Source organism: Aeromonas salmonicida subsp. salmonicida, assembly GCF_001643305.1.
Lineage (GTDB): Bacteria > Pseudomonadota > Gammaproteobacteria > Enterobacterales > Aeromonadaceae > Aeromonas > Aeromonas salmonicida.
Genome location: NZ_LSGW01000099.1, coordinates 1 through 57,671 on the forward strand (window position 1 = coordinate 1; position 57,671 = coordinate 57,671).

At 57.9% G+C, this 57,671-nt stretch carries 50 protein-coding genes (1 of these 50 running past the window's edge); 36 read left to right on the forward strand and 14 right to left on the reverse strand.

The features are described from left to right. Positions 1-27: 27 nt before the first annotated feature. Together AXW79_RS18475 and AXW79_RS18480 are read right to left on the reverse strand one after the other, a co-directional pair. Positions 28-465: an Hsp20 family protein gene (locus tag AXW79_RS18475; RefSeq protein ID WP_005319530.1), complete on the reverse strand. Its 438-nt coding sequence runs from the start codon at positions 463-465 to the stop codon at positions 28-30. Between the two features lie 93 nt (positions 466-558). Further along, positions 559-972, reverse strand: coding sequence for an Hsp20 family protein (locus AXW79_RS18480; protein ID WP_005319532.1), 414 nt, complete (start codon positions 970-972; stop codon positions 559-561). Positions 973-1,250: 278 nt separating this feature from the next. Here AXW79_RS18480 and AXW79_RS18485 point away from each other — a divergent pair, with 278 nt between their 5' ends. The 3 genes from AXW79_RS18485 to AXW79_RS18495 all read left to right on the forward strand — a co-directional run bounded on the left by AXW79_RS18485 (position 1,251) and on the right by AXW79_RS18495 (position 3,371). Further along, on the forward strand, positions 1,251-1,955 hold the full coding sequence (locus AXW79_RS18485) for a helix-turn-helix transcriptional regulator (protein ID WP_005319534.1): 705 nt from the start codon (positions 1,251-1,253) through the stop codon (positions 1,953-1,955). A gap of 70 nt (positions 1,956-2,025) precedes the next feature. Then, the gene (locus AXW79_RS18490) at positions 2,026-2,403 is read left to right on the forward strand and encodes a VOC family protein (protein WP_034281998.1); all 378 of its coding nucleotides are present in this window, start codon (positions 2,026-2,028) and stop codon (positions 2,401-2,403) included. 203 nt (positions 2,404-2,606) lie between these two features. Beyond that, positions 2,607-3,371, forward strand: a complete 765-nt coding sequence (locus AXW79_RS18495; protein ID WP_005319538.1) for a GNAT family N-acetyltransferase — start codon at positions 2,607-2,609, stop codon at positions 3,369-3,371. 67 nt (positions 3,372-3,438) lie between these two features. Here AXW79_RS18495 and gyrB read toward each other — a convergent pair whose 3' ends face one another. The 4 genes from gyrB to dnaA form a co-directional block, all read right to left on the reverse strand. After that, complete coding sequence (gene gyrB, locus AXW79_RS18500; RefSeq protein ID WP_005319540.1) at positions 3,439-5,853, reverse strand: DNA topoisomerase (ATP-hydrolyzing) subunit B; 2,415 nt, start codon at positions 5,851-5,853, stop codon at positions 3,439-3,441. Next, on the reverse strand, positions 5,850-6,953 hold the full coding sequence (gene recF / locus AXW79_RS18505; RefSeq protein WP_011898202.1) for a DNA replication/repair protein RecF: 1,104 nt from the start codon (positions 6,951-6,953) through the stop codon (positions 5,850-5,852). The genes gyrB and recF overlap by 4 nt, the downstream gene beginning before the upstream one ends. Positions 6,954-6,955: 2 nt before the next feature. After that, the gene (gene dnaN, locus AXW79_RS18510) at positions 6,956-8,059 is read right to left on the reverse strand and encodes a DNA polymerase III subunit beta (protein ID WP_005319542.1); all 1,104 of its coding nucleotides are present in this window, start codon (positions 8,057-8,059) and stop codon (positions 6,956-6,958) included. An 82-nt stretch (positions 8,060-8,141) separates the two neighbouring features. Next, complete coding sequence (gene dnaA, locus AXW79_RS18515; protein ID WP_005319544.1) at positions 8,142-9,512, reverse strand: chromosomal replication initiator protein DnaA; 1,371 nt, start codon at positions 9,510-9,512, stop codon at positions 8,142-8,144. Between the two features lie 311 nt (positions 9,513-9,823). On the opposite strand from dnaA, the gene AXW79_RS18520 reads away from it, so the two are divergent. From AXW79_RS18520 to mnmE, 8 genes are all read left to right on the forward strand, one after another. Next, a complete protein-coding gene (locus AXW79_RS18520) occupies positions 9,824-10,582 on the forward strand; it encodes an amino acid ABC transporter substrate-binding protein (RefSeq protein WP_005319547.1) in 759 nt (252 codons plus the stop codon). After that, positions 10,583-11,251, forward strand: a complete 669-nt coding sequence (locus AXW79_RS18525) for an amino acid ABC transporter permease (protein ID WP_011899267.1) — start codon at positions 10,583-10,585, stop codon at positions 11,249-11,251. A 12-nt stretch (positions 11,252-11,263) separates the two neighbouring features. Next, complete coding sequence (locus tag AXW79_RS18530) at positions 11,264-11,998, forward strand: amino acid ABC transporter ATP-binding protein (protein WP_005319551.1); 735 nt, start codon at positions 11,264-11,266, stop codon at positions 11,996-11,998. 269 nt (positions 11,999-12,267) lie between these two features. Then, positions 12,268-12,402 (forward strand): 50S ribosomal protein L34, encoded by a 135-nt coding sequence (gene rpmH / locus AXW79_RS18535; RefSeq protein WP_005307156.1) that lies wholly within the window; start codon positions 12,268-12,270, stop codon positions 12,400-12,402. Further along, positions 12,402-12,761 (forward strand): ribonuclease P protein component, encoded by a 360-nt coding sequence (gene rnpA, locus AXW79_RS18540; RefSeq protein ID WP_005319554.1) that lies wholly within the window; start codon positions 12,402-12,404, stop codon positions 12,759-12,761. The genes rpmH and rnpA overlap by 1 nt, the downstream gene beginning before the upstream one ends. Then, a complete protein-coding gene (gene yidD / locus AXW79_RS22520) occupies positions 12,728-12,976 on the forward strand; it encodes a membrane protein insertion efficiency factor YidD (RefSeq protein ID WP_005319556.1) in 249 nt (82 codons plus the stop codon). The genes rnpA and yidD overlap by 34 nt, the downstream gene beginning before the upstream one ends. Positions 12,977-12,981: 5 nt before the next feature. Next, positions 12,982-14,628, forward strand: a complete 1,647-nt coding sequence (yidC, locus tag AXW79_RS18545; RefSeq protein ID WP_005319558.1) for a membrane protein insertase YidC — start codon at positions 12,982-12,984, stop codon at positions 14,626-14,628. Positions 14,629-14,715: 87 nt separating this feature from the next. Next, entirely contained in the window at positions 14,716-16,077 is a 1,362-nt protein-coding gene (gene mnmE, locus AXW79_RS18550) for a tRNA uridine-5-carboxymethylaminomethyl(34) synthesis GTPase MnmE (protein ID WP_005319560.1), read from the forward strand. A gap of 101 nt (positions 16,078-16,178) precedes the next feature. On the opposite strand, the gene AXW79_RS18555 is transcribed toward mnmE, so the two are convergent. Further along, positions 16,179-17,348, reverse strand: a complete 1,170-nt coding sequence (locus AXW79_RS18555; protein ID WP_269199269.1) for a histidine decarboxylase — start codon at positions 17,346-17,348, stop codon at positions 16,179-16,181. 169 nt (positions 17,349-17,517) lie between these two features. Continuing rightward, positions 17,518-17,769 carry a phosphopantetheine-binding protein gene (locus AXW79_RS18560; RefSeq protein WP_005319564.1) on the reverse strand — a complete coding sequence of 84 codons (252 nt, stop codon included), beginning with the start codon at positions 17,767-17,769 and terminating at the stop codon, positions 17,518-17,520. 335 nt (positions 17,770-18,104) lie between these two features. Here AXW79_RS18560 and AXW79_RS18565 point away from each other — a divergent pair, with 335 nt between their 5' ends. Continuing rightward, the gene (locus tag AXW79_RS18565; RefSeq protein ID WP_011899265.1) at positions 18,105-22,484 is read left to right on the forward strand and encodes an amino acid adenylation domain-containing protein; all 4,380 of its coding nucleotides are present in this window, start codon (positions 18,105-18,107) and stop codon (positions 22,482-22,484) included. A 62-nt stretch (positions 22,485-22,546) separates the two neighbouring features. Further along, entirely contained in the window at positions 22,547-23,869 is a 1,323-nt protein-coding gene (basC, locus tag AXW79_RS18570) for a putative histamine N-monooxygenase (protein ID WP_005319568.1), read from the forward strand. Between the two features lie 45 nt (positions 23,870-23,914). Here basC and AXW79_RS18575 read toward each other — a convergent pair whose 3' ends face one another. Then, complete coding sequence (locus tag AXW79_RS18575; RefSeq protein WP_225854298.1) at positions 23,915-26,044, reverse strand: condensation domain-containing protein; 2,130 nt, start codon at positions 26,042-26,044, stop codon at positions 23,915-23,917. A gap of 240 nt (positions 26,045-26,284) precedes the next feature. Here AXW79_RS18575 and AXW79_RS18580 point away from each other — a divergent pair, with 240 nt between their 5' ends. The 8 genes from AXW79_RS18580 (at position 26,285) to AXW79_RS18615 (ending at position 36,801) form a co-directional block, all read left to right on the forward strand. Beyond that, positions 26,285-26,803, forward strand: a complete 519-nt coding sequence (locus AXW79_RS18580) for a sigma-70 family RNA polymerase sigma factor (protein WP_011899264.1) — start codon at positions 26,285-26,287, stop codon at positions 26,801-26,803. Positions 26,804-26,936: 133 nt separating this feature from the next. Next, positions 26,937-28,760 carry an ABC transporter ATP-binding protein gene (locus AXW79_RS18585; RefSeq protein ID WP_005319575.1) on the forward strand — a complete coding sequence of 608 codons (1,824 nt, stop codon included), beginning with the start codon at positions 26,937-26,939 and terminating at the stop codon, positions 28,758-28,760. Next, a complete protein-coding gene (locus AXW79_RS18590) occupies positions 28,754-30,523 on the forward strand; it encodes an ABC transporter ATP-binding protein (protein WP_005319577.1) in 1,770 nt (589 codons plus the stop codon). Before AXW79_RS18585 ends, AXW79_RS18590 begins: the two co-directional genes overlap by 7 nt. Beyond that, positions 30,520-31,464 carry an ABC transporter permease gene (locus tag AXW79_RS18595; protein WP_005319578.1) on the forward strand — a complete coding sequence of 315 codons (945 nt, stop codon included), beginning with the start codon at positions 30,520-30,522 and terminating at the stop codon, positions 31,462-31,464. The genes AXW79_RS18590 and AXW79_RS18595 overlap by 4 nt, the downstream gene beginning before the upstream one ends. An 11-nt stretch (positions 31,465-31,475) precedes the next feature. Next, positions 31,476-32,411: an iron chelate uptake ABC transporter family permease subunit gene (locus AXW79_RS18600; protein ID WP_306307707.1), complete on the forward strand. Its 936-nt coding sequence runs from the start codon at positions 31,476-31,478 to the stop codon at positions 32,409-32,411. After that, on the forward strand, positions 32,408-33,190 hold the full coding sequence (locus AXW79_RS18605) for an iron ABC transporter ATP-binding protein (protein ID WP_005319583.1): 783 nt from the start codon (positions 32,408-32,410) through the stop codon (positions 33,188-33,190). The genes AXW79_RS18600 and AXW79_RS18605 overlap by 4 nt, the downstream gene beginning before the upstream one ends. Beyond that, positions 33,187-34,161, forward strand: a complete 975-nt coding sequence (locus AXW79_RS18610; protein WP_005319584.1) for a siderophore ABC transporter substrate-binding protein — start codon at positions 33,187-33,189, stop codon at positions 34,159-34,161. Before AXW79_RS18605 ends, AXW79_RS18610 begins: the two co-directional genes overlap by 4 nt. A 165-nt stretch (positions 34,162-34,326) precedes the next feature. Further along, positions 34,327-36,801 (forward strand): TonB-dependent receptor, encoded by a 2,475-nt coding sequence (locus AXW79_RS18615; protein ID WP_005319588.1) that lies wholly within the window; start codon positions 34,327-34,329, stop codon positions 36,799-36,801. Between the two features lie 98 nt (positions 36,802-36,899). On the opposite strand, the gene fhuB is transcribed toward AXW79_RS18615, so the two are convergent. The 5 genes from fhuB to AXW79_RS18640 are packed head-to-tail and all read right to left on the reverse strand — an operon-like array spanning position 36,900 to position 44,440. Next, entirely contained in the window at positions 36,900-38,882 is a 1,983-nt protein-coding gene (gene fhuB / locus AXW79_RS18620) for a Fe(3+)-hydroxamate ABC transporter permease FhuB (RefSeq protein WP_005319590.1), read from the reverse strand. Further along, positions 38,879-39,793, reverse strand: coding sequence for an ABC transporter substrate-binding protein (locus AXW79_RS18625; protein WP_005319592.1), 915 nt, complete (start codon positions 39,791-39,793; stop codon positions 38,879-38,881). The genes fhuB and AXW79_RS18625 overlap by 4 nt, the downstream gene beginning before the upstream one ends. 26 nt (positions 39,794-39,819) lie before the next feature. Beyond that, positions 39,820-40,584: an ATP-binding cassette domain-containing protein gene (locus AXW79_RS18630; RefSeq protein WP_005319594.1), complete on the reverse strand. Its 765-nt coding sequence runs from the start codon at positions 40,582-40,584 to the stop codon at positions 39,820-39,822. Between the two features lie 46 nt (positions 40,585-40,630). Then, positions 40,631-42,277 (reverse strand): multidrug ABC transporter permease/ATP-binding protein, encoded by a 1,647-nt coding sequence (locus AXW79_RS18635; RefSeq protein ID WP_005319595.1) that lies wholly within the window; start codon positions 42,275-42,277, stop codon positions 40,631-40,633. Positions 42,278-42,334: 57 nt separating this feature from the next. Further along, entirely contained in the window at positions 42,335-44,440 is a 2,106-nt protein-coding gene (locus AXW79_RS18640) for a TonB-dependent siderophore receptor (protein WP_005319597.1), read from the reverse strand. A gap of 384 nt (positions 44,441-44,824) precedes the next feature. On the opposite strand from AXW79_RS18640, the gene mioC reads away from it, so the two are divergent. From mioC to glmU, 15 genes are all read left to right on the forward strand, one after another. After that, on the forward strand, positions 44,825-45,274 hold the full coding sequence (mioC, locus tag AXW79_RS18645) for an FMN-binding protein MioC (RefSeq protein WP_005319600.1): 450 nt from the start codon (positions 44,825-44,827) through the stop codon (positions 45,272-45,274). A gap of 509 nt (positions 45,275-45,783) precedes the next feature. Then, positions 45,784-47,673, forward strand: coding sequence for a tRNA uridine-5-carboxymethylaminomethyl(34) synthesis enzyme MnmG (mnmG, locus tag AXW79_RS18650; RefSeq protein WP_005319602.1), 1,890 nt, complete (start codon positions 45,784-45,786; stop codon positions 47,671-47,673). Between the two features lie 8 nt (positions 47,674-47,681). Further along, on the forward strand, positions 47,682-48,308 hold the full coding sequence (rsmG, locus tag AXW79_RS18655) for a 16S rRNA (guanine(527)-N(7))-methyltransferase RsmG (RefSeq protein WP_005319605.1): 627 nt from the start codon (positions 47,682-47,684) through the stop codon (positions 48,306-48,308). Between the two features lie 26 nt (positions 48,309-48,334). Beyond that, positions 48,335-49,138 (forward strand): ParA family protein, encoded by an 804-nt coding sequence (locus tag AXW79_RS18660; RefSeq protein WP_005319608.1) that lies wholly within the window; start codon positions 48,335-48,337, stop codon positions 49,136-49,138. Further along, positions 49,135-50,043: a ParB/RepB/Spo0J family partition protein gene (locus AXW79_RS18665; protein WP_011899260.1), complete on the forward strand. Its 909-nt coding sequence runs from the start codon at positions 49,135-49,137 to the stop codon at positions 50,041-50,043. The genes AXW79_RS18660 and AXW79_RS18665 overlap by 4 nt, the downstream gene beginning before the upstream one ends. A gap of 190 nt (positions 50,044-50,233) precedes the next feature. Continuing rightward, positions 50,234-50,641: an ATP synthase subunit I gene (locus tag AXW79_RS18670; protein ID WP_005319613.1), complete on the forward strand. Its 408-nt coding sequence runs from the start codon at positions 50,234-50,236 to the stop codon at positions 50,639-50,641. 8 nt (positions 50,642-50,649) lie between these two features. Beyond that, positions 50,650-51,429, forward strand: coding sequence for a F0F1 ATP synthase subunit A (atpB, locus tag AXW79_RS18675; protein ID WP_005319615.1), 780 nt, complete (start codon positions 50,650-50,652; stop codon positions 51,427-51,429). A gap of 39 nt (positions 51,430-51,468) precedes the next feature. After that, positions 51,469-51,696, forward strand: a complete 228-nt coding sequence (gene atpE, locus AXW79_RS18680; protein WP_370881544.1) for a F0F1 ATP synthase subunit C — start codon at positions 51,469-51,471, stop codon at positions 51,694-51,696. A gap of 57 nt (positions 51,697-51,753) precedes the next feature. Further along, entirely contained in the window at positions 51,754-52,224 is a 471-nt protein-coding gene (gene atpF, locus AXW79_RS18685; protein WP_005319619.1) for a F0F1 ATP synthase subunit B, read from the forward strand. Between the two features lie 13 nt (positions 52,225-52,237). After that, entirely contained in the window at positions 52,238-52,771 is a 534-nt protein-coding gene (gene atpH, locus AXW79_RS18690) for a F0F1 ATP synthase subunit delta (RefSeq protein WP_005319621.1), read from the forward strand. A gap of 15 nt (positions 52,772-52,786) precedes the next feature. Then, positions 52,787-54,328, forward strand: a complete 1,542-nt coding sequence (atpA, locus tag AXW79_RS18695) for a F0F1 ATP synthase subunit alpha (RefSeq protein ID WP_005319624.1) — start codon at positions 52,787-52,789, stop codon at positions 54,326-54,328. A 43-nt stretch (positions 54,329-54,371) separates the two neighbouring features. Further along, complete coding sequence (gene atpG, locus AXW79_RS18700; RefSeq protein ID WP_005319626.1) at positions 54,372-55,238, forward strand: F0F1 ATP synthase subunit gamma; 867 nt, start codon at positions 54,372-54,374, stop codon at positions 55,236-55,238. Positions 55,239-55,271: 33 nt separating this feature from the next. Continuing rightward, positions 55,272-56,660: a F0F1 ATP synthase subunit beta gene (gene atpD, locus AXW79_RS18705; RefSeq protein ID WP_005319628.1), complete on the forward strand. Its 1,389-nt coding sequence runs from the start codon at positions 55,272-55,274 to the stop codon at positions 56,658-56,660. A gap of 18 nt (positions 56,661-56,678) precedes the next feature. After that, complete coding sequence (locus AXW79_RS18710) at positions 56,679-57,107, forward strand: F0F1 ATP synthase subunit epsilon (RefSeq protein WP_005319630.1); 429 nt, start codon at positions 56,679-56,681, stop codon at positions 57,105-57,107. Between the two features lie 94 nt (positions 57,108-57,201). After that, positions 57,202-57,671 carry the 5' end (the start) of a bifunctional UDP-N-acetylglucosamine diphosphorylase/glucosamine-1-phosphate N-acetyltransferase GlmU gene (gene glmU / locus AXW79_RS18715; protein WP_005319632.1) on the forward strand. Its footprint extends 892 nt past the window's final position, so only the first 470 of its 1,362 coding nucleotides appear in the window; it begins with the start codon at positions 57,202-57,204; its stop codon lies off the right edge, out of view.

Consider the following 57,671-nt stretch of genomic DNA (forward strand, 5'->3'; position numbering starts at 1 on the left):
TTTGTTGTTTATCGCGATCCGGTTTGCTTAACCGGGCAGCGCCAGCTGATCGGGTTTGCCGATCTCGATGGCACGAGGCTTGAGCGCCTCGGGCAGCTCGCGAGCCAGATCTATGGTCAAGAGGCCATGTTCCAGTTTGGCGCCCTGCACCTCAACGTGCTGACTCAGCTTGAAGGCGAGCTCGAAGTCACGCTCTGCGATACCCTGATGGAGGAACTGACGCTCACCGGCAGCTGCCTTGCGCCCCTTCACCTTGAGGGTGCCGTTTTCGGTTTCCAGCTCCAGCTCTTCGCGCTCAAAGCCTGCCACCGCTAGCGTGATGCGGTAGCTGTCGTGCTCCCGCTTTTCGATGTTGTAAGGGGGATAGGCTGCTGCTTTCTGTTCAAACAGGCCCTCCAGCTCACGGGCCATCCGCTCAAAGCCGACGGCATTGGAATAGAGATGAGAAAAATCGAGGTTACGCATAATCCTATCCTTCTAATAAGCAACAGGTTTTCATTTCCACAGGCCCGTCATCGGCACCCGGGAAGCTTGGTAAAAATGGATTCAAATCAGGCGTTAGCCGTTGATCTCAATCTTGCGCGGCTTCATCGCCTCGGGTACTTCTCGCATCAGCTCGATGTGCAGCAGGCCATTTTTCAGATCAGCCCCTTTCACCCGCACATAGTCAGCCAATTGGAAACGACGCTCGAAGCCTCGTTCGGCTATGCCCTGATACAGGTAGTTGCGATCGGACTCTGCCTGCTTGCTGCCCTTCACCGTCAACAGATTTTCCTGAAAACTCAGCTCCAGCTCTTCCTGGGTAAAGCCAGCCACCGCCATGCTGATACGGTAGTCGTTGTCACTCAGCTGCTCGATGTTGTAGGGGGGATAACCGGCATTGCCATTGCTGGCCGCAGATTCGATGAGATTGGCCAGGCGATCGAAACCGATGGCAGAACGATAGAGCGGGGAAAAATCGATAGAACGCATAGTATTACCCTCTTGTGAGCGATAACGGATTATTTACCCTCCTGTCGGACGGGCTCCTGATCGAAACCTCTGTCGAGCGTTCCGGCCTTGTTACCTATATAGGGGCCAGCTTTTTGCTTTCAAGGGCGAAAAATGAAAAATTTTCTGAAACATCAGATGTGGCTCTTAGCTTCCCTTGGCATCTTCTAGTGATAATAAAAGAGGTGAGCATAATCCCCCACCTTGTTCCGGCTCGCCCAAACATGGCACCCTAACCGCAGATCCCAAGGAGCCATGCCATGTCCCGTTCCGAACGCCTGCTAGCCCTGCTCCAGCTGTTGCGCGGTCACCGTTACGCCATCACAGGCACAGAGCTGGCCAGCCAGCTTGGCATCAGTATGCGCACCCTCTATCGGGATATCGCCACCCTGCAGGCTCAAGGTGCCCATATCGAAGGTGAGCCCGGTATCGGCTATGTGCTACGCCCTGGCTTCATGCTGCCACCGCTGATGTTCAGCGAAGATGAGCTGGAAGCCCTGGTGCTGGGTTCACGCTGGGTCGTCGCGCACTGTGATGAAGCCTTGAGTGCATCTGCCAGCAGTGCACTGGCCAAGATAGAGGCTGTGCTGCCCGCCGAATACCGCCAACAGCTCCAGGCGAATGCCCTGCTGATCGGCACCTCCCGCAGCGACAGTCCTGTCGATGAGGCTCCCCTGCGCAGCGCCATCCGCCAGCAGCGCAAGGTGACCCTGAGCTATCGCGATCTGAAAGAGGAGCTATCTGAGCGCACCGTCTGGCCATTTGCTCTCGGCTACTTCGAGCAGGTGCGGGTACTGGTCGCCTGGTGCGAACTGCGGCAGGGCTTTCGCCACTTTCGGGTAGATCGCATCGCCTGGATGCAGCTGGAAGATAACCGCTATCCCAAGAGCAGAGAGAGCCTGCTGAAAGAGTGGCGTGCTACCCAGCAGATCCCGCAACCAAAATTCATTGCTGACAGAAACTGACAGCAGGTAGCGCCATGCTGACGGGGTCGGCGCAAATGCGCCCTCCACCAAATCAAGGAGCGTTACCATGTTGTTAGTCCCACAGTTCACCATTCTCTATGTCGCGAATCCGGCTCGCAGCGCCCTCTTCTATCGCGAGCTGTTTGGCCATCCGCCAGTCGAAGAGTCTCCCACCTTTGCCATGTTCGTGTTCGAGTCGGGCGCCAGGCTGGCGCTCTGGTCCAGTGCCACAGTAGAACCCGCCGTTACCCAGAGTGCAGGCGCCATGGAGCTGGCCTTCCCTCTGCCTAATGAAGCCAGTGTCGATACGGGCTTGGCCGAGTGGCGGGCTCGCGGCCTGACCATACTCCAGCAACCAACCAAGATGGAGTTTGGCTACACCGGCATGGCGCTCGATCCGGATGGCCATCGCCTGCGTCTCTACTGCCCGGGTGCCGAGCCAGTCTAAATCTTCAGGTATCCACATCTGTACATCAGGAAAAATGCCGAACGCTAATCAGGCGTTCGGCATTTTCGTTATTTCAACCCGGCCGACAGTGACACTATCATCCTTTCAACTGCCAGTGTTTCACGTGGAACATCGGGAGGTGCCTCGCTAACCTGCTGCATTGCCTGTGTTATCATCCTCAAGCCTGATTATCTGGAAAAACAATGACCTCTCGACATAACTCCCTCAGACTTTACCAGCCGACCAACAGCACCCCGGATGAACTGACAGAGCAACAACTGGCACTGTTCACCCTGCTCCAACTGCGTGAGCAGGAGTTTGGCTTCAACCCGAATGTGATCGTCCATTATCCGGAAGCCGGCTTTCTCGGCTCGCCGATCGGTTATCTGAATCAGCTGATTGGCGAACAGTTGCAACAGGGCTACTTTATCAATCAGGTGGTTATCATCACCACCTATCAGGTATTGAGCTCCCCACTCATGCAAGCGGGTTATCAGCATGAAGCGGTTCATATGCCAGCAGGCCCCGACCATACCGCTATCTTCAGATGGCAGTGTGGTACTCACCCGGCTGGCAAGACCCTCTATGTCGAAGTCGTCAATGAGCAGGATCCAAAGATCCGGCCAACGTTTGTGCTGATGTTGCGCGATGAGCATGGCAAGCTGCTGGGTGGCATGTCCGGGTCAATCTGGACTAAAGAAGAGCATCGTTATGCCTATATTGGCACTGTCGTTGTGCAACCGGGGCAACCCGCGGGAACCGGCACACGGCTGGCCAATACAGTGCTGGAGTACCTGAGCCTGCAAAAGGTTTGCGAAATCAATCTGGGCACCCAGACCGCCGAGCCTTTTTATACCAGGTTAGGATTCAGGGCCATTCACCACATAGTGCCTGCGTTACGTCACCGCACGACAAAGGATGGTACCGAGCTTCCCCATAATCTGGTCATCATGAGCAAACTGCTCTGATCCCGCTGACTGCAGATGTAAAAAAGCCGCTCACAAGGAGCGGCTTTTTGCTGTCTGACTGCGTCGATTAGACGTCGAGGTTGGCTACGCGCAGGGCGTTGGTCTCGATAAAGTCACGACGAGGCTCAACGGCATCACCCATCAGGGTGGAGAAGAGCTGGTCAGCACCGACGGCATCGTCGATGGTGACGCGCAGCATGCGACGGGCTTCCGGATCCATGGTGGTTTCCCACAGCTGATCCGGGTTCATCTCGCCCAGCCCTTTATAGCGCTGGATGTAGATACCACGCTTGCCTTCGCCCATCAGCCAGTCGACCGCTTCCACGAAGTTGGCGATCGGCTTGACCTTCTCGCCACGCTTGATGAAACCACCGTCCTCGATCAGGTTCGCAATCTCCTTGCCCAGCGAGACCAGTTGACGGTACTCGGAGGACTGCAGGAAGTCGTAGCTGATCGCATATTCACGGTCGACCCCGTGCTGACGCACGACGGCGTGCGGCACAAACAGGCTGCGCTCTTCGTCACGACGCACCTGGATCTGGTACTGAATACCGTGGTTGCTCTCGTTGAGCACGGCCTCCATGCCTTGGCACCAGGCCAGCAGATCGCTTTCACTGGCCAGCAGGGTTTCGTTCAACTCAGGCTGATAGATCAGCTGGGTCAGCACTGCATCCGGTGCCCGGCGGGACATGCGGGTGATCAGGTGAGACACGGCGCGGTGCTGGTTGACCAGACGCTCCAATGCCTCGCCGCCGATAGGTGGCGCCGACTCGTTGACATGCAGGGTCGCACCATCCAGCGCCATGGCAGTCTGGTACTGCAGCAGCGCATCTTCGTCTTTCAGATACTGCTCCTGCTTGCCCTTCTTGACCTTGTACAACGGCGGCTGGGCTATGTAGATGTAGCCACGCTCGATGATTTCCGGCATCTGACGATAGAAGAAGGTCAGTAGCAGGGTACGGATGTGAGCACCATCGACGTCCGCATCCGTCATGATGATGATGTTGTGGTAACGCAGCTTGTCCGGGTTGTACTCGTCACGACCGATACCACAGCCCAGGGCTGTGATCAGGGTGCCCACCTCTTGCGAGGAGATCATCTTGTCGAAACGGGCCTTCTCTACGTTCAGGATCTTGCCCTTGAGCGGCAGTATGGCCTGGTTCTTCCGGTTGCGACCCTGCTTGGCGGAACCGCCAGCAGAGTCCCCTTCCACTATGTAGAGTTCGGAGAGGGCCGGGTCTTTCTCCTGGCAGTCTGCCAGCTTGCCGGGCAGACCGGCGATATCCAGCGCACCCTTGCGGCGAGTCAGCTCGCGGGCCTTGCGGGCCGCTTCACGGGCACGGGCCGCATCGATGATCTTGTTGACCACTATCTTGGCATCGCCCGGGTTTTCCAGCAGGAACTCACCGAGCTTCTCACCCATCGCCTGTTCAACGGCGGTCTTCACTTCGGAAGAGACCAGTTTGTCCTTGGTCTGGGAGGAGAACTTGGGATCCGGTACCTTGACCGAGATGACCGCAATCAGACCTTCACGCACATCGTCGCCGCTGGCGGCCGACTTGGCCTTCTTGCTGTAATCCTCTTTGTCCATATAGGTGTTGAGGGTACGGGTCAGCGCAGTACGGAAACCCACCAGGTGAGTACCGCCATCCCGCTGCGGGATGTTGTTGGTGAAGCAGTAAACCCCTTCCTGATAGGCATCGTTCCACTGCATGGCGACTTCGACACCGATGCCGTCCTGCTCTGTGGAGAAGTGGAACACCTTGGGATGGATCGGGGTCTTGTTCTGGTTCAGGTATTCAACGAACGCCTTGATACCGCCCTCATAGCAGAAATGCACCTCGCGGCCATCACGCTCATCTTGCAGACGGATGGAGACACCGGAGTTGAGGAAGGAGAGCTCGCGCAGACGCTTGGCCAGGATCTCGTAGTGATACAGGGTATCGGTAAAGATGGTCGGGCTCGGCCAGAAGCGCACTTCGGTACCCGTGCCGCTGCTGCTGTCGCCAATCTGCTTGAGTGGCGCCTGCGGCTCACCCAGGTGATAGGTCTGCTCGTAGACATGGCCATTGCGGCGTATGGTCAGCAACAGCTTGTCAGAGAGGGCGTTAACAACTGAGACGCCCACGCCGTGCAGGCCGCCTGACACCTTGTAGGAGTTGTCATCGAATTTACCGCCGGCGTGCAGCACAGTCATGATGACTTCTGCGGCGGAGCGGCCCTCCTCCTCGTGCATGTCTACCGGGATACCCCGGCCATTGTCACGCACGGATACGGAACCGTCGGAATGGATCTTGACCAGAATATCGGAGCAGTAGCCAGCAAGAGCCTCGTCAATGGAGTTATCGACGACCTCAAACACCATGTGGTGCAGACCTGAGCCATCATCCGTATCGCCGATGTACATCCCCGGGCGCTTCCGGACCGCATCCAGGCCCTTCAGTACTTTGATATTCGAGGAGTCGTAAGTATTTTCACTCATAGCTTACTCTCTGCCTTCTCTAACGTTTCGGAGATCTTGCCTTGTTCCACGTGGAACAACTTGCAGTCATTCGCATCCATCATGTCTGCGAGCTGACCGGTGTCGATGGCGGTGATAAACACCTGAGAACCGCACTGCTTCAGCCTTGTGGCCAGCAAACGGCGCTTGTCGACATCCAGTTCAGAGGCAAAATCGTCAATTAAAAAAATACAGCCACGGCTGCTATGTTGATTCAAATAGAGCCCTTGGGCCAGTCGCATGGCACAGACCAACAACTTCAGCTGACCCCTGGACAAAATATCCTGAGCAGGCACACCGTTCGCCTTGAGCCGCACATCGGCCTTCTGTGGGCCTACCCCTGTGTAACCCAGCGTACGATCCCGCTCAAACCCCGCCTCCAGCAAGTCGCCGAGGGGGGTATCTTTCTCCCAGCCCCGATAGAAACCGAGACTGATGTCGAATTCGGGCAGAAAATCTGCCGTCATCTCCTTGATCAGGGGCGTAATGGCCTGACAATAACTGGCGCGAAACTCGGCCAGTTCACCCCCGAGCCGCACCAGCTCCTGATCCCAGAACGCCAACTGGCGATACTGGGTGCTCTGGCGCAACAGCGCATTGCGCTGTTTCAACAGACGCCGCACTCGTCCCCACAGGGAGAAAAAGGTCGGTTCCTGATGGAAAACGCCCCAATCCAGCCAGGCCCGGCGAGCCTGGGGCCCCCCCGTCAGCAGGTTGAAGCCATCGGGATGGATCAACTGCACCGGCAACAGCTCGGCCAGATCGGCCAGTCGCTGGGCCTGGGCCCCGGCGATCTTGAGCTGGGTCTCGCCACTCTTGTCCTTGGCGAGCCCGATGGGCACCTGACGCCCCTCCAGTTCACACTGGGCAAACAGGGTAAAGGCCCGCTCCCCCTGGCGGATAACCCGCCCGGTCAGGTGAGTACGAAAGGAGCGACCGAGACCAAGATAGTGAATGGCTTCCAGCACGCTGGTCTTGCCGCTGCCATTGCACCCGACCAGGATATTGAGACCGGGGGACAGCTTGAGACTGGCCTGCTGGATATTGCGAAAGTCGCTGAGCTGGAGTTTGACCAGGGACACGACTAGATCCGCATCGGCATCACCACGTACTGAGCATCCTGATGATCAAAATCCTCAATAATGGCACTGCTGATGGAATCGCTCAGGCTAATCCGAATTTGGTCACATTTTAACGTATTCAGCACGTCCAGCACATAAGAGACGTTAAAGCCGATCTCCATCTCGCTGGCTTCGTATTGTACGTCAAGCAGCTCTTCGGCTTCTTCCTGTTCCGGGTTGTTGGCGGTAATGCGCAGCAGGTTTTCCTGCAGATTGAGACGCACCCCACGGAATTTCTCGTTGGAGAGGATAGCGGCGCGGGCAAATGCCTGACGCAGATCCTCACGACCGGCGATCAGGGCCTTGTCGCTGTTGCGCGGAATAACCCGACGCCAATCCGGAAAGCGGCCATCCACCAGCTTGGAGGTGAAGATGAAGCCGTCCAGCGCGGCGCGCAGGTTGCTGCGACCAATCTGCAGCCTTACCGGCTTGTCTTCCGCTTCCAGCAAGCGCACCAGCTCAAGCACACCTTTACGGGGCAGGATAACCTGATGATCGGGCAGCGATTCTTCCACTACCTCGCGACGACAGGTGGCCAGACGGTGGCCGTCGGTCGCCACGGTACGCAGGCCGTGGCCCTCGCTCTCGAACAGCATGCCGTTCAAGTAGTAACGCACGTCCTGGCTCGCCATGGAGAACTGGGTCGCATCGATCAGCTTCTTCAACTCCAGCTGGCCAATGTCGAATTCGAGCACGGATTCCCAATCCTCGATATTCGGATATTCACTGGCAGGCAGGGTCGACAGGTTGAAACGGGAACGACCGGAACGGATGATCAGGCGCTCGCCTTCGGTGTTGAGGCGAATGTCCGCGCCTTCCGGCAGGCCGCGGCAGATATCCAGCAGCTTGCGCGCCGGCACAGTGGTGCGGCCATCCTGGCTCTCATTATTGAGATAGACCTGACCTATCATCTCGACTTCCAGGTCAGTCCCGGTCAGCGACAGCAGACCCTGGCTGACATCAAGCAGGACATTGCCGAGGATCGGCAGGGTCGGCCGGCCACCCAGGGCACCGGACACCAGTTGCAGAGGACGTAACAGGGCCTCACGGCTAATTTCGAGCTGCATCTGTGCTCTCCGTTGTTATCAGGACGAAAGGTTTCGGATCAGGTTGGAATATTCGCGCTGCATCTGTCCACTCACCGTCATATCAGGAAGAGAGGGTTCGGATCAGGTTGGAATAGTCCTCCTTGATGTCGTGACTCTCCTCCTTCAGCTGCTCTATCTTGCGGCAGGCATGAAGAACGGTAGTGTGGTCACGGCCACCAAAGGCATCACCTATCTCCGGCAAACTGTGGTTGGTCAGCTCCTTGGCCAGTGCCATCGCCAGCTGACGCGGACGGGCAACGGAGCGTGAACGGCGTTTGGACAGCAGATCCGCCAGCTTGATCTTGTAATACTCAGCCACCGTCTTCTGGATGTTGTCGATGGTGACCAGCTTCTCCTGTAATGCCAACAGATCGCGCAGCGCTTCGCGCACGAAATCGATATTGATGGCACGGCCGGTGAAGTTGGCGTTGGCGATCACCCGGTTGAGAGCGCCTTCCAGTTCACGAACGTTGGATCGCAGACGCTTGGCGATGAAGAAGGCCACTTCGTCCGGCAGGTGGATCTGGTTCTCATCCGCCTTGCGCATCAGGATGGCGACGCGGGTCTCCAGCTCCGGCGGCTCGATCGCTACCGTCAGGCCCCAGCCGAAGCGGGACTTGAGACGATCCTCGACACCGTTGATCTCCTTCGGATAGCGATCCGAGGTCAGGATGATCTGCTGGTTACCTTCAAGCAGCGCATTGAAGGTATGGAAGAACTCCTCCTGGGAGCGCTCCTTGTTGGCGAAGAACTGGATGTCATCTATGAGCAGGGCATCGACGCTACGGTAATAACGCTTGAACTCTTCAATGGCGTTATTCTGCAGCGCCTTCACCATATCCTGCACAAACCGCTCGGAGTGCATGTAGATGACTTTGGCGTCCTTCTTGCGCTCCTTGATGGCGTTGCCAACGGCATGCAGCAGGTGGGTTTTGCCCAGACCGGTGCCGCCATAGAGGAACAGAGGATTGTAAGCGCCACCCGGGTTGTCGGCTACCTGGCGGGCAGCCGCACGGGCCAACTGGTTGGACTTACCCTCGACGAAGTTCTCGAAGGTATAGTTCACGTTGGTGTTGCTCTTGTGGTTCGGCTCAGGCTTGGCGTCAGCCTTGCTTTCCCAGCTCTTCTGCAAGTTATTCACAGGCGCAGCACCCCGCGCCGGCGCTCTTGCGATCGCAACGGGATGGGGACGATTACCTATATCAAAACGCAGGGTGGGGCCATCGACCCCACAGAGTTCATTGATGATGCCGTTAACCCGGATGAGATACTTGTCTCGTACCCAGTCCAGAACAAAGCGATTCGGTGCATACAGGGTCAGAGTATTGTCACTCAACTCCGCTTGAAGCGGCCGGATCCACATGCTGAATTCTGCCGAGGGCAACTCATCTTGCAGCCGGTTAAGGCACTGCTGCCATAGCGAAGCAGTCACTCTAAACTCCCGTCAATTGATTAACTAAAGACCGGCTATTCTACGTTTTTAGCGGCTGGATCTCTAGCCGCCACCTCGTGGATCCGGCAAATAAGATCCTTGACTTTCAAGGATCCAGCACCGATGAATCTGATTTCATCCCCAAAGTTACCCACAGCCTGATCCCACCCGGACGGCCCCGGGGATCCTGACCTTAACCGGTTATTTTATATAACCAAATATCATTTATTCTTTGGGTTTTATTCCAATAACATCAACGCAAATCCAGTCATTACAACTAAAAATACAGAACAACAGAGAGAGGAATCCCCATGACATCATCCATCAAGCTGGTCTCCGGTGCCGCCATTCTGCTGGCCGCCCTGTCCGGTCAAGCCATCGCCCAGGAAACCATCAAGGTCGGCATGTCCGGCAAATATTTCCCGTTCACCTTCGTCAAGCAGGACAAGCTGCAAGGCTTCGAGGTGGATATGTGGAACCAGATTGGTGAGCGCACCGGCTACAAGGTCGAGTTCGTGACCGCCAGCTTCTCCGGCCTGTTCGGCATGCTGGAAACCGGCCGCGTCGATACCATCTCCAACCAGATCACCATCACTGACGAGCGCAAGGCCAAGTACGCCTTCTCCCAACCCTACGTCTATGACGGCGCCCAGATAGTGGTCCGCAAGGGCAACAGCACCATCCACGGCATCAAGGATCTGGAAGGCAAGACGGTTGCTGTTAACCTGGGTTCCAACTTCGAAGAACTGCTGCGCAAGAACGACCCGAACAAGAAGATCGATATCCGCACCTATGACTCCAGCTTCGAGCAGGATGTCGCCCTGGGTCGCATCGATGCTTTCGTGATGGACCGCGTCTCCACCGCCCAGCTGATCAAGGAATCCAAGCTGCCGCTGCAACAGGCTGGCGCACCGTTCGAGACTATTGAGAACGCCCTGCCCTTCCTGAAGACGCCTGAAAAGCAGGCTCTGCTGAAGAAGGTCGACGACGCCCTGACCGCCATGCGCAAAGATGGTGCCCTGCGTCAAATCTCCGAGAAATGGTTCGCAGCTGATATCACCGACAAATAAATGATGGAATTTGACCTCGAGTACACCCTAGGGCTGTTCCCCATCCTGCTCAAATACCTGGGCACCACGATGGAAATGGCCCTGTGGGGATTCGTCTTGGCACTCGTGCTGTCGCTGACCCTGGCGATAGTACGGGTGTTTCGCATCCCCGTGATCCACTGGCTGGCGATGCTCTATATCTCGTTCTTTCGAGGTACGCCGCTGCTCGTCCAGCTGTTCCTGCTCTACTACGGACTGCCGCAACTGTTCCCCGTCTTCGTGGGAATGGATGCCTTTACCGCCGCCATCGTCGGTCTGACACTGCACTTCGCCGCCTACATGGCAGAGTCGATCCGTGCCGCCATCCTGGGTATTCACAAGAGTCAGATGGAAGCGGCGCTCAGTATCGGCATGAGCCGCTATCAGGCTATGCGGCGGATCATATTGCCGCAGGCGGCACGCATAGCGACCCCGTCGCTGATGAACTACTTCATCGACATGATCAAGAGCACCTCGCTGGCGTTTACCCTGGGAGTGGCCGAGATCATGGGCAAGGCGCAGATGGAAGCCTCCTCCTCCTTCAAGTTCTTCGAGAGCTTCATGGCGGTGGCCCTGGTCTACTGGGTGGTGGTCATCATCTTCACCCGCTTGCAGCACCTGCTGGAAGTGCACCTGAACCGTGCCTATTAAAGGAAGTCTGCGATGATCAAATTAACAGGCCTCTCCAAGGCATTTCACGGCAACAAGGTGCTCAACAGCATAGATCTGGAGGTCAGGAAGGGGGAGATAGTGGTCATTATCGGCCCCTCCGGCACCGGCAAGTCGACGCTGCTGCGCTGCCTGAATCTGCTTGAGACACCGGATGCAGGCACCCTTGCCATCGATGATCTGCAGCTGGATCTGGCAAACGCCAGCGAGCAGCAGGCCATAGAGCTGCGCAAGCGCGCCTCCTTCGTGTTCCAGAACTACGCCCTGTTCGCCAACAAGACGGCGCTCGACAACATAGCCGAAGGGCTGATCACCGTCTGGAAGCAGCCAAAGGCAGAGGCCCGCGCCACAGCCCTCGGCATCCTCAAGGACATAGGGCTTGCCGACAAGCAGGATGCCTACCCGGCGTCTCTCTCCGGCGGTCAGCAGCAACGGGTCGGCATCGGCCGCGCCATGGCGGCTCACTCCAAGGTCATTCTGTTCGATGAGCCCACCTCGGCCCTCGACCCCGAGTGGGTCGACGAGGTACTTGGCCTGATGAAGGAGCTGGCACGCCAGCACCAAACCATGGTGGTGGTGACCCATGAGATTGAATTTGCTCGTGATGTTGCCGATCGGGTGATCTTCATGGAGGGGGGCCGGATCGTGGAACAGGGCCCGCCGGATCAGATATTGGTCGATCCCAAGGATCCCCGCACCCGGGAGTTCTTGCGAAAAGTACTTAAATAGCTCTCTCTTTGGCGGCCTGGCCGCCTTTTTTATTGGAGGATCCTTGTTTAACCCCGGGTTGCCAGTATAATCCGGAGCCCTTGATCCTCCGGATCCTGTCAGCTTCTCCTGCTTATTGATGAGTCAGGGCAAGATGAGAGGGAACGGCGGATTGACTAAAAGCCGAACTCTGTTTAGAATTCGGCCTCTTTTGCTAGTCGTCACACGCTATAGCTGGCGCGTCGGCTAAGTGTGACAATCAAAACTGTACAGAAATACGGAATCGAATCATGAAACGTACTTTTCAACCGTCCAACCTGAAGCGCAAGCGCTCTCACGGTTTCCGCGCCCGCATGGCAACTGCCAACGGTCGTAAAGTTCTGGCCGCTCGTCGTGCCAAGGGTCGTGCCCGTCTGGTAGTTTAATGCCAACGCCGCACACCTTCTCTCGGGAGTTACGTCTGTTAACTCCCGAACACTTCAAACGCGTTTTCGCCGAGCCTGTCCGGGCCGCTTCTCCGCAAATTACTCTTCTCGCCTGTCCCAATACTCTCGAACATCCCCGTCTTGGCCTCGCTGTGCCCAAAAAAGCACTCAAGCGTGCCGTCTGGCGTAATCGTGTCAAACGAGTGGTCCGGGAAAGCTTCCGTCTCAATCAAGCCAGCCTGCCCGCTATCGACATCGTCGTGATCGCCAAGGGTGGCGTCAAAGAGATGGATAACGAGGAGCTGTTCAAGTTACTGGAAAAGCTATGGCGCACTCTGTCACGCCGTTGCAATGGGTAGCTGTCAAACTGATACGCCTGTATCAGCTAATCATTAGTCCCCTGCTGGGGCAGCGCTGCCGTTTCACGCCAACTTGTTCCCAATTTGCGATAGAAGCCATCCGACTTCACGGTTTCATAAAAGGCGTTTGGTTAGCCAGCAAACGTCTATTAAAATGCCATCCCTTATCCGAGGGTGGTTATGACCCGGTTCCGCAACCAAAGCGAAGAAACTGAAGACTATGGAATCACAACGCAATCTTATCCTGATCGGTTTGCTGTTCGTGAGCTTTCTGCTCTGGCAACAGTGGGAGTCCGACAAGGCTCCGAAGCCGGCCCCGACTACCGTGGCCCAAACCGAACATTTCGTACCTGAAGCCGGTCAGACCGGTGATATTCCTCAGGTTTCCGAGCAAGCCAACGCAAACGCCGCACGCAAGCTGATCACCGTCTCCTCCGACGTGCTCAAGCTGACCCTGGATACCCAGGGCGGTGACATTGTTTCTGCCGAGCTGCTGGCTCACAAACTGGAAGAGGGCAAGGATCAATCCTTCGTCCTGCTGACCAGTCAGCCTGACCGCCTCTATGTCGCCCAAAGCGGCCTGGTGGGTCGCGATGGTCCTGACAGCCAGGCCCAGGGTCGTCCCACCTATGAAGCCGCCCAGACCAGCTACCAGCTGGCCGATGGTCAGGATCAAGTCGTCGTTCCGATGACCTGGACCGACAGCAAGGGTGTGGTCTTCACCAAAGAGTTCGTGCTCAAGCGCGGTGACTATGCAATTGGCGTCGATTACAAGATCGACAACAAATCTGCCGAGCCGGTCCAGGTGCAGTTCTACGGTCAGCTGAAGCAGACCGTGACCACACCCAAGGATCAGGAAGGTCACGCCATGGTAGCCAGTGCTTACCGTGGTGGCGCCTTCTCCAGTGAAGAGAGTCGCTACAAGAAGTACACCTTCGACGAGATGAAGGATGCCGACCTGAACAAGACCACCAAGGGTGGTTGGGTCGCCATGCTGCAACACTACTTCGTCTCTGCCTGGGCACCGAATGCCGACGATACCAACAGCTTCTACAGCCGAGTGATCCCTGGTAAAGACCAGGCCATCATTGGCTACAAGGCGCCGCTGGTAGACGTAGCTGCCGGCCAGCAGGCCGAAGTGACCAGCAAGCTGTGGGTGGGTCCCAAGCTGCAAGACCAGATGGCCAAGGTGGCAAACCACCTCGACCTGACCGTCGACTACGGCTGGCTGTGGTTCATCGCCCAACCGCTGCACTGGTTGCTGACCGTGTTCCAGGGCTTTGTGCATAACTGGGGTGTGGCCATCATAATGCTGACCCTGCTGGTGCGCGGTATCATGTTCCCGCTGACCAAGGCCCAGTACACCTCCATGGCCAAGATGCGCATGCTCCAGCCCAAGCTGGCCGCGCTCAAGGAACGCTTCAGTGACGATCGCCAGAAGATGTCCCAGGGCATGATGGAGCTGTACAAGAAGGAGAAGGTCAACCCGCTGGGTGGCTGTCTGCCTATCCTGGTCCAGATGCCTATCTTCATCGCTCTGTACTGGGCACTGATGGAATCCGTTGAGCTGCGTCACGCACCGTTCGCGCTGTGGATCACCGACCTGTCAGTGAAGGACCCCTTCTTCGTACTGCCAATCCTCATGGGTGCTTCCATGTGGTATCTGCAGAAGATGAGTCCGACCACCATTACCGACCCGATGCAGCAGAAAGTGATGCAGTTCATGCCGATCATCTTCACTTTCATGTTCCTCTGGTTCCCGGCTGGCCTGACCCTGTACTGGTTGGTGAGCAACGTCATCTCCATTACCCAGCAGACCATCATCTATCGTCAGCTGGAGAAGAAAGGGCTGCATACCCGCACCTGATCTTCCCCCTGATGACAAAAGAGGCGGCCTTAAGGCCGCCTTTTTTATTACAATGTCCCCAATTACCGAACATACGAGCCAAGCAAGATGACAACAGATACGATCGTGGCCCAGGCCACCGCGCCCGGCCGTGGCGGCGTTGGCATAGTCCGGGTCTCAGGCCCCGCCGCCGAACAGGTCGCCGAGATAGTGCTCGGCAAGCTTCCCCGGGTCCGTTATGCCGAATATCTGCCGTTCAAGGATGAGCAAGGCCAACCGCTGGATCAGGGCATAGCCTTGCTTTTCAAGGCCCCCAACAGCTTCACCGGAGAAGATGTGCTGGAGCTGCAAGGTCACGGTGGCCCCGTCATCATGGACATGCTGGTGCGCCGTATCCTGCAAATAAAGGGGTTGCGCCCTGCCCGTCCCGGCGAGTTCAGCGAACGCGCCTTCATGAACGACAAACTGGATCTGGCCCAGGCCGAGGCCATCGCCGATCTGATTGAAGCGTCCAGCGAGCAGGCCGCCCGCAGCGCCATGCACTCCCTGCAGGGGCAGTTCTCCAGCAAAATCCAGCAACTGGTGGAGAGCCTGATCCGGCTGCGCATCTATGTGGAAGCCGCCATCGACTTCCCGGACGAGGAGATCGATTTTCTCTCCGACGGCAAGGTGGCAGGCGATCTCTACGCCATCATGGCTGAGCTGGACGGTGTGCGCAGTGAAGCCAAACAGGGGGCCCTGCTGCGGGAAGGGATGAAGGTGGTGATCGCCGGTCGTCCCAACGCAGGCAAATCGAGCCTGCTCAACGCCCTGGCCGGACGCGAGTCAGCCATAGTCACCGAGATTGCCGGCACCACCCGCGACGTGCTGCGCGAGCACATCCACCTGGATGGCATGCCGCTGCACATCATAGATACTGCCGGCCTGCGCGATACCCTGGACAAGGTAGAGCAGATCGGCATCGAGCGTGCCTGGGCCGAGATAGAGCAAGCCGACCGTGTGCTCTTTATGGTGGATGGCACAACGACCGATGCGATCGATCCGCGGGAAATCTGGCCGGAATTTGTTGATCGGTTGCCAAAAGACATCGGCCTCACGGTAGTACGCAACAAGGCAGACCTGACCGGGGAGGATCTGGCTCCAAGCCAAGAGCTGGGCCACGCCGTCTACCGCATCTCAGCCAAGACAGAGCTGGGGCTACCCGCCCTGCGCGAGCACCTGAAAGCCTGCATGGGCTTCCAGGGCAACACTGAGGGGGGCTTCATGGCTCGCCGCCGCCACCTGGATGCGCTGGAGCGCGCCGCCGAGCGGTTGCTGGTGGCCAAAGATCAGCTGGAAATCTATGTCGCCGGTGAACTGGTGGCCGAAGAGCTGCGTCTGGCGCAGGAGTCTCTGTCCGAGATCACTGGCGAGTTCAGCTCCGACGATCTGCTCGGTCGCATCTTCTCCAGCTTCTGCATCGGCAAGTAATCTAGCGAGAAGCAGCCAGAGTAACGCAAGAAAACAGGGCGAGAGCTGGCTTTCGCCCTGCAACCGCATCCACCATGGCAAGGCCGTCGACTCTGGTGCTATCAGACAGTCAACGCATGCGCCAAACCGCGGCCAGGTTCTCTATCCAGAGCAATGTCATTGATCACCCTGTCCAGGGTTTCCTTCCCGGTGTGATGAGGCATGGTGATGATATGTGATATTTTTCCTGATGTGGCCAGACAGTGCTTTTTCCATATATGGTCAGCAGGCTTTGGGAAAACCACAGTGATCGAATTTGGATTGCGCCAGGCATGAATACCTTTGGCGTGAAAACGCTCGATGACATATTGGGCCATATCAAGACAGTGCTGCGTTCGCTGACGCCAGTCTGAAAATGATCGGCTTTTTATTGCCATCCATAGCAGTAGCGGGGTGTAGCCATTGCGCGAGCCACTGATTGTCTGATCACATGCCGAGATATAATCTATTTCAACCGAGACATGCTCGACATGCTTGCGTCTGGCCAGGACAATCCCGCAGGGAATGGGAGAACCGATCATTTTATGACCCGATACACTTATCGAGTCGACGCCATCGGCAAAAGAGAAAGGTTGAGGGTTGTCGATGAAGGGCAAGATCATGCCACTCAATGCAGCATCGGCATGCAGGTAATAGTCCCCCTTGGTGATTCCTATTTTTTTCAAGCGTCTTTGAATGGTGGCAATATTGTCTGTCGCCCCTGTCATCGTCGTCCCTATGTTGGCAAATATAATAGGGTGACGCTCTCCATCCAGTCGAATTCGATTGATCAGGTCATCATAATTCATCTCGCCATTAGGCAGTGAATCGACCATACATGACTTTACTCTCAATAGTCGGATGATCTTTGCAACCGAATAATGTGTATCTTTTGAGTAATATAATGTTGCCTCAGGAAATAACTCGCGGGCCAGATAGCATCCGAACATATTCCCCTCAGTACCACCGTTGGTCACATAACCCCAACTTTGCTCAAAAGGAATGCAGAACAGGGTTGCAAAGAATTGCATCACCTCTCTTTCAAAATCAAAGGAGTTGAGAAGGTAGTTGCTCTGCTGGCTCCAATCACCACAGTTATTGATAGAGAAGTTTAGAAAACGGTTTAAAGCGGAGTAGTCAAAGTCAGCCGCCTCTGGATAACCGATATTGAAATATTGATGCTGCACACAATACCGCCAAAACGACTCTATTTTCCCGGCATCTTCTGATGACAAACCCATTATCATACCCATGGCTAGCGCTATGCAGGCATGCCTGCACATTTGGTGGTGTAGTTTGGCAATCCGCACCTTGATTTATCAAGTTGCCGATGATTAATCGTAAGGGATGGCGGTGAAACAACCATTAATAAAAGTAAAAAGCCATCACGCGGACTCTTGCTGTCAAAACTATAATTTACGTTTATCTTGCAATGGCTTGTCGATTGGCAATCAACTCCCGCCAGCTAGCCAATGTTGGTGATTTTATCAGATCTTCAAAACTGACATGGATGTTGCGTTCTTTAAGTTCAGCAGCAAATCGCATCACTCGCAAAGAGTCTAGCCCATATAAAATAAGGCTCTCTTCCAGATCCAGCTCGGTGTCATTGTCTTCAATAAGTTGCTGTACGCGCTCTTGTAGCCATTGATGGCTAATCATTTCTGGATTGGTCATGTGAAACCAGCCTCATATTGTTGATGTCATTGTAAATAACAGCAGACACAAATACCCACATCATAACTATGGACCTAACGCCTCCACACATTGAGCAGGGATATAAGCCTGCCATTTGTCATGACAATTTTTCGCCCAAGATAATAGAGTTGAAAAATACTTGTCCCGCATTCCAGCGGACACCTTAAACCATTCCGCAGTAGATCCGTTGCAGACTATCTTGCTTCCCCCCCATACAGGTTGACTCAATAAAATAAACTTGAAATGAAAACCATTCTCACTGGTAAATATATAAAGAACCAAATGAATGGCCTTGTCAACATTACGAGCGAGATATGAGAGAACTGACTTCCATGCAGGCGGCTTGCTGGATTGGCCGAGGCAATCACTCAGCACTGGGTGAGGTTTCTGCACATCTTTACGCCGAGTTCGATTGCCATGCCCTCGACCTGCAACGCTTGAGCCGCGCCCTTGAACATGTGTATCGAGCACACCCCATGCTGCGACTTCAGATAACCCCTGACGGCATGCAGACAGTGGCTGAAATGGCACCATCACAACGCCTTGAGGTTGATGACTTCAAGACGCTGGGTGATGCAGAACGGGCGGAGGCACTGAGGCGCAAGCGCCAGGAGTGGACACATCAACGCCTTGACCTGGCCCGGGGGCAAGCTGCGCGTTTCTCGGTATCACTTCTGGGGGAGGATGCATGCAGGCTGCATATCGATACCGACATGATAGCGGTCGATCCCTCCAGCTTCCGCGTGCTGATGGAAGACCTGGCGCTGTTCTATGAATGCCCGGACTCGCCACGGCAAACCCCTCCAGCCTTCTTCGACTGGAGCGATGCAATCAATCGGGATCCCGTGCATCAAGCAGCCAGAATGGAAGACAGAGCCTGGTGGCGCAGCAGGCTGTCACAGATAGCACCGGCCCCCTCGCTGCCAGCGCCAGCACATGCTGCTTCATCCCCCGATAGCCACCGCCTCAGTGCATGGATCTCCCCCGAAGAGCGTCAAACCCTGATCCAGTTGGCCCGACACAGACGAATGACGCCTTCCAGCCTGATGTTGGGGCTGTTTGCCCATCAGCTCGGCATGGCCACGGGCGACACGACATTTCGTCTCAATCTGCCCTTCTTCTGGCGCCAGCCCGTGATTGAGGGGACAGAACAAATCGTCGGGGAGTTCGCCAATCTCACCATCCTTGATGTCGACATGACCTCTGCCAATACCCTGGCAGGGCTCTGCCATCAACTGGCAAGCCAGATGGCCGAACGACTCAGTCATGGCAGCTACTCAGGTGTCAACCTGATGCGCGATCTCTCCCGTCACCATGGTGCAGCCCAGCTAGCCCCTGTGGTGTTCACGGCAGCGCTGGATCTGGATGGTGGCGAGCTGTTTTCCGAACGGGTTCACAGTGTGTTTGGCTCCATGAACTGGGTCATCTCCCAGGGACCTCAGGTCGCACTGGATGCACAAGTTGTCCGTATTGATGGCGGCATATTGATCAACTGGGACATTCGCCTGGATGCACTGCCGCAAGCCTGGATCACCCGGTTGTTCAACGATTTTGTCACTCAGGTTCACACAGTGGCCGCCAATCCAGCCACCCTTGACCAAGCGCTGACGCCACAAAAGCCTCTGATGGAAACACCTCTGACACCATTGCAGCGAGCCTATCTGCTGGGTCGCACCACCCAGTTCCCACTCGGGGGAGTCGCCATGCAGGAGTTTCGCGAATACCACGGGCGACTGGATCCGGCCACGCTGCGACAGCGACTGCACGCCATGGTCAAACGCCACGAGAGTTTGCGCACCCTTGTCGATCCCGAGAGAGTAATCCAGTACGTCAGTGACGAGGAGAGGGTCAACCTTGAGGAAATCGACCTGCGCCACCTCTCTGCCAGCACGGTGCAAGAACGGCTCGAGCTGCATCGCAACCACTATACCCACGCACTCTTCAGTCTCGAGCATGCCCCCTGGAACTTGACCCTGTTCCATTTGCCGGATGACCAGCATGTTGTTTTCGCTCGCTTCGATGCGCTCATCCTCGACGGGCGCTCGATCGCGGCACTGATGCTGGAGTTGTTCGAGGGTCATCAGCCCGACATGCCCTCCATCACGGCGACTCAGGACGCCCCCGTGAGCCCTGAGCTGCGCAAGGCTGATGCCCAGTATTGGACGCATAAACTCGCCGGGCTGGACGGGGCCCCCCGGCTGCCATGGAAGCAGCCACTGGATCAGATCCCTACCGCCCGTTACGAGCGACAGAGCCTGATCATTCCCCCTGACCTCTTCATCCAGCTTTGCAAACTGGGCTCCCGACAGCACTTTTTCAAAAACACCACCATCATGGCCCTGATCCTGGATGTGCTGTCCCGCTGGCTCGACGAGGGAGATCTGTGTGTCGCCATTCCGGTCGCCCCCCTGCCCTCGGGCCCGCTTGCCAACCGATCCAGCTTCATCGCCGTCGAGTGGTGTGGCGCCAGGGACACCTTGGTAGACAGGGCAAACCAGCTGCAAAACGATGTGATGGAAGGGTTGCAGCATCTGGCCTTCTCCGGGGTGGATATTGCCCGTCAGCTGTTTGAAACCCGGGGTACAGGCCCGGCGCTACCCATTGTCATCACCAATGGACTCTCCTGGCCAACAGCCACCGGCAGCAGCACCATGACCCTGTGTGCCGGGCTGACCCAGACCCCGCAGGTGGCGATGGACATTCGCTTTTCGAGCCGCGCGGATGGCGCCCTGGTACTGGATATCGACTATGCCCGTGAGGCAATAGAAAGCGACCTGGTGTGCGAAATCCTCACGGCGCTGGACAAGGCAAGCCGCCATATAGTCACCTCCGGCCTGTTTGATATTGATGCCAGCGCCATCATTGATACGGGCCACTATCGCCATAACAGTGACAAGACAGGGGCAGACACGGACCCCTTCCTCGAGCGTATGGCGGCGCATCTTTTCGATGCCGGCAATGACAAGATTGCCCTGATACAGGGGGATCGCCGCATCAGCTATCGCACTCTCGGCGACAGCGTCTTGCGGATCATGGGGGCGTTCGAAAGAGAGGGGATCACGGCAGGCAAGGTCGTCGCCATCTGTCTGCCCCGCAGCCCTGAGCACACCATGGCTACCCTGGCCTGCGCCCTGAGCGGCGTGGTCTGGGTACCGATAGACAGTTGCTCACCCACCGAGAGGCTGCACTACTTGCTGGAGAACTGTCGACCTGACCTGATCATCTGTGCAGACGGGCTCGAGTCTGACTACCCCACTGTCACACCAGCGGCGCTGCTGGCGTCTCCCCACGATAATATCTGCGGCACCCCCTGGGTCGGGCGCTCCCAACACCTGGCGCCGGCCTACTACCTCTACACCTCGGGGACGACCGGTAAGCCCAAATGCGTGGTGCTCAACAACAGGGCCACGGCCAATGTCATCGGCAGCACGCTCAAGGCATGGCAAGTCACCCCTGACGATGTATTCATCTCGGTCACACCACTGCACCACGACATGTCGGTCTTCGATGTGTTCGGTTGTCTGAGCGCTGGCGCCACTCTGGTACAGCCAGAAACGGGGGCGGAAAAGGATGCGGTGCGCTGGAATCAGCTGGTGGAGCAGCATGGCGTCACCCTCTGGTGCTCTGTACCGGCCATGCTCGAGATGTTGCTCTCATGCAGTCAGGCAACGGGGCTGGCGAGCCTGCGGCTGATCGCGCAAGGGGGGGATTACATCAAACCCGGCATCATAGCCGAACTTCGCACGCGGCTGCCTTCGGCCCGCCTGGCATCACTGGGCGGACCGACCGAAACCACCATCTGGAGTATCTGGCACCAGATCGGCGCCAGGGATCAGGACAAAATACCGTACGGTACGCCCTTGCCGGGCAACGGCTACTGGTTGCTCAATGAAAGAGGGGAGCACTGCCCGACCGGGGTTGCCGGTCGCATCCATACCACAGGGGTGAACCTGGCGCTCGGCTACCTGGAAAATGGCGAGCTGACACAGCAGGACTTTGTCACCCTTGCGTCAGGCTCCGGTGAGGAGACAAGGGCGTTTCGTACCGGCGATCGGGGCCGTTATCGGGCTGACGGCACCCTGATGTTCGACAGCCGCGTGAACGGCTACATCAAGGTGCGTGGCGTGCGCGTCTCATTGCCTGATATCGAAATCGAGCTCATCAAGCACCCGGCCATTGCCCATGTACTGGTGGTGGACTACGGCGCCGAGCAGCAAGGGGAACTCTGTATCGGGGCCCTGTATGTGGGCAAGCATGGAGAAACTGTCTCCATCACCTCGTTACGCGAGCATGCCAAGCAACACCTGCCAGCCTCCCATGTGCCGACGCGCTTTATCCAGGTCGACAGCCTGCCGCTGACACAAAATGGCAAGCCGGACCGGCGCGCAGCACGCAGCAGGTTGACCTCATCAGACAAGGGGGGATCGGCACCACAGGCCACTGCTGGTGCTGGTGCTGGTGCGACGGATGGCGGCGCCGTGCTCAATATCTATCTGGAGGTGCTGGGACAGGTCCGGAATGAAGGGATGAGCAGTCAGCTCGACTTCACCAGCCTGGGGCTGCGTCCCCAACACCTCAAGGTCATCTCGGCACGCCTGGGGGACCACTTCTCCAGAACCCTGTCACCGGGACAACTGCTGCGCTGCCGCAATGCAGCGGATGTGGAAGCCCTGCTCAGGTCCCCCGGTTCCTGACCAATCAAGCCTCGGGGAGAGCGCGCTCCCCGGGGTTCATTGTCATTCCCTCGGAGTTTTTTATGGATATCACAAGCGTTGACCTGACCGGTATTGGCATCGGGCCCTTCAATCTCGGGCTGGCAGCCCTGCTCTCCCGTCACAGTGAAGTGACGGGGGTATTTCTCGAGCGCAAACCTGCGTTTCGCTGGCATGAGGGATTGCTGCTGCCGGGCACCACACTGCAAGTGCCCTTCCTGGCCGATCTGGTGACACTGGCCGACCCGACCCACCCCCTGAGTTATCTCAACTACCTGCACCAGCAGGATCGGCTTTACCCCTTCTATTACTACGATCACTTCCTGATCCCGAGACGGGAATATGACCACTACTGCCGCTGGGCCGCGCAGCAGCTAACGAGCTGTCACTTTGGCGAAGAGGTCATCGATGTCCGCTATGACGACACCAGGGAGAGGTTTCTCATCGACAGCACATCAGCAACCGGAGCCGTACAGCGCTACAGCAGCCGCGATCTGGTGATCGGCATAGGCACCACCCCCTGGTTGCCCGACTGGGCTCGGGAATGCCAACATCCTCTCGTCATGCATTCAGCCCGGTTCATGCATGCTAGGGAGCAGCTCTCGCAATGCAAACGGGTGACCGTCATTGGCTCGGGGCAGAGTGCCGCCGAATGCGTATTGGCGCTCTTTAGCGCCTTGACCCCGGAACAGGTCCAGGCCGGTGCCTCCATTCAGTGGATCACCCGGGCGGCCGGTTTTCACCCCATGGAATATTCGAAGCTGGGACAGGAGTGCTTCACCCCCGCCTACATGCACTACTTCCACTCTCTTCCCAGAGAGCGGCGCAGGGAGATAGTGGCGGAGCAAGGATTGCTCTACAAAGGCATCAGCTTCTCGACCATTGGCGAGATTTTTGATCTGCTCTATGAGAGATCCATCGGCGGAGAGACGCCAGGCCTGGTGCTCTACTCACATTGCACCATAGAAGGAGTGGAAGAACTGGATGGCCAGGGTGCCCTGCACATGAGCTGCCATCACACCCAGCTGGATCAGCACTGCACACTGGAGACCGACGCCATCGTCGCCGCAACCGGTTATGCCCATTCGTGGCCTGCGTGGTTTGAACGGCTCAAAGGCACAGTCCTGGCCGTTGATGAGCAGGGGGATTGCATAGTCCAGCCAGATTTCACGGCCCGTCGTTGCGACAGAGGACAGGGGCGGATCTTTGTTCAGAATGCCGAAATATTTCAGCATGGGGTGGGCTCACCGGATCTGGGCATAGGCCCCAACCGCAATGCACATATCATCAATCAGTTGCTTGGTCGGGAGCAGTATCGCCTGCCCCGAACCTCCACCTTCCAGCACTACGGGCTGCCAACCTCCTAGCCTTGTGTTCTGCCCCCTGTCGGCTGACAGGGGGCAGAACACTGTTTATGCCTCCTTTTGCAGTGCCAGATCAGCCAGTCGACATGCACTCGTACCGGTACTTGTCATCAGACCGAACAGCCGGTTCAGCACAACGCAAAGGGCTTCGACCCAATCCCTGCTGTAGCGTTCGGCGCTATAGGTGATCACCAGCCGCAATCTGCGCTCCCCTTCCAGCACATCCTCCATGATCTCGAACTGCAACCCGAACATGGACTCCGTTTTGTCAGGATCAATCTGTCGGTAGCGGATCCCCTCACCGGCAGGGGTAGGCAAGCGCCCGTTCAAGGCATTCTTGGCGTGAATCTGGACATAGACATCGAACAGGAGACCCTCTGCCGCCGTCATGCCAAGTCCTTGCTGGATCTGCTCCAGCGGGATGTCTGCGTAGGACATGGAGTCATTGATGGTATGTGTAACCGTCCTCAACAGACTGCCGAAAGACTCCTGCTCATCGAACTCGACCCTGTGCGCCACCATGGTGGTGAAGTAACCCACTGTATCAAAGAATGCCGGATCGGTACGTCCGGATGCCGAGGTCCCTATGACGATCTCGTTCAGGTCATCCAGCTTGTGCAGGGATACCGCAATCGCCGTGTACACCAGATTGAAGAGCGAAGAGTCATGGCCTCTGGCGAAGGCATACAAACTGTCGAGACTCCCCTGCTCGAGCTTGAGCTCCAGCCACTGCGCCGCGATAGAACCCTGGCCCTCGGACGGAGCACATAGCCGCTGCTTTCGCCGCTCGTCGGCAGCACCTTGCAACATCCGGGTCCAGTACGCCAGGTGCCGGGGATTGATGCCCTGCTCTGCCTGCTGCCGTGCAAATCCGTGAAAATCGAGCGCTGGCGTGGCCCATACCGGCGCCTGATCTGCCGCACGGGCAAGATAAGCGCTGGCGAGATCCTCCATCATGAGATTGATGGACCACTCATCCACCACCATGTGATGAACCAGGAATGAGAGGTGCTGACGGCCAGTCGCCACATCCCGAATGAAACGGATACGGATCGGCAGCTCACGGGAGAGATCGAATTGATAGGTCGCCTCATTGGCCAGGGAGACACCTCCGCTTTCAGCGCTGTGCCAGAACCACCGATATTGGCCCAGATGTTCAACGGGAATAATACGCTGGAATACCTGACCGTCTTGCACATGGAAAGTCGTTCGCAAACTGGGGTGGCGTTTTATCAGGTCTGTAAATGCCTGCAAAAAAACCGTTTCATCAACTTCATCAATAAAATACAGCGCAAAGGGCAGATTGAAGATGGTGCCAAAATCATGGGCAGCATAGGCTCGCCACAATGACGCTTGTGCCAGCGCGAGTGGTGCCTGCTGGCTGGTATTTTCAACAACAAGTGAAGGTATTTGCTGAGGCGGGCTATTCAATACTGCTTTTTTAGCGAGGGCAGCCGCAGAAGGCGACTCAAAAAAATCATTGAAACGGCACTCAATACCATGACGATTCTGTAACTTGCCAATAATGCGCGTAGCCAGCAATGAGTGGCCGCCAAAATCAAAGAAGTCATCATTAAGCGTCATTTCAGGGCTGGATAAAGCAATACGAAACTCATCAAGTAAAATAAGCGCCAGCTTGTCCCTTTCCGTGTGTTCCGTCTGGTTATTGGTAATTTCAGGTGCTAACACGCCTGAGTTTATCGATAGCTTTGTCATTTCCAGAGAAGGCAGATGCGGAGCAAGGGCGCCGTACTCATCACGCAATCTGGCCACCAGCGGGCCCAGACAACACGCTTCCCCCAGTATGGGATGAGACATCAATGCGAACATAACACACTGTTCTACATGGATAATGAATGCCTTGAACGGCGGCTGACTGGCAGAATCCCAGGGCGACGTATGAAGGGAGCCAAGGGTGGTATCGAGGTCCCCCGAAGACAACCGGATAAATTCCAGACAGGGATACCAGCCATCAACCCTGTATTTATAAAGGTCTCCTTCATCACTGAAGAGATAGCGGGAATTCAAATCCGGCAAGGCCGTTATTAATGACTGAATAGTCAGAGTGAGCAATGAAATATCGACATTGTCATCCAGCCGCCAGACTTCCAGGTGCTTGATGACTTGCTCCGGATGCTGTTGTTGCAACAACCAGATATTTTCTTCATGAGTGCTCACAGGTATTTCGGGCAATACCTCGGAGTAACATAGTGGCAAGAGTGGCCTCCTTGCTGAATTGTGAATAATGACCATTGGGTTATGCCGGTTTTTCTGTCAAAAACCACTGAGATAGCTCCCCTGCTGTCAGAGTCAGTGAAGAGCATTGCTTGATATCTACGAACAGGATATCTTGTAAATGATTATCATATAGATTTTTATTATCAAAAAGAAAAACACTGTATTCGGGAGAAAAGAGCCGTGGAGAGGGAAGCTTGCTCCTTGCAGGAACAGTGGCAGACGTTATATCGGGACAATCATGGATGGCTCTGTCGCCTGCTCCGCCGCAAGCTGGGAAATTCGTACGATGCAGCGGATTTGGCTCACGATATTTACCTCCACCTCATCAATAAGGGCCATATTCCCGCGGCCAGCGAATCGCGCCGTTATTTGATGCAAATAGCCAAAGGCAAACTGATCGATCTCTATCGCCGCCGCAGTCTGGAAGCCCGCTATCTCGAACGCCAAACCCAGCAACCTGCACTCAGGGAACCTTCCGAAGAGACCCGTGCACTGATGCGCGAAGCTCTGGGCGCGGTCGATATGGCGTTGCAGCGCAAGCCACCCAAGATCCGCCAGGCACTGCTGCTGTCGAGACTCAATGGTATGGGCTACCAGGACATAGCAACCGAACTGCAGGTCTCGGTCTCTTCCGTTGAGAAGTACATAGCCCTTGGCCTGCAGACCTGTCACCAGTGCGAATCAGATGCGGGACGCTGAGCTTTCTTCGGCCGTAAAAAGATTCATTTGAGGTTTTTATCCGCCCGTTCGGAAAACCACAAGAGACGTGTCAGCCCAATGCAAACGAGACGGTGGGACATGGCCGCCATCACCCCACAGTGGAGAAGTATTCATGAAGGTAGACGACGAGTTCATTCTTGATTCCAAAGCCGCGGGTCCGATTGCCCGAGTCCTTTCACCCATTCGTGGCCAGCTGCTGGCTGCCGCCCTGCTCGCCGCCGTTGGTTCCATGCTGACACTGGTTCCCCTGGCGGGTATCACCCGGATTGCACAGCTGGTGCTCGACCAGGAGGGTACTGGGTGGGAGCTTGAAGAACTCTGGCTGATTGTCGGTGCCAGCCTGGCGAGTCTGTTTCTGGGCATGACGCTCATTTCCGCGGGCGATCTGGTCGCTCACCTCGCCGACAACCGCATCACTGGCTATCTGCGCCAGGCGCTGACCCGCCGCCTGGCCAGAGTGCCGCTGGGCTGGTTCACGGCCCGGGCATCGGGTGAAGTGAAACAGGCGATGCAAGATGACATAGGCACACTGCACAGCCTGACGGCCCATTTCTTCACGACCATGGGACGTAGCGCCGGTGCCGTTGCCATCTCGATTGCCTACCTGTTCTTCATGGACTGGCGCATGGCCATCATCTCGCTGCTGCCCTTTCCCCTCTTCTTCCTGTTCTCCGCCAGGGCGCACAGCGCCAGCGCCGCCAACATGCAGCAGTTCGGTGCCGGCATGGCGCGGATCAACAACGCCGTGGTCGAGTTTGTCAGCGGCATTCCGGTAGTGAAGGCATTCGGTGTTCAGGGCAAGCTCCACAGCAGCTACCGCGAAGCCATCGATGCCTTTGCCGATGCCTTCAAGGCGTTTACCCGCCCCCTGGTCAGCGCCATGGCCAATGCCAACGCCATCATGGCGCCAGCCTCCGTGCTCGGTGTCGTGCTGGCCGGGGGCGTCGTGCTGGTCAGTGCCGGCTGGATCGCACCAGCCGATGTGCTGCCATTCGTGCTGGTGGCCCCAGGGCTTTGCGCCCCCCTGCTGCTATTGAGCTACCTCACCCATGACCTGAACAATGCGACCGGCGCTGCCCAGCGGGTGCATGCCTTGCTGCAGACTCCCGTGCTGGACACCACTGCTGCAGCCGACTCCCAGCAGCCGGCAAACGGGGAGATCCGGGTCGAGCAACTGAGCTACGGCTATGACGATCAGGTACAGGTGCTGACCGACATCAACTTCACCCTGCAGCCTGGCACTGTCACCGCTATTGTCGGGGCATCCGGTTCGGGGAAATCGACTCTGGCACGCCTGCTGCTGCGCTTCTTCGATCCGGATGCAGGGAGGATCACCCTTGGCGGGGTCGATCTCAGACAAATGGACAGCGCCCGGCTCTATCGACACATCGGCTTTGTCTTGCAGGATGTGCGCCTCATTCACGCCAGTCTGCACGACAACATAGCGCTGGGTCGTCCGAACGCCACCCGGGCAGAGGTTGAAGCCGTCGCACGACTCGCCAATATCCACGATCGCATTCTGGCGCTGCCGCATGGATACGACTCAGTGGTCGGAGAGGATGCGCAGCTCTCCGGTGGGGAACTGCAACGGGTGAGCATAGCCCGTGCCCTGCTGCTCGACCCGCCGGTGCTGGTGCTTGACGAAGCCACTGCGGCGGCCGATGCCGACAACGAGGTGAAGCTGCAACAGGCACTCTCGGCCTTTGCCCATGGCCGTAACCTGGTCGTCATCGCACACAGACTCGACACCGTCATGAACGCCGATCAAATCCTGGTGATCGACAACGGTACCCTCTGCGAACAGGGCAGGCACGACGAACTGCTGGCACTCAATGGCCTTTATGCCCGCTTGTGGGCCCAGGGCCGCTATGACAAGGCCATTCCCGTAGAGAAAAGACAATCCCCTGAGCATGAAGAGGCGGTCCCCCAATGCTGAAGACCTTTGTTCGTCTGCTGGACGATGACACAGCAATATTGCGTCGCTATGGCTGGCTGGCAGTGATCTACAGCCTCTGTTGCGGCCTCACCATAGTCACCCTGATCCCAGTGCTCAGGCACTTGTTGCTGGGAGAGGTGAACAGTGCAGCCAGCTGGCTGTTCGTCCAGCTGGCGGGGGTGGTGCTCTGCTGGTACCTCAGGCGCAAGGTGGAAAAGGCGGGGATAGCGGTCGGCATTGCCGTCCTCCAGACGGGTCGCCATCAGCTGGGCGAGCACGTCGGCAACCTGCCCATCGGCTGGTTTACCCCTGCCAACACAGCCCGGCTCAATCACGCGGCATCACAGGGGATGATGGAAATCGCCCAGCTCCCGGCCCATGTTTTTACCCCGCTGCTGACCGGCTCCCTCATACCCCTGGTAGTGCTGGCGGCTCTGTTTGCCATCAACCTGACCCTGGGGCTGGTGGCGCTGGTCGCCCTGCCGCTCATGGTGGGGGTGTTCTGGTTCACTGGCCGCCTCAATCAAGCGGCTGACCTGAAGTTCCACCGCAATGCCGCCTCCACCAGCCAGCGCATGGTCGAATTCGCGCAGGCACAATCCGTGCTGCGAGCCTTCAATGGCGAGCGCGGCGGTACCCGCTTCCTCGAGCAGGCCATCTCGCAGCAACAGCAATCCGCCAAAAAGCTTATCCAGCTCACCGCACTCTCATCCGGACTCAATCTCTGGGCGGTGCAAGCCGGCTTTGCCGCCCTGCTGATCGCCGCGACCCTGTGGTTGCAGGGAAATGCAGGTGCTGGCGTGGACAAAGAGGGGCTGATTGCCGCCCTGGTGGCCCTGGTGCTGATAAACCGTTTCATCGATCCCTTGCTCGATGTGGCCAGTTACAGCGATATCCTGCGCAGCGTCCGTGGACAACTGGATGCCTTGCGAGACATCTTTGCGCAAGCTCCCCAGTCGGCCCCGCACTCACCACGCATCCCGACCGATGCTTCGGTCGAGCTGTGCAACGTCAGCTTCCGGTATGCCGCAAATCAACCCTCCGTGCTCAGTGACGTCAGCCTGAGAGTCGAACCGGGCAGCATGACGGCGCTGGTCGGGGCATCCGGCTCGGGGAAAACCACCTTGCTGAGGCTGATCGCACGCTTTTTCGATGTCAGCCAGGGAGAGGTCAAGGTGGGTGGCGTGGATGTCAGGGAGATAACCGGCGACGTACTGGCCAACCAGATCAGCCAGATTTTCCAGGATGCCTACCTGTTCCAGGGCTCGATTGCCGACAACATCCGCATCGGCAAACCGAACGCCAGCGATGAAGAGGTGTTGATCGCGGCAATGCAAGCCGGGGTGAGCGAGATCCTGGAGCGCCTGCCCCAGGGTCTGGCAACTCAGGTGGGTGAAGGGGGGGCCCGCCTCTCTGGCGGTGAGCGGCAACGTATCTCCATCGCCCGGGCTCTGATCAAGGATGCCCCCATACTGCTGGTCGACGAGGCCACGGCAGCCCTGGATGCGGAGAACCAGGCCGCCATCGCCGAGGCGCTGGCGCGTCTGCGAGGGAAACGAACCCTGATTGTCATCGCCCACCAGCTGTCGACGGTCGAGATGGCAGACCAGATACTGGTACTGGAAGAGGGCAAGGTACGCGAACAGGGCACCCATGCCGAACTCAGCCGCCAGTCCGGTCCCTATGCCCATTTCCTGGCACAACGGCAAGCCGCCAAGGGATGGCGCATCAGCCGCGCCGTCCGTGACGAGGCCACCTCTTGAGACCAGCGGTACTGCCCACCCTCTTGATCCTGCTCAGTGGCGTCTCCCTGCTGGTCGGGGCCAAACAGATATCCCTGGCGGCGCTCTGGTCCTTCTCGGGCGACAGCTGGCTGACCCTCACCGCCAGCCGGTTGCCCCGACTGGCGGCACTCCTGCTCACCGGGGCCGGCTTGTCGGTGTCCGGGGTCATATTGCAGCAGATAGTGCAAAACAAGTTTGTGGAACCGGCCACCTCGGGTGGGCTGGATGCCGCCAAACTCGGCATCCTGATTGCGCTGACCCAGCTCCCCTCAACCGGCACCACGGGGCGGATGCTGGTGGCGCTGGCGTTCTGCTTTCTGTCCAGCCTGCTGTTCATCGCCATCATACGGCGCATTCAGTTCAAGAATACTGTGCTGATCCCCGTGATTGGCCTCATGTATGGCAGCGTGCTCAGCGCCATCGCCGAGTTCTATGCCTATCGGCACAACATACTGCAAAGCATACAGGGCTGGCTGCTGGGGGATTTCTCCAAGGTGGTCGAAGGCAATTACGAGATCATCTACCTGATCCTGCCCATCACAGTGCTCACTTATCTCTATGCCCATCGCTTCACAGTGCTGGGCATGGGGGAAGAGGCGGCCACCAGCCTGGGACTGCGCTATTCGGCAACGGCGGCATTGGGATTGGTGCTGGTGGCGGTCACGGTAGCCGCCACCGTCATCACAGTGGGGGCCATCCCCTTCGTCGGTCTGGTCATTCCCAACCTGGTGGCCATGCATTACGGTGAGCACCTGAAGAAAACCCTGCCCATCGTCGCCATGAGCGGCGCCCTGCTGCTGCTGGCGTGCGACATTCTCGGCCGCCTGCTGATCTACCCCTTCGAAGTGCCAATAGGCTTGACCGCAGGCAGCGTGGGGGGCGTGCTGTTCCTGTCGATGATCCTGTGGAGACGCGCATGAAGCACCTGTTGATCCCTTATGGCATCTGGGCGCTGGTGATAGTGCTGGCCTTGCTGTTTCTGCTGGTGGGGTCGGATCTGGACTTCGACTATGTGATCCCCCAAAGGTTGATGCGTCTTGCCGCCATCGGGCTGGCGGGCATCTGTATCGCGGTATCGGCTGTGACGTTTCAGACGCTGGCGGGCAACCGGCTCCTGACTCCCGCCATCATGGGATACGAGGCTGTCTATCTGCTGCTGCAAGCCATACTGGTACTGACGCTGGGCAGCCAGAGCCTGATCCTGCTGGACCGGCAGGAAAACGTGCTGCTGTCACTGCTGTTCATGCTGGGCTACTCCTGGATAGTCCATCGCTGGCTGTTCAGGGAGGGGCAGACCAATCTCTATCAGCTGCTGCTGGCGGGCCTGGTGCTGACCATGGTGCTCGGCACCTTTACCCAGTTCATCCAGCTCAAGACCAGCCCGGGTGAATTCTCCATCCTGCAGGGCTTCAGCTACGCCACCTTCAACCGGGTACAGCCCGGACAACTGCTGTTCGGCACCGCCTTGATCACCCTGGTCGGCATCATGACCCACCGACGGCTGGCAGTGCTGGATGTGCTCTCCCTGGGCCGTGACCAGGCAATCTCGCTGGGAGTGGATTACCGGCACACAGTGCGGCTGCAACTGGCCCTGATCGCCGTGCTGGTGGCCGTATCCACCAGCCTGGTAGGCCCAACGGCCTTCATGGGGGTATTCGTGGCCAATATCACCTATGCGCTGGCACGCACCTTCCGCCACAGGGTCACCCTGCCGCTGGGCTGCGCCATTGCCATCGCCATTTTTATCGTCGCCCAGTTTCTGGTGGAGCAGCTGTTCAACTACCGCACCACGGTCAGCATCCTCATCAACCTGGTGTGTGGCACCTACTTTCTCGCCCTCATGGTCAAAACGAAAGGCACCCCATGATCACCCTGGAACATGTTCACAAGACTTACGGTGACAAGCCAGTGCTGCGCGATGTCACCCTGGCCTTTCCCGCCGGCCAGGTCACCTCGCTGATCGGGCCCAATGGCGCAGGCAAGAGCACGCTGCTGATGTCGATTGCCCGGCTGCTCACCGTCAGCCGGGGCAAAATTCTGATGGACGGGATCAATATCGAGCAGATCCCCACCCGCGACTATGCCAGACGGGTCGCGACCCTGCGCCAGTCACCGGACGTCGGGCTGCGCCTGACCGTTGACGAGCTGGTCTCTTTCGGGCGCTTCCCCTACAGCCAGGGAGCCCTCACCCGCCAGGACCGGCTGGCAATCGATGACGCCATTGATTTTCTGGCCCTTGAGCCTCTGCGCAAGGCCTATCTGGATGAGCTCAGCGGTGGTCAGCGACAGATGGCGTTTCTGGCCATGACCATTGCCCAGCAGACCGACTGCCTGTTGCTGGATGAACCCCTCAACAATCTGGACATGAAGCATGCGGTCAACATCATGCAGGCCATCCGGCGCCTCTGTGATGAACAGGGCCGCACCGTCATTCTGGTGGTACACGACATCAACTTTACCGCCAACTATTCCGACCACATAGTCGCGATGAAAGCAGGCGCCATCGCCCACAGTGGCCCGGTCGGCCAGGTGGTCACCCGTGCCTGTCTGCAAGACCTCTATGAACTGGACTTCGAGATACTGCCGAGTCAAAACGGCTTCGTCTGCAACTACTTCAACCCATCCCTGTCAGGAGAATCGCTATGAGGATGAACAAGGCACATGCAGTACACGGAATATTGCTGGTGGCGGCCGCTGGCCTGATGGGGTGTGATGACGCCTCATCAGGATCGGCGGCACAGACACCCTCGGCAAACGATCCCATGGTCACTGTCGAACACCAGCTGGGTACGACACGGATAACCCACCGCCCGGAGCGGGTGGTGGCATTCGACATGAGTGAACTGGATACCCTGGATCAGCTGGGCGCCCCCGTGGCGGGCATCGCCAAAGACTATGTGGCTCACTTCCTCAGCAAATACAAAGACGATCCCAACGTCATGGATGTGGGCACCACCATACAACCCAACCTGGAGCGACTGCACAAACTCAAGCCGGATCTCATCCTGATCTCCCCCCTGCAAGCCCAGAGTTATCAGGAGCTGAGCCGGATAGCGCCGACCCTGCACTACGACATCGACATGACCAATCACCAGGGGCATGTACTGGAAACCGCCAAGGCTCACCTGCTCACCCTCGGAAGGATACTGGGTAAAGAGGATCTCGCGCGCGAAAAGGTTCAGCAAATAGACGACAAGATAGCCCAGGTGCGTGAAGTGACCCGGAACCGACCGGAAAAGGCCTTGATAGTGCTGCACAATAACGGCGCCTTTACCTCCTTCGGCACACACTCACGGTATGGCTTCATCTTCGATACCCTTGGGGTACAGCCGGCGGGTCCTGACAGGGAAACAGGCACCCATGGGCAGCCCATCTCCAACGAGTTCATCCAGCAGGCGGATCCGGACATCCTCTATGTGATCGACAGGACGGCCGTGATGGAGCGGCGGGCGGCACTCAATGCCCAGAGCCTGGATAACCCCCTGCTGCGCCAGACCAAGGCGTGGAAAAGTGGCAAGGTCATCTTTGTCGACCCGGAAACCTGGTATCTCTGCACGGCCAGCGTGACCTGTCTGACCCGCATTGCCGATGAAGTGATGACGGGCTACCGCAGCTGACAGGATCACTCTGTTTGCCCGGCTGTCGCGGCTGAATCACTGGCCGTTATGCTGCCGGGCCACAAAGATACAAATGATATTCATTTTTATTTGAGGGTTGTGAAGTCTCGTTCGGAAAACAGAAGGAGACAATCAATCACCTCCTCGAATAGAAAGGAATCCTGAATGTTAAAGCCCCATCTGTTGCATCCTGCAGCGCTCGCCCATCCCCCTCTGGCACAAACCGTTTCCCGCTTTTCCTTGAACAAGCTGGGCGTGGCCGCACGTCTGGCCATTCTGGCCGGTGTCAGTGGCACACTGCTGCTCGGCCTGGCCCCATCGGCGCAGGCACAATCCCCGGAGCTGTCGGTCACGACCACAAAAAGCCTCAGTATCCCGGCTGGCTCTCTGGCCCAGGCGCTCAAGACCTTCTCGTCCGAGACAGGTATCAGCCTGGATCTCGATGATAAAACCATGCAAGGGATGACCAGCCCCGGGCTGGCAGGCCAATACAGTCCCCCCCAGGGTCTGGCCCTCTTGTTGAGTGGTCACGATCTGGTGGCCGAGCCTGCGGGAGAAGGACACTACAAGGTTCGCCGACAAGCCGGGGTCAGTGCCGATGAGGTCATGGTGGTGCAAGGGCGCCAGACCTATGCCGGTGGCCAGGTGGCCTCTGACAGTCGGGTCGGATTGCTTGGCAACAAGCACTTCATGGATACCCCTTTCAACACCGTCAGCTACACAGAAGAATACATAGAGAACGAGCAGGCCCAGGATATCGGCTCCCTCGCAGGTGCCACCAATGCATCCATCTATGTGCCGAGCAAACGCAGCATCTTCGAGACCTTCTACATGCGTGGCTTCAGCACCACGGCCAGTGACATGACCTTCAACGGTTTGATCGGCATGGCGCCCAACATGCGCAGTTCGACCGAGATGGCCGAGCGGGTCGACGTGCTCAAGGGCCCGTCCGTGTTGCTCAACGGCATGCCGCCAGACGGCAGCGTGGGGGGCAGCATCAATATAATGCCCAAACGCGCCGGCAAGGATCCTCTGGCCAAGGTGACCGCCACCTATGAATCAGACGGGCTCGGCGGCGTGCATCTGGATCTGGGTCGCCGTTTCGGGGAAGAAAAACAGTGGGGGGTGCGCTTCAATGGCGTCTACCGCGATGGTGACACCCCGGTCAATGACCAGCAGCACAAGATGGAGCTGACTTCCATTGGCCTCGACTGGCGCAACGAGCGGGCCCGCGCCTCCCTCGATCTCTATCGGCAACATGAAGAGGTGGATGGGGTCAACTACTTCAGCATCTCCTCCATCGCCAGCACTGTCACCCAGCTGCCCACAGCCAAAAAGGGCGACTATTCACTGGCTCCGGCCTGGGCCTACACCATCAATGACACCAGGGCAGCCGTATTGCGGGGGGAGTTCGACCTGACCGACTCGCTGACGGCCTTTGCCGCATGGGGCCAGCGAGAGGGGGGATACAGAGCCCTGATCACCCGCAATACCCTGCTCAACAATGCGGGGGACATCAACGCCATGGCCATTCGCTCCGAACGGGACGGCACCCAACGCTCGGGCGAAGCCGGTCTGCGGGGCAACCTCGGCACGGGCCCTGTCGATCACGCCTGGTCACTGGCTGCCACGCACTACACCTCGGAGCTCAGCTTCAAGGATCGCATGTATCCCAAACACACAATCACCAACTATGACCACCTCGATTTTGGCTCGGCCCCCGATCAGAGCGGTTTTGGCGCAGTGACGTCCAGCAGCGACGCCAAGCTGGAAAGTGTCGCCCTGGTGGACACCCTCTCCTTCCTGGACGGGGACCTGCAGTGGACAGTCGGCGCCAGACATCAGACGGTGGAGAGCACCAACTATGGCGCCAGCGGCGCGCAGACCTCCCACTATGACGAGAGCCGGCTCTCGCCAGCCACCGCCATCCTGGTCAAGGTACGGGATGACCTCTCCCTCTACACCAACTACATAGAGGGGCTGGGCCAGGGGGGCACGGCGCCCACCACGGCGAGCAATGCGGGTGAAATCATGAAGCCCTACCAGACCAAGCAGTATGAGGTCGGCGCCAAGCTGGATCTGGGTCAGTTCGCCCACACACTGAGCCTGTTCCAGATAGCCAAACCGAGCGCCTACACGGATCCGGTCAGCAATGTCTATGGGGTCTACGGTGAACAGCGCAACCGGGGGATTGAGTGGGATCTGTTTGGCGAGCTGACTCCGGAACTGCGCCTGCTGGGGGGAGCCTCCTATACCCAGGCCGAACTGACCAAGGCCCTCAACAAGGCCAATGAAGGCAACCAGGCGACCGGGGTGCCCAAAGTGATGGCCAAGTTGGGGCTGGAATACGACCTCGCCGCCCTGCCCGGGCTCACGCTGACCGGCAATACCCAGTTTGTCGGCAAGCGCTATGTCACCGATGACAACCGCATGTCGCTCTCCCCCTACACCACCTTCGACCTGGGGGCCCGCTACACCACCAAGATTGCCACCAAGGAGGTGACGGTACGAGCCTCGGTGCAAAACCTCACCAATCATGCCTACTGGCTCGGCTCCTGGAGCGGTGGCAACGGCAGCGGACTGTCCGGCGGACTGGGTTCTCCACGTACCTTCCTTCTGTCCACCTCACTGGCATTCTGAGTTGGCTGTCTGCCTCGGCACATGAGTCGGCGCCAGCCTTGAAACAAAGAGCCCGGGATTATCCCGGGCTCTTTTTTGTGCATTTGTCATCCACACACCTAGAGGCGGCGCAGGCACCACATGAAGTAAGCGCCCCCTAACAGGGTGGAGACCAGCCCGACCGGCACGTCCTGCGGGAACAGGATCTGCTGGCCGATCCAGTCCGCCGACACCATCAGCAGGGCACCGGAAGCGGCGGCACCGAGCAGGTGCCAGCGCGCCCGCACCAATCCCATCAGCTTGGCCATGTGCGGGGCCAGCAGACCAACGAAGGATAGCGGCCCCACCACCAGGGTGGCGCTGGCGGTGAGCACGGCCACCAGCAGCAGTATCGCGAGCTGGGCACGGTTGAGGCGAATTCCCAATGCGGTTGCCAGTGCCGGTCCCATGGGCAACAGATCGAGCCAGCGGCTGATGAGCAGGCAGGCAGCCAGCATCAATACCGCCAGTGCCACCAGTCCATAAGCCACCGGCAGGGTGACGTAATAGGTAGAGCCGGACATCCAGGAGAGCAGTTGCTGCACCCGCATATCGCCGTTGGCCAGCGCTATCGCCTGTAATGGTTCGAACAGCGCCGTGATGGCGATGCCGGACAGCAGGATCCGCTCCGGCTGGAAGCCATGCTTGCGGTTGACCAGCACCAGCAGCAAGAGGCAACCGAAAGCCCCGATCAAGCCCCCAAGCAGCATCATGGGCAATGGCAAGGCAGGCAGCAGCAGTGCCGTTGCTATCACTCCCATGAAGGTGCCGCCACTCACTCCCAGCAGTTCCGGACTCGCCATGGGATTGTTGCTGACCCGCTGCAGCAGGGTGCCCGCCAGCGCCAGCAAGATCCCGGCAGCTCCCGCCGCCAGAGTGCGCGGCAGCCGCCACTCCAGCTGGGCCTGCCACCTGAGCCAGCTCGGCCAGCTCCAGCCGTGCATTCCCTGACCGAACAGCAGAGAGCCTATGATGGCGAGCCCCAAACCGAGCAGCAGCAAGGTGATCAGGCGAGTCGGGGCCGGATGTCGTGCTACCAGCAAACCGGTACTCGCTTTGGGTGTGCCCGACTTCAAGGAAAGTCGCGGGATCAGCCAGAGCAAAAGCGGCGCCCCCAACAGAGCCGTCATGGCACCGGTCGGGATCAGCATGGGCCAGAATCGACTGACGGATTGCAGCAACAGATCGGTGGCCGCCAACAGCAGAGCCCCCAGAACAGGCGCCCACAGCAGCCGCTGACCGAGCTGGCGGATCCCCAGCAGCCGCACCATGGCCGGTGCGGCCAACCCGATAAAACCGATCAGCCCCACCACGCTCACCACGCAGGCGGTGACAAATACCGCCAAGCCAAGCCCCGCCAGTCGCAAGTGTTGGAGCGAGCCCCCCAGACTGCGGGCGCTGGCATCATCCAGTTCAAGCACAGCCAGCGGGCGCACCAGCGCAGCCGCCAGCCCCCCCGCCACCAGCAACCTGGGCAACAGGTAGTGCACGCCACTCCAGCTGTTCTGGGCCAGAGAACCACTGCCCCACACCAGCAAGCCTTTCAACTCCTCCTGAAAAAACAGCAGCAGCCCCATGCTGATGGCCGCCAGATAGAGGTTGATCACCAGCCCCGCGAAGACGATGACGACGGGATTGAGCTGACGACGCCAAGCCAGGGCAAACACCAGCGCCATGGCGAGGCTGCCACCGGCCATGGCGATCCACTCACGCCCCAGCAGCAACCAGGAGGGAGCAAACAGAGTCACCATCATCAGCGCCAGCTGGGCGCCGGAGGCCACCCCCAAGGTGGTCGGCGAGGCGAGCGGGTTGCGCAGCACCTGCTGCATCAGGGTGCCAGCCAGACCGAGGGCGGCCCCGGCCAGCAGGGTCACCGTCAAGCGGGGCAACCAGCTGAAATGGACCACGGCTTGACGGGCATCATCCAGATTGGGCGCAAAGAGGGTCTGCCACCAGAGCGCGCCCGGCAACTGGCGGGCCAGCTCCCAGCAAGCGAGCGAAAGGGTCAGCCCCAGCAGGATCAAGGTCGGTCGCAGCAACGGGGATGGAAATATATGTTTCATTGGCGATCTCCCCTGGCATCCTTCTGCAATGCCTCGCTGAGCAAGGTGGCGAAGCGACGGGCGGCGAGCACGCCACCGAAGCTCCAGACTGCGGGCAGATGCAATACCGGAGCCTGTTGCACCAGCGGCAGATGCTGCCACAGGCCGGGCTCCTGCAGCCGCTCGCTCACCCCGACCGGGATGGGATTCACCACCACCAGCCGCGCGGCTGGCAGCGCCATGAACTGCTCTATGCTGGCCACCGAGAAACCCCAGGCATTTGTCTCCCCCTGCCAGGCATTGCGCAGGCCGAGTCGCTGCATCACGGCCTCGAACAGGCTGTGGCGACCGAACACCCGCACATGGCGCTCATCGATGAACTGCACCACCAGCAGGGGCGGCAGCTCCGCCGGCAGGGTCTGTTTCATCTGCTCGAGCTCCCGATTCAAATCTGTCAGCAGCACGTTCGCCTCGGCCGTTTTGTTCACCAGCGCCGCTATGGTCAGGGTCGCCTCATGGAGCCGCTGCCACAGATCCGTTTGTGGATCATAGAGGGCGATGGACTGCACGGGGGCGATGCGGGACAGGGTCGGTGCCAGCGGCGCCGCCAGCGGGGAGATGAGGATGCGATCGGGTTTCAACTCGGCCAGCAGCTCGCGATTGGGTTGAGCCCGCAGGCCTATATCAACCACATCGGCCGGCAGCAACGGCTCGCCGACCCAGGCGCGGTAGGCGCTGACATCCCCCACCGCCAGCGGGGTCACCCCGAGCGCCAGCAGGGTTTCGGCTATGGTCCAGTCGACGGTGGCAATCCGTAGTACCTGTGTGTGCTCACTCGGCCGAGCGGTATCGGTGATGGCACTCTGGCTCGCCGGACTGGCCTGCAATCCCAATGGAGCCAGCAGGCAGAGCAGCCAGCCGGCCCTTTTCAATGAAGATATCAAGATAGCTGTCCCGCCTAGATGATGGCGATGGCATGGGCATGGGCCGGGTGGCGCATGACCTCCATCGGAATGCCATAGATGGCGTGCAGGGTCTCGCTGGTCATGATCCGCTCTGGCTCGCCATGGGTAAGCAGACGACCCGAGTGCAGCGCTACCAGCCGATCGCAGAAGCGGGAGGCCATGTTGATGTCGTGGATGACTATGATGACGCCGAGGTTGAGCTGACGGCTGAGCTGCCTGACCAAAGTCAGCACCTCCACCTGATGGGCCACGTCCAGCGCGGCCAGCGGCTCGTCGAGCAGGATGAAGCGGCTCTCCTGGGCCAGCAGCATGGCCAGCCAGACCCTGCCCCGCTCGCCACCGGAAAGGGTATCCACCAGCCGATCGGCAAAACCTTCGGTATGGGTGAGAGCAATGGCCCTGTCGACCTGACGCTGATCCTCTGTTCCCATCCGGCCAAGCAGGCCGCGCCAGGGATAGCGACCCATCTCCACCTGCTCACGCCCGAGCAGGTTCTCGGCGCTCGGCAGATGCTGGGGCAGATAGGCCACCTGACGGGCGAACTCCCGGTTGCCCCAATCGGTCAGCGGCTTGTCATCGAACAGGATCTCGCCCTCACTCAGAGACTGCTGGCGCGCCAGTAGCTTGAGCAGGGTGGATTTGCCCGAGCCGTTGTGGCCGATGAGGCCATAGACCTGTCCCTGCTCGAAACGCAGGTCAGTGGGGTGCAGCAGCTTGCGGCCGTTTACCGCGAAGCTGGCGGCTTTCATCTCAAACATAAGCTGTTCCTGTGCTGGCCTGATGCCAGTCTCATCGGTGCCGGCATCAAGCCGGCACCTCGCAATCCAGATGGGCGACGGCATCCCGGCTGACCTGCTCGCGCCGCTCGCCGGTCAGTTCGGTGAGCTGGCCCTGACGCATCTCCAGCAAGCGGTCGGCCAGCGGGAAGTAGTGATCGTCGTGGCTGATGGCGATCACCGTCTTGCCCATCGCCTTGAGGCGCGGCAGCAGCAGCTGATAAAAGATGCGGCGGAACTGGGGATCCTGATCCGCGGCCCATTCATCAAACAGCATCACCTCGCGCTGCTCAGCCAGTGCCAGCAGCAGAGCGACCCGCTTGCGCTGCCCCTGGGAGAGATCGATATCGGCGATAAAGTTGTCCTCGATGGCGAGCTTGCTGCCCATCTGCAACCGATCCAGCCACTCGGCGATCAGCTCGGCCTTGGGCTCGGGCCCCAGCAAATGCTGGAACAGGTGGTAATCGGTGAAGATGGCGGAGAAGAGCGCCAGATAGGCGTTGCGATCCGTGACGGGTTCACCATCCAGCAGGATCCGGCCCGACACAGGCTGATAGAGACCGGTCAGCAGCATGGCCAGGGTCGATTTGCCGGAGCCGTTGCCACCTATGATGAAGACCTGCTCCCCCTTCTCAATGGTGAGATTGATGGGGCCCACCGCGAAGCCACCCTCCCCCTGATAGTGAAAGCTCACCTGCTCCAGCTGGATGCGTTGCCAGGCACGGGGTGCCGGTGGCAGCGGGAAGTCGGGATCCGGCTCGGCCAGCGCCAGTGCGGCTATCTTGTCGAACGCTACCTGGGCGGAAAGCAGGGTCGGCAAGGCGCCTATCCCCTGCAACAGCGGAGTGCGCAGGAACAGCAGGGTCAGGGCAAAGGTGGCGGCCACATTGGTGTTGGCCCAGCCGAGGCCATTGGCCAGGAAGAAGACCAGGCCTATGGCTCCCAGCATCATGATATTCGACCAGTTCACCGCGCTCAGGTGATAGGTGTCGGCGCGAATGATCTGCTGGCGATAGTCACGGGCGTTCTGCTCATAGAGCTGGTGGTAGACGAAATGGGCCCGCTCGCGATTGAGCGCCAGCTCTTTGCTGCCCGCTATGATGGCCTGATAGTTCTGATAAAGGCGATCCTCCGCCTGACGCATGTGGGAGAGATGGCGATAAACACGGTTCACCAGCAGCCAGCCCACCACCATGGTCACAGTGACCCAGAGTGCTGTGACGCCGAGCAGGGCCGGTGACAGCCAGCCGAGATAGAGGGCCGAACCAACAGTGAGCACCAACCCCTGCACCAGCTCGGGCAGGCGCACGAAGGCGATGGTGATCTGGCCTATGTCGCTGGAGAGGGACGCCAGCAGCGGCCCCTGGCCAAGCTGGCGAATGCGGGCGACATCGGTATCCAGCAGTTGCTTGAGCAGACGGCCCCGCAACCGGTAGACGAAATGATGACCGAGTGTGGTCAGGGCCAATTGAGATCCGAGTGTGATCACCAGCAGCAACAGGATCAGGCCAAGCAGTTGGCCAAGTACCGGCAGCGGATCGCCGACGGATTCGACAAGAGATTGATTAATAAAGGCAATAACGCCGATCCCGCTCACTGCGCTAAGCAGGCTGAGCAGAGTAATGGCGATGAAGGGCCAACGATATTGGCGGTAAACCAGAGACAAGAGTTCCATGACGGGCCTGTATGCGGGGAAAAAAGGGCGGAAGTCACGACTCCCGCCCGACCTCTGTTACCAGCGGTAGTTGATGCTGCCCACCACACTGCGCGGCTCGCCGTAGTAGCAGTAGTAGTCACAGCTGGCCACGTAGGTTTCACCCAGCAGGTTGTTGACGTTGAGCTGGGCTCGCCAGTTCTTGGCAAAGTCATACCCGATCATCGCATCCCATACGGTATGGGCCGGTACCTGGGCCGAACCATAGATGGGGTTGTAGCTGGCATCCACGGCGCCTATGCCGACACTGGAGCCGACATAACGTACGCCGGTTCCCAGTTCCAGACCGGAAGCAACTCCCTGCTGCACCTTGTAGTTGCCCCAGAAGGAGGCGATATGGCGCGGGATCAGGCTGGCACGGCGATCACCCTTGCCGGTGTCGTTGGTCTTGGCATCCGTGTAGGTATAAGCAGCGGTGAGACGCAGCGCCTCTGTGGCCTGCACGCTGCCTTCCAGCTCGACACCCTGGGAGGTCACTTCGCCGGCCTGGGTCTGCTGACCGGATCCTGTAGAGACGAGCGAGTTGGTCTGCTCCAGATCGAACAGGGCCAGATTGATGTAACCGTCTAGGAAGCTGGGGGCGTACTTGACGCCAGTCTCATACAGGGTGCCCTTGAGCGGCTTGTAGGAGTTCTGGGTATTGGGATCTATCCCGGGCAACACCTCGAACGATTCGGCGTAGGCAATATAAGGAGAGAGACCGTTGTCGGCCAGATACATCAGGCTGCCGGAGAGGGATAGCTCGTGATCGTACTGTTTCTCCTCCTTGCTCTTGGCTTCGCTGATGTTGTGGGTCTCCACATAGTCGAAGCGGCCACCACCGGTCAGCAACCAGCGATCGTCCCAGCGGATCTGGTGCTGGGCATAGAGGCCGCTCTGGCCCTTGGTGCTCTTCTGGTGGATGGTGGTGGATTCGTCAAAACCGGGGAAGCCGCTGTAATCCGGGTTCATGGTATTGATGGAACCCATGCCGAAGTTATCGGCTTCCTGACCTTCGTTGACGTGACGCTGCAGATCCAGCCCCAGCAGCAAGGTCTGCTCCGTGCTGTCCGTGTTCCAGTAACCCACCATCTGGTTATCCATGGTGGCGCTCTTGGTGTCGCCATCCCGGTAGACCAGCCCACGGTAGGCGGTCGTGCCTTCATAGGTCGGGAAGATATAGGTCTGGCGCAGCAGCAGATCGTTGTAGTTGAAGCGGACGTTCTGCTTGAATTCCCAGGTCTGGTTGAGCTGGTGGGCCAGCTCGTAACCGGCGGAGATCTGGGTGTTGCGATTGCGATCGTAATCCGGCTGGCTCAGGTTGGTGGAGGGATCAATCTGGCCACCGCTGGTATTGAGAGTGCCATAGACAGGGAAGAAGCCGTTGGTCGGCACACCTTCGTCATGCTTGAAACTGGCCAGCAGGGTCAGGCTGGTACGATCCGAGATATCCAGGGTGACGCTTGGCGCCAGATAAACCCTATCGTTATAGGTATCGTTCAGCACGCCGTCACGCTCGCTATAGAGGGCGACCAGACGGTAGCGACTGTTGTCGGTCAATGCATCCGAGACATCCACCCCGATCTGGCGAAGATCCCGGCAGCCCATCTGCAGATCCAGCTGCCCCTGCGGGGTGGCAGTCGGCCGCTTGCTGATGGCATTGATCACGCCGCCGGGAGGCGCCTCGCCGTAGAGGATCGAGGCGGGCCCTTTCAGCACTTCCACGCTTTCCAGACCGAACGGCTCTGGCGTCCACACATAGTAGCCGGTGCTGAACAGGCGATTGCCATCCAGATAGGAGGCGGCATCGAAGCCACGCACCTTGAACCAGTCAGCATCGTTGTCGGATCCATAGGATTGGGAGAGCACACCGGAGCGGTAGCGCAGCGCTTCGTCCAGTTTCAGCACGGCGTGCTGATCCAGTTCCTCACGATTGACCACTGAGACGGCCCTTGGCGTCTCGGCCATGGGCACTTCCACCTTCATGGCGGTACCTGTCACCACCATGGTTTCGCTGGCTTTTGGCAATTCTTTCGGTTGTTCGGCCAGTACTGGCAGGCTTGCCAGCAGGCAGGAGAGCGGCAGCAGTTGCTGTGCCCCTCTATTTCGCATCGCTGCGGTCAGGGTGTTTTTTTGCGCAATCATATAAGTGTCTCAAATATCAATGAGTTGTTTCTGGTTTCTTATTATTGGTGACCGATCAAGCTGGTCTGCCCGGTTCCTCAGGCGAATAAAGCAGCGCAATGCTACTACAGGAGCCATGATCGAATCGATTCAATAATTGCTAATCATTTGCATCTGCATTGTTACCTGACGTATCAAAGCAGCAGCTGTCGGGCAGAAAAAGGAGGGATCAGACAGGGGCATTTCCGAGGAAAAGATCCGAGGCAGACGAAAAATGGGGGATCCTGCCTTATATAGGAAAAGAAAAGAGGATCCATTATCCCCAAGCTTTATCCATATTTATCCACACCCTTTGGCGGTAGAATTCGGCTTTCCGTTTCATTGTCTGAACTCAGGATCCATTCCATGGCCAAACTCAATCTCGTCGTCGGCTCCATGCTGGGCGCCGCCGAATATGTCGCAGACCACGTCGCCAACCTGCTGGAACAGGCGGGCCATCAGGCCGAGATCCACAATCCAGCCAGCCTGGCCGAGGTGCTGGCCGAGCCGGACGCCATACTGCTGGTGGTCACCTCCACCCACGGTGCCGGTGATGTGCCCGACAATCTGCAACCCTTCGCCAAGGATCTTGCCGAGCAGCATCCGGATCTTAATGCCTTGAAATATGGCGTTATCGCCCTCGGCGACAGCAGTTATGACACCTTCTGCCAGGGCGGCAAGACGCTGGATCTGCTGCTGAGCGAATGTGGCGCCAGCCGGATCGGGGATCGTCTCGACATAGATGTGACCCAGCATGAGATCCCTGAAGATGCCGCTGAGGCCTGGATCCAGGGCTGGATGCAGATGATCGCCTGATCAGGAGGGGGGAGATCCGGTAAAAAAGCCTTGATCTCCCCGTTTATCCCCAGATCGCTATCCACCAAGTTATTAACAGATTGATCCTGACGACTTGTTCTACACGGTTACCCACAATGCCCAGGGGTAATGTGCATAACTACCATGTAAACCTCTGCAAAACCTATAGTTATCCATGTATTAGATCCAACCCGCCAGCCACCTGTGTATAAAAGCACTGGTTATACCCTGGTTCACGGCCCCAGGATCCAAGCTTTTCCACAAGCTAGGATCGTCTTTAACACGATGATCTTTATGATAAAAAAGTGCTTATCAACAGAAAAGGCGGATCCTAATAAAAGATCCAATAAAAGATCGATCTAAAGATCCTTAAGATCTATTAAGTAGATCCTCCCTTCATTCTGAACGTTAAGTAGACGTTCCCCTCAGGACGCGAAACAGATAGAATGTTCAGCCCCTCAGCCCAGGCAATCAACGATCTTCAGACGTGCAGATCAAGGTGATCCCCAATGCAATACCATGAACAATTTGATGTGATCGTCGTTGGTGGCGGTCATGCAGGAACCGAAGCAGCAACAGCGGCAGCCCGTATGGGCCTGAATACCCTGTTACTGACCCACAACATCGATACGTTGGGACACATGTCCTGTAATCCGGCGATCGGCGGGATCGGCAAGGGACACCTGGTCAAGGAAGTTGACGCCCTCGGCGGGATCATGGCGCGAGCCACAGATCTTGCCGGGATCCAGTTCCGTACCCTCAACTCCTCCAAGGGACCAGCGGTACGAGCTACCCGTGCTCAGGCGGATCGACTGCTCTACAAAGCCGTTGTTCGCCAGATGCTGGAGAACTATCCCAACCTGAAGATCTTCCAGCAGGCCTGTGATGATCTGATCATGGACGGGGATCGTGTTGCCGGTGTCGTCACCCAGAGCGGGATCCGCATCAGTGGCAAGACAGTCGTGCTGACGGTCGGGACCTTCCTGAACGGCTTGATCCACATCGGGATGGAAAACTACAAGGGCGGCCGCGCCGGGGATCCTCCCTCGATCGCCCTGGCTCAGCGGCTGCGCGAGATGCCGCTGCGCATCGATCGTCTCAAAACCGGGACGCCGCCACGGATCGACGCCCGCAGCGTCGATCTCTCCGTGATGCAGGCGCAGTACGGCGATGATCCGCGCCCTGTCTTCTCGTTTATCGGCGATGCCAGCCAGCACCCACGCCAGGTGCCCTGCTACGTCACCCATACCAACGAGCGCACTCACGATGTGATCCGCAACAACCTGGATCGCAGCCCCATGTACGCCGGGGTGATCGAAGGGATTGGTCCCCGTTATTGCCCGTCGATCGAGGACAAGATCACTCGCTTCGCGGACAAGACGGCCCACCAGATTTTTGTCGAGCCGGAAGGCCTGACCACCCACGAACTCTATCCGAACGGGATCTCCACCAGCCTGCCATTCGATGTGCAGGTGCAGATAGTGCGTTCCATTCGTGGTTTCGAAAATGCCCACATCACACGCCCCGGCTATGCCATCGAATATGACTTCTTCGATCCCCGGGATCTCAAGGCCAACATGGAGAGCAAGTACATCGGCAACCTGTTCTTCGCTGGCCAGATCAACGGTACTACTGGCTACGAAGAAGCCGCGGCCCAGGGCCTGATGGCCGGTTTGAATGCCGGTCTGCGTGCCCAGGACAAGGATCCCTGGCATCCCCGCCGGGATCAGGCCTACATGGGCGTGATGATAGACGATCTCTCCACCCTGGGGACCCGCGAGCCTTACCGCATGTTCACCAGCCGCGCCGAATATCGCCTGCTGCTGCGGGAAGACAACGCCGACCTGCGCCTGACCGCCATTGGCCGCGAGCTGGGTCTGGTGGATGACGAGCGCTGGGGCAAGTTCAATATCAAGATGGAACAGGTGGAGCTGGAGCGTCAGCGCATGCGTTCGACCTGGATCCACCCGCAACATCCGTCACTGGAAGCGGTCAACGCCCTGGTCAACACGCCGCTGACCCGTGAGCAGAACCTGGAAGAGCTGCTGCGTCGCCCCGAAGTGACCTACGATGCGCTGATGGCCATCGAAGGGGTTGGTCCGGCGCTGAGCGATCACGCCGCCGCCGATCAGGTGGAGATCCAGATCAAGTACGCCGGTTATATCGAGCGTCAGTACGACGAGGTGGAGAAGCAGTTGCGCAATGAGAACACGCTCTTGCCGCTGGACATGAACTACCGCGACGTCAACGGTCTCTCCAACGAGGTGATCGCCAAGCTCAACGATGCCAAGCCCGAGACCATTGGTCAGGCTTCCCGCATCTCCGGTATCACACCGGCGGCCATCTCCATCCTGCTGGTTCACCTGAAAAAACACGGCCTGCTGCGTAAAACCGCCTGAGGATCTCCATGCTGCAAAGATTGAACTGCCTGCTCATGCAGGCCGGTATTGTTATCACCGACACCCAAAAGACCCAGTTGGTTCAGCTTGTCGAGTTGCTGCACAAGTGGAACAAGGCTTACAATCTCACCTCGGTGCGTGATCCCGACGCCATGCTGGTCAAGCATATCCTCGACAGCCTGGTGGTGAGCCCTCACCTGCACGGTGAGCGCTTCATCGATGTAGGGACAGGTCCTGGGCTGCCTGGCTTGCCGCTGGCCATCATCAATCCTGACAAGCAGTTCGTGCTGCTCGATAGTTTGGGCAAGCGGATCAACTTTATCCGCCAGGTGATCCAGGTGCTGGGCCTGACCAATGTGACGCCAGTCAAATCCCGGGTGGAAGAGTATCAGCCTGACGTGGGGTTTGATTGTGTGCTCAGTCGGGCCTTTGCCTCGCTGGAGGACATGCTGAGCTGGTGTCACCATCTGCCGTCCGAACAGGGCAGCTTCCTGGCGCTCAAGGGGCAATATCCCGAGCAGGAGCTGGCCCAGTTGCCTGCCAATATCCGTCTGGTAGCCTGTCATGAATTGCGGGTACCGGAACTGGAAGGCGAACGTCATCTGCTGGAATTCAAACATATCCAGCCCGAATAGGGTCGCAGTTTCATTTAGGGGATAGTGTGGGAAAAGTCATCGCCATAGCCAACCAGAAGGGTGGAGTGGGTAAAACCACCACCTGTGTGAATCTGGCCGCCTCCCTGGCCGCTACCCGGCGCAAGGTGCTGGTGATCGATCTGGATCCCCAGGGCAATGCCACCATGGGCAGCGGCGTCGACAAATACGAAGTCGAGCGCACCGCCTACGAGCTGCTGATCGAAGATGCCCCCATCGCCGAAGTGATCATCCCCGAAACCTCGGGGGGCTATCACCTGATCGCCGCCAATGCCGACGTGACCGCGGCCGAAATCCGTCTGATGGAATTCTTCGCCCGCGAGATCCGCCTGCGCAACGCCATTGCCTCGGTACGGGACAAATACGACTACATCTTCATCGACTGCCCGCCTTCTCTCAACATGCTGACCGTGAACGCCATGGCCGCCGCCGATTCCGTGCTGGTGCCCATGCAGTGCGAATACTATGCACTGGAAGGGCTCACCGCTCTGGTGGACACCATCAGCAAGCTGGCAGCCGTGGTCAATCCGGAGCTGAAGATCGAAGGGGTGCTGCGTACCATGTTCGATCACCGCAACCGGCTGGCCAATGATGTGTCCGATCAGCTGAAACAGCATTTCGGGGACAAGGTCTATCGCACCATCATCCCCCGCAACGTAAGACTGGCGGAGGCCCCGAGTTTCGGAGCCCCGGCCATGCACTATGACAAATCATCGGTGGGCGCCAAGGCCTATCTGGCGCTGGCGGGCGAAATGCTGCGCCGCCAGGAGCAGGAACGTCCGGTGACCATCGCAGACCGAGAGAGCATATGACGCCGAAAAAACGTGGGCTGGGCAAGGGGCTGGACGCCCTGCTCAGCACCAGCACGGCCGCGCGCCAGAAACAGGTGATGAGCGACCAGCGTACCGAAGAGGCCATGGCCCCCACCAATCAGGGTGAGCTGCGCAGGCTGCCGGTGGAGTGGTTGCAGTCCGGCAAGTACCAGCCGCGCAAGGATATGTCGCAGGATGCGCTGGAGGATCTGGCAAATTCCATTCGCGCCCAGGGCGTGATCCAGCCGATCGTGGTGCGCCCCCTCGGCGAGCAATCCTTCGAAATCATTGCCGGTGAGCGGCGCTGGCGAGCTTCCCAACTGGCCCGCCTCGACGTTGTGCCCTGCATCGTCAAGGATGTGCCTGACGAGGCCGCCGTCGCCATCGCACTGATCGAGAACATCCAGCGCGAAGATCTCAATGCCATCGAGGAGGCGGTTGCCCTGCAGCGGCTGCTGACCGAGTTTGAACTGACCCACCAGCAGGTGGCCGAGGCGGTGGGCAAGTCCCGCACCACTGTCACCAACCTGTTGCGCCTCAACCAGCTCAACGATGACGTGAAGCGCTTCGTCGAGCACGGCGATCTCGACATGGGCCACGCCCGTGCCCTGCTTGCCTTGAGTGGTCAGGCCCAGTCCGAACTGGCCAAGCTGGTCGCGCAGAAGGGGCTGACAGTACGAGATACCGAGAAACTGGTGCAAAAAGCGCTGGAACCGGCAAAAGCCAAGGTTGAACCCGTGCGCGATCCACAGTTTGGTTATCTCGAGCGCCAGCTGTCGGAAAAAATTGGCAACCAGGTTCAGTTACAGGTTGGCAAGCAAGATAGCGGAAAGTTAGTAATAAGTTACGTGGATTTAACCGACTTGGACCGTATTTTGGGCTATTTTGGCCTGTCGGAATCGTGATTTTTACGCTTTTTGTAGTAATAAAACATCCATTCCTTTTGATATGAACATAACCTTAATTCTGTGCGGAAAGCCGCAAAAATTAAGGGTTTTTGTCATATTGCAATCACCGCCTTCAAGGGTATAATTTGACCGGCTTTTGGGGCTGTAAATTCGTGCGTGTCAACATGTCGATTTTTACAGTTCTGTAATGTTCAGGGGGCATTTGGTGGAGCAGAAATTAGCCTGGAAAGGTTTGACACTGGCCTTGGCTATACTTGCTTGCCAACTTACCCTGATCCTGGCTGTGAGTGCCACTTGGGCTCATCTAAGAGGCATTCCGGCCGGATACGCGTCCCTCTATGGGGGAGGCGTATATCTGATTCCACAACTCCTGTTCAGTCTGTTTACGTTGAGCCGGAAGCTTGGCCCCGGGAGTGCGGGCTGGGTGTTGTGGGATTTTTGTGTTGGAGCAGGGATCAAGCTGGTAAGTACTGTCGCACTCTTCGTGACAGTGCTCCTGTACGTCGAGGTGGAACATCTCCCCCTTTATGTCACTTATGCGCTCTCCCTGTTTTTCCAATGGGTCATCACGATCGTTCTCAATAACCGCTACTAGGAAAACTCATGGCTGCAACCGGAGAAGCCCTGACTACTCAGGGATACATCTCCCACCACCTGCACCATCTGCAAGTGGGTTCGGGGTTCTGGACGGTAAATATCGACTCCATGATATTTTCCGTTATCCTCGGCGCTCTGTTTATCTGGATATTCCGCAAGGTGGCCGCGACTGCGACCAGCGGTGTTCCGGGCAAGCTTCAGTGTTTTGTAGAAATGGTTGTCGAGTTTGTGGATGACACCGTCAAGGGTATCTTCCACGGTAAGAGCAAGCTGATCGCTCCGCTGGCGCTGACCGTGTTCATCTGGGTTTTCCTGATGAACCTGATGGACCTCATCCCGGTTGACTACCTGCCCTACACGGCACAAGTGCTGGGCATCCCCTACTTGCGAGTAGTTCCTTCCGCCGATGTTAACATCACCATGTCCATGGCTCTGGGAGTCTTCGCCTTAATCATCATTTACAGTATCAAGATGAAAGGTGTCTCGGGCTTTGTGAAAGAGTTGACCCTCAACCCTTTCAATCACTGGGCATTGATCCCTGTTAACCTCGCGTTGGAGTTGGTTACCCTGCTGTCCAAACCCATCTCTCTGGGTCTGCGTCTGTTCGGTAACATGTATGCCGGTGAACTGGTATTTATCCTGATCGCCGGTCTGCTACCGTGGTGGTCCCAATGGCTGCTTAGCGTGCCTTGGGCGCTGTTCCACATTCTGGTAATTACTCTGCAAGCCTTTATCTTCATGGTGTTGACCATTGTCTATTTGTCGATGGCCAGTGAAGACCATTAATCCTGTTACGTTTACTAGCTCTGTTTGGAGAATATAAAGATGGAAATGATTTACTTCGCCGCTGCAATCATGCTGGGTATGGCCGCTGTCGGTGCCGCTATCGGTATCTCTCTGCTGGGTGGCAAGTTCCTGGAAGGTGCTGCTCGTCAGCCTGACCTGATGCCTATCCTGCGTACCAACTTCTTCATCGTAATGGGTCTGGTCGACGCAATCCCGATGATCGTGGTCGGTATGGCTCTGTACCTGATTTTCGGGGTTGCAGCCTGATAAGTGATGCTGTTGTTATCACTTTCTTTTTAAATTTCATATAGAGAGGTCTTGGTTGTGAGTATCAATGCCACCCTCCTCGGTCAGACACTTGCTTTCATCATTTTTGTCTGGTGCTGCATGAAGTTTGTATGGCCGCCCCTGATGGCAGCCATCGAGGCTCGTCAGAAAGCTATCGCTGATGGTCTCTCTTCCGCAGAACGCGCCAAGAAAGATCTGGATTTGGCCAAGGCCAACGCCACCGATCAGCTGAAAGAAGCCAAGCTCCAGGCCGCACAAATCATTGAACAGGCTAACAAACGTAAAGCCCAGATCATTGATGAGGCGGCTGTTGGAGCACACACTGAGCGGGAAAAAATCCTGGCTCAGGGCCGTGCCGAGATCGACGCTGAACGTCATCGCGCCAAAGAAGAACTGCGCAAGCAGGTTGCTGCTCTTGCCATTGCGGGCGCAGAGAAGATCCTGGCGCGCCACATCGACCAGGCTGCCAACAGCGACATCGTCGACAAACTGGTAGCAGAACTGTAACGGGAACGGGGCTATGTCTGAACTGACTACAATCGCTCGCCCCTACGCCAAGGCTGCTTTCGAGTTTGCCGTTGAGCACAAGGCGGTTGACCAGTGGCTGGGGATGCTCGGCTTCGCTGCACAAGTAGCGGAGAACGAGACCATTCACAACCTGGTACACGGCTCTGTGGCTGCCGAAGAGCTCGCAAACCTGTTTGTGGGCGTCTGCGGTGAGCAACTCGACGAGCATGGCCAGAACCTGATCCGGGTAATGGCTGAGAATGGTCGCTTGGGTGTGCTGCCGGCGGTCCTTGCTGAATTTGTCGCGTTCAAGGCTGAACTGGATAAAGAAGTTCAGGCTGACGTGATTTCGGCGATCGAACTGACCGACCAGCAGAAAGCCAATATTCAGGCTTCTCTGGAAAAACGTCTCGCGCGCAAAGTGAAGCTGAATTGCAGCATGGATGCGTCCTTGATGGCCGGGGTGCTCATCAAGGCCGGTGATCTGGTTATCGACGGCTCTGTCCGCGGTAAGCTGGATCGCATGGCCGACGCGCTGCAATCTTGATTGGGGTATTAGAGCATGCAACTGAATTCCACTGAAATCGCCGAGCTTATCAAGCAGCGCATCGCGCAGTTTGATGTCAAAAGTGAAGCGCGTAACGAAGGTACCATCGTCTCTGTGAGCGACGGTATCATTCGTATTCACGGCCTGGCCGATGCCATGCAAGGTGAGATGATCGAGCTGCCGGGCAACCGCTTCGCTCTGGCATTGAACCTGGAGCGTGACTCCGTTGGTGCTGTGATCATGGGTTCCTATGACGGTCTGTCAGAAGGAATGAAAGTAAAAGGCACTGGCCGTATTCTGGAAGTGCCGGTAGGTCGTGGTCTGTTGGGCCGGGTGCTGAACACCCTGGGTCAGCCGATCGACGGTAAAGGTCCGGTCGAAAACGACGGCTTCTCGCCGATCGAAGTGATCGCCCCGGGCGTTATCGAGCGCAAGTCCGTTGACCAGCCGGTTCAGACCGGTCTGAAAGCCATCGATGCCATGATCCCTATCGGTCGTGGCCAGCGTGAGCTGATCATCGGTGACCGTCAGGTGGGCAAGACCGCCATCGCGATCGATACCATCATCAACCAGAAAGACTCCGGTATTAAGTGTGTCTACGTTGCGATTGGCCAGAAGGCCTCCACCATCGCCAACGTGGTACGCAAGCTGGAAGAGCACGGCGCCCTGGCCAACACCATAGTGGTGGTTGCCTCTGCGTCCGAAGCTGCCGCCCTGCAATACCTGGCTCCGTATGCCGGTTGCTCCATGGGTGAGTACTTCCGTGACCGCGGTGAAGACGCGCTGATCATCTATGATGACCTGTCCAAGCAGGCCGTAGCTTATCGCCAGATCTCCCTGCTGCTGCGCCGTCCGCCAGGACGTGAAGCCTACCCGGGTGACGTTTTCTATCTGCACTCCCGTCTGCTGGAGCGTGCTGCTCGCGTCAACGCCGAGTACGTAGAGAAGTTCACCAATGGTGCCGTGAAAGGACAGACCGGTTCTCTGACCGCGCTGCCGATCATCGAAACCCAGGCCGGTGACGTGTCTGCATTCGTACCGACCAACGTGATTTCCATCACCGATGGTCAGATCTTCCTGACTTCACAGCTGTTCAACTCCGGTATTCGTCCGGCGGTTGACCCGGGTATCTCCGTATCCCGTGTGGGCGGTGCTGCTCAGACCAAGATCGTCAAGAAGCTGTCCGGTGGTATCCGTACCGCACTGGCCCAGTATCGCGAGCTGGCGGCATTCGCCCAGTTCTCTTCTGATCTGGACGAGGCAACTCGCAAGCAGCTGGATCACGGTGTGAAAGTGACCGAGCTGATGAAGCAGAAGCAATACTCTCCGATGAGCGTTGCCCAGCAGTCGCTGGTGCTGTTCGCCGCCGAGAAAGGCTATCTCTCCGATGTCGAACTGAACAAGATTGTCGACTTCGAAGCCGCTCTGCTCTCTTACGCCAATACCCAGCATGCTGAGCTGATGGCTGAAATCAATGCCAAAGCAGATTACAACGACGCGATCGTTGGCAAGCTGACTGCGTTGCTGGATGACTTCAAGGCAACCCAGACCTGGTAAGCGTGTGTGGCAGCGCGAGCTGCCACCTGATGGAGAGTAAGAGATGGCCGGCGCAAAAGAGATACGTAACAAGATCGGGAGTGTGAAAAACACTCAGAAGATCACCGGCGCTATGGAAATGGTGGCAGCAAGCAAAATGCGCCGTGCGCAGGAACGCATGTCTGCCAGCCGTCCGTACGCTGAAACCATGCGCAAGGTGATCGGCCATATCGCCCAGGGGAACTTGGAATACAAGCACCCCTACCTCATGGAACGTGAGGTCAAGCGAGTGGGTTACATAGTCGTCTCCACCGACCGTGGCCTGTGTGGCGGTTTGAACATCAACCTGTTCAAGGCTGCCCTCAATGATATGAAGCAATGGAGCGCGAAAGGTGCCAAGGTTGACCTGGCTCTGATCGGCAACAAGGCCTCCAGCTTCTTTGAACGGCACGGCGCCAAGGTGCAAGCTCATGTCGCAGGACTGGGTGACAACCCGAGCGTCAATGACCTGATTGGTTCAGTCAAGGTCATGCTGAAGGCTTACGACAACGGTGAGATTGACAGGCTGTATCTGGTGTACAACAAATTCGTGAACACCATGGTGCAGCAACCACGGGTCGATCAACTGCTGCCTTTGCCCGTAACTGAAGACAGCAAGCTCGCCAAGAAACACCACTGGGATTACATCTATGAGCCGGATCCCAAGCAACTGCTGGACACCCTGCTGATTCGCTATGTCGAATCCCAGGTATACCAGGGGGTGGTAGAAAACTTGGCAAGTGAACAGGCAGCCCGAATGGTTGCCATGCAAGCCGCGACTGACAACGCCGGCAACCTGATCAACGACCTGCAACTGGTGTACAACAAGGCCCGTCAGGCCAGTATTACCCAGGAACTGACAGAGATCGTATCCGGTGCTGCTGCGGTGTAAGGCAAGGGTTATCAAAGGTTTAGAGGATTTGACATGAGTAACGGTTTCATCGTCCAAATCATCGGCGCTGTGGTGGACATCGAGTTCCCGCAGGATGCCGTGCCCCAGGTGTACGACGCAGTCAAGGTCGTCAGCGAAGGTCAAGGTCAGGGTCTGGTGCTGGAAGTTCAGCAACAGATCGGTGGCGGCGTCGTTCGTTGCATCACCATGGGCTCCTCCGACGGTCTGCGTCGTGGGTTGGAAGTAATGAATAGCGGTAAATCCATCCAGGTGCCGGTCGGTGTATCGACTCTGGGTCGGATCATGAACGTACTGGGTGAGCCGATCGACGAAAAAGGTCCGATCGGTGAGGAAGAGCGTTGGTCCATCCACCGCGCGGCCCCCAGCTACGAAGATCAGTCCAACAGCAACGACCTGCTGGAGACCGGCATCAAGGTTATCGACCTGGTATGTCCGTTCGCCAAGGGTGGTAAAGTCGGTCTGTTCGGTGGTGCCGGTGTAGGCAAAACCGTCAACATGATGGAGCTGATCCGTAACATCGCCATCGAACACAGCGGTTATTCCGTGTTCGCCGGTGTGGGTGAGCGTACCCGTGAGGGTAACGACTTCTACCACGAGATGATGGAGTCCAACGTACTGGACAAAGTATCTCTGGTTTACGGTCAGATGAACGAGCCGCCCGGAAACCGTCTGCGCGTAGCGCTGACCGGCCTGACCATGGCCGAGAAGTTCCGTGACGAAGGTCGTGACGTGCTGTTCTTCGTGGACAACATCTACCGTTACACGCTCGCGGGCACCGAGGTATCCGCACTGCTGGGCCGTATGCCGTCTGCAGTAGGTTACCAGCCGACCCTGGCCGAGGAGATGGGTGTTCTGCAAGAGCGCATCACCTCCACCCGGACCGGTTCCATCACGTCAGTCCAGGCCGTTTACGTGCCTGCGGATGACTTGACCGACCCGTCTCCGGCGACCACCTTCGCCCACCTGGACGCCACTGTCGTTCTGTCCCGTCAGATCGCGGCACTGGGTATCTACCCGGCCGTTGACCCGCTGGACTCCACCTCCCGTCAGCTGGATCCGCTGGTAGTTGGCAAAGAGCACTACGAGACTGCTCGTGGCGTTCAGACAGTGCTGCAGCGTTACAAAGAGCTGAAGGATATCATCGCCATCCTGGGTATGGATGAACTGTCAGAAGAAGACAAACTGACCGTAGCCCGTGCCCGTAAGATAGAGCGTTTCTTGTCCCAGCCGTTCTTCGTGGCAGAAGTGTTTACCGGTTCTCCGGGCAAATACGTGCCGCTGAAAGAGACCATCCGTGGTTTCCAGGGCATCCTGAAAGGCGAGTATGACGATCTGCCTGAGCAGGCGTTTTACATGGTTGGCAGCATCGACGAAGTCGTCGAGAAATCCAAGAAACTGTAAGCCTCGATAGGAGGGCCCATGGCTGAGATGATCTCCTTTCACCTGGATGTGGTGAGCGCCGAAGGGAAACTGTTTTCCGGTCGCGTGCAATCTGCTCAGGTATCAGGCCTCGAGGGTGAGCTGGGTCTCCGTCACGGTCATGCTCCGTTGTTGACTGCCATCAAGCCGGGCCTGGTCCGTCTGGTGAAGCAGAATGGAGCGGAAGAGGTGCTGTACATCTCCGGCGGTATGCTGGAAGTACAACCTGAATCTGTGACCGTACTGGCGGACACTGCGATTCGTGCCAAGGATTTGGATGAGGCGAAAGCCCTGGAAGCCAAACGTGCGGCCGAAGCGCGGATCCACAGCTCCCATGGTGATATCGACTACGCCCAGGCCGCCACCGAGCTGGCCAAGGCGATGGCCCAACTGCGGGTTATCGATATCGTCAAAAAGAATTACCGTTAATTGCGGTGATGTAAAAAGCGACCTTCTGGTCGCTTTTTTTTTGCTCGTTGGATAGACTCCGCCGAGTATTTTTTCATGTTCCAAAGGCCAATTTATGTCCCTCAACGTCGTGATCCTGGCTGCGGGTAAAGGTACTCGCATGCGCTCTGTCCTGCCCAAAGTGCTGCATCCGGTAGCCAATAAACCCATGGTTTCCCATGTGATCGACACCGCCCGCCAGGTCGGTGCCGAGCAGTTGCATCTGGTGTATGGCCACGGTGCCGAGCTGTTGAAGGAGCGGATCCTGGCGCCCGACTTGAACTGGGTGCTGCAGGCGCAGCAACTGGGTACCGGCCATGCCGTCGCCCAGGCGATCCCGTTCTGGAAAGATGAAGATGACGTGCTGGTGCTCTACGGCGATACCCCGCTGATCCAGCCCGAGACACTGCAACGGCTGCTGGCCGCCAAGGTCGACAAGGGCATGGCGCTGCTGACAGTGGTACTGGACAACCCCACCGGCTACGGCCGTATCGTGCGGGAAAACGGCCAGGTGGTCGGTATCGTCGAGCAGAAGGATGCCAATGC

What these genes read in the sequence shown, in the direction of transcription:
- AXW79_RS18590 (WP_005319577.1), top strand. Translation starts at nt 28,754, where the DNA reads ATGCTGAAGACCTTTGTTCGTCTGCTGGACGATGACACAGCAATATTG.
- AXW79_RS18610 (WP_005319584.1), top strand. Translation starts at nt 33,187, where the DNA reads ATGAGGATGAACAAGGCACATGCAGTACACGGAATATTGCTGGTGGCG.
- rsmG (WP_005319605.1), top strand. Translation starts at nt 47,682, where the DNA reads ATGCTGCAAAGATTGAACTGCCTGCTCATGCAGGCCGGTATTGTTATC.
- mnmG (WP_005319602.1), top strand. Translation starts at nt 45,784, where the DNA reads ATGCAATACCATGAACAATTTGATGTGATCGTCGTTGGTGGCGGTCAT.
- AXW79_RS18495 (WP_005319538.1), top strand. Translation starts at nt 2,607, where the DNA reads ATGACCTCTCGACATAACTCCCTCAGACTTTACCAGCCGACCAACAGC.
- AXW79_RS18585 (WP_005319575.1), top strand. Translation starts at nt 26,937, where the DNA reads ATGAAGGTAGACGACGAGTTCATTCTTGATTCCAAAGCCGCGGGTCCG.
- AXW79_RS18635 (WP_005319595.1), bottom strand. Translation starts at nt 42,277, where the DNA reads ATGGAACTCTTGTCTCTGGTTTACCGCCAATATCGTTGGCCCTTCATC.
- gyrB (WP_005319540.1), bottom strand. Translation starts at nt 5,853, where the DNA reads ATGAGTGAAAATACTTACGACTCCTCGAATATCAAAGTACTGAAGGGC.
- yidC (WP_005319558.1), top strand. Translation starts at nt 12,982, where the DNA reads ATGGAATCACAACGCAATCTTATCCTGATCGGTTTGCTGTTCGTGAGC.
- atpG (WP_005319626.1), top strand. Translation starts at nt 54,372, where the DNA reads ATGGCCGGCGCAAAAGAGATACGTAACAAGATCGGGAGTGTGAAAAAC.
- AXW79_RS18530 (WP_005319551.1), top strand. Translation starts at nt 11,264, where the DNA reads ATGATCAAATTAACAGGCCTCTCCAAGGCATTTCACGGCAACAAGGTG.
- fhuB (WP_005319590.1), bottom strand. Translation starts at nt 38,882, where the DNA reads ATGAAACATATATTTCCATCCCCGTTGCTGCGACCGACCTTGATCCTG.
- atpE (WP_370881544.1), top strand. Translation starts at nt 51,469, where the DNA reads ATGGAAATGATTTACTTCGCCGCTGCAATCATGCTGGGTATGGCCGCT.
- AXW79_RS18555 (WP_269199269.1), bottom strand. Translation starts at nt 17,348, where the DNA reads ATGGGTATGATAATGGGTTTGTCATCAGAAGATGCCGGGAAAATAGAG.
- yidD (WP_005319556.1), top strand. Translation starts at nt 12,728, where the DNA reads ATGGCGCACTCTGTCACGCCGTTGCAATGGGTAGCTGTCAAACTGATA.
- AXW79_RS18485 (WP_005319534.1), top strand. Translation starts at nt 1,251, where the DNA reads ATGTCCCGTTCCGAACGCCTGCTAGCCCTGCTCCAGCTGTTGCGCGGT.
- rnpA (WP_005319554.1), top strand. Translation starts at nt 12,402, where the DNA reads ATGCCAACGCCGCACACCTTCTCTCGGGAGTTACGTCTGTTAACTCCC.
- AXW79_RS18670 (WP_005319613.1), top strand. Translation starts at nt 50,234, where the DNA reads ATGTTCAGGGGGCATTTGGTGGAGCAGAAATTAGCCTGGAAAGGTTTG.
- atpB (WP_005319615.1), top strand. Translation starts at nt 50,650, where the DNA reads ATGGCTGCAACCGGAGAAGCCCTGACTACTCAGGGATACATCTCCCAC.
- basC (WP_005319568.1), top strand. Translation starts at nt 22,547, where the DNA reads ATGGATATCACAAGCGTTGACCTGACCGGTATTGGCATCGGGCCCTTC.
- atpH (WP_005319621.1), top strand. Translation starts at nt 52,238, where the DNA reads ATGTCTGAACTGACTACAATCGCTCGCCCCTACGCCAAGGCTGCTTTC.
- AXW79_RS18560 (WP_005319564.1), bottom strand. Translation starts at nt 17,769, where the DNA reads ATGACCAATCCAGAAATGATTAGCCATCAATGGCTACAAGAGCGCGTA.
- atpD (WP_005319628.1), top strand. Translation starts at nt 55,272, where the DNA reads ATGAGTAACGGTTTCATCGTCCAAATCATCGGCGCTGTGGTGGACATC.
- AXW79_RS18710 (WP_005319630.1), top strand. Translation starts at nt 56,679, where the DNA reads ATGGCTGAGATGATCTCCTTTCACCTGGATGTGGTGAGCGCCGAAGGG.
- AXW79_RS18525 (WP_011899267.1), top strand. Translation starts at nt 10,583, where the DNA reads ATGATGGAATTTGACCTCGAGTACACCCTAGGGCTGTTCCCCATCCTG.
- AXW79_RS18605 (WP_005319583.1), top strand. Translation starts at nt 32,408, where the DNA reads ATGATCACCCTGGAACATGTTCACAAGACTTACGGTGACAAGCCAGTG.
- mnmE (WP_005319560.1), top strand. Translation starts at nt 14,716, where the DNA reads ATGACAACAGATACGATCGTGGCCCAGGCCACCGCGCCCGGCCGTGGC.
- atpA (WP_005319624.1), top strand. Translation starts at nt 52,787, where the DNA reads ATGCAACTGAATTCCACTGAAATCGCCGAGCTTATCAAGCAGCGCATC.
- AXW79_RS18615 (WP_005319588.1), top strand. Translation starts at nt 34,327, where the DNA reads ATGTTAAAGCCCCATCTGTTGCATCCTGCAGCGCTCGCCCATCCCCCT.
- AXW79_RS18480 (WP_005319532.1), bottom strand. Translation starts at nt 972, where the DNA reads ATGCGTTCTATCGATTTTTCCCCGCTCTATCGTTCTGCCATCGGTTTC.
- rpmH (WP_005307156.1), top strand. Translation starts at nt 12,268, where the DNA reads ATGAAACGTACTTTTCAACCGTCCAACCTGAAGCGCAAGCGCTCTCAC.
- AXW79_RS18640 (WP_005319597.1), bottom strand. Translation starts at nt 44,440, where the DNA reads ATGATTGCGCAAAAAAACACCCTGACCGCAGCGATGCGAAATAGAGGG.
- dnaN (WP_005319542.1), bottom strand. Translation starts at nt 8,059, where the DNA reads ATGCAGCTCGAAATTAGCCGTGAGGCCCTGTTACGTCCTCTGCAACTG.
- AXW79_RS18665 (WP_011899260.1), top strand. Translation starts at nt 49,135, where the DNA reads ATGACGCCGAAAAAACGTGGGCTGGGCAAGGGGCTGGACGCCCTGCTC.
- AXW79_RS18475 (WP_005319530.1), bottom strand. Translation starts at nt 465, where the DNA reads ATGCGTAACCTCGATTTTTCTCATCTCTATTCCAATGCCGTCGGCTTT.
- AXW79_RS18565 (WP_011899265.1), top strand. Translation starts at nt 18,105, where the DNA reads ATGAGAGAACTGACTTCCATGCAGGCGGCTTGCTGGATTGGCCGAGGC.
- AXW79_RS18520 (WP_005319547.1), top strand. Translation starts at nt 9,824, where the DNA reads ATGACATCATCCATCAAGCTGGTCTCCGGTGCCGCCATTCTGCTGGCC.
- mioC (WP_005319600.1), top strand. Translation starts at nt 44,825, where the DNA reads ATGGCCAAACTCAATCTCGTCGTCGGCTCCATGCTGGGCGCCGCCGAA.
- AXW79_RS18630 (WP_005319594.1), bottom strand. Translation starts at nt 40,584, where the DNA reads ATGTTTGAGATGAAAGCCGCCAGCTTCGCGGTAAACGGCCGCAAGCTG.